A 56729-nucleotide genomic window follows, 5' to 3' on the forward strand; every position below is an offset into this window, starting at 1 on the left:
GGGGAATGATCTTGCCTTCGGGATCATAGCTGTCGGCATTGACCGCAGACACGGTGCCGATGCCGCCCGCCGCAGCCCAGGCACCGGAACTCGCATGGTTGGTCGCCGAAACACCCTTGCCGCCCTCGATCAGGGGCCAGACTTCGCGCCCACCATAAAGGATCGGCCGCAGACCTTTGAACAACGAGACCTCCAATACCGCGCAACCTTAGCTTCGGAATCCGCGCCCTATAGAGCCAAGGATCATTAAATGCGCGAAAAATCGCCGGGTGGGAAACGATAGGGGCGCTGTTACCGTCTCACGCGACCGCCATCGCTGCCCAGTATAGATCATAATAGCTCGACAGCATCGCGTCTTCCGAAAAATCCCGGAGCGCGACAGCACGATTCGCGGCTCCGATCGAGCGGCGCAGCGCAGGGTCCGACGCCAGCCTTCGCAGCGCAGCCGCCATTCCGGCCTCCTCGCATGCCGGCAGGATGAAGGGACGATTCTCGGGCGCGACCATCGCGGCGATGTCACCCACGTCGGTCATCACGCCGGGCAGTCCACAGGCCATCGCCTCCACCAGCGAGATGGGGAACTGCTCGCTGTCCGACGACAGCGCGAAGATATCGAAGGCCGCCATCATGCGCACCGGATCGCGCACGAAGCCGGGCAGAATGACCCGCCCCGCCACACCCAGCCGCTCGGCCTCGGCGATGATCGTGCTGCGGTCGGGTCCTTCCCCGAGGATCACCAGCCGGGCGTCGACAGGCGCGCCTTCAGCGAACACCCTGACCAGGCGAGAGAGATTCTTGACCGGCCGCAAACCGGTGACGGTGCCGACGATCAATCCGCCGCCCGGTTCGACGCCGGGAATCGGCAGAGGCTGCGCCATCTCGGCCAGCCCGGGAAGCCGGATGCCGTTGGGAATGCGCTGGACCCGACTCGAGGGTTGCTTCCAGACGTCCCGCGCGATCGCCTCGAGCCGTTGCGACGGCACCACCAGCCGTTCGGCTGCCGGCAGCGTCAACCGGCGGAACCAGACCCGCGCCGGCTTCTGCCGGTCCGCCTCATCCTCGTTGAAGCCATCCTCATGATGGATCAACGGCGGCAAACGGCGCACGGCGCCGAACAGTCGGCGCGCGCCGACGACGTCCATGCCGCCCCAATTATAGCTCAGCACGAGATCGAACCCACCCATATAGTCGGCAAGGCAGGCATAGCGGGCAAGACCAGGCTTGCCATGCAGCGGCGGCGCCTCCGTTCCGGGGAACGAAACCTTGATTCCAGGATCGATCGCTTCACGCGCGCCCAGCGCATCGGGCACCGCGCTCAGCACCACATGCTCCGCCTCCGCTCCGAAGCCGTTCATCAGCCGCACCGCGCGCGCCTCCTTGCCACCGAGCATGAAGGTCGAATGGCAGTGGAGAATCCTGGCTACGCGGGACATCCCGGTCAGCCGGCCTTGGCGATGCGGGCGAGCAGCCGGTCGATCGCCGCTTCGCTGGCCGGCTCGAACAGGGTGGGCGCATGCCCGATGCGCGGAAGATCGACACGCTCCATGAGCGGCAGCGTCTGCACCATGCTATCTGCGGTTTCCGCAGATAGCATATCCGAAATGCCGCCGCGGACGAGCAGGCTGGGAATCGGCTTCATGGCATCCAGCAACGGCCAAAGATCGCCGCCCGCCTCGTTGCCCGGCACACGAAACGGTTCGGCGATGCCGCCATCATAATCCATCACGATCCGCCCGGCGGCGGTCAGGTGGCAAAGACGCTTGGCCATGTCGAGCCACTGTTCCAGCGTATAATCCGGATAGGCGATGCCATGCGCCTCGCTCAAGGCGCGCGCCGCGTGAAGCCAGGTGGGATAGCTGCCGGACTTGCCGACATAAGCGCGAATTCGAGCGAGCCCGGCTGGATTGATCTCGGGACCGATGTCGTTGAGCAGCACGCCGGCCACCTTGCCCGGATGGGTCGCGGTGATCAGCATCGACATGATCCCGCCCAGCGACGTTCCGAACAGGATGAAGCGATCGAGCCCGCGCTGCCCGATCAGCGCGGACAGGTCCTCAAGATAGGTGGCGGGGACATAGCTCATCGGATCCTTGGCAGGCGCGCTCTCGCCGCGCCCCCTCAGCTCGACGACGATGATCCGGCGCTTGCCCGCCAGGCGATCCGCGACCTTCTCGAAATCCCGGGCGTTGCGGGTCAGGCCGGGAATGCAGAGGATCGGCAACTGCCGTGATCGCGGAGATGCGGAATAATCCCTGTAGTGGAGGCGCAGGCCATCCTTCGACCACCAATAACCGTCTTCCCATTCCGCCATGCGCTCTACCTCAGGGATCCCCACCCCGTATCGCCGGATGATCATCACCCCGCAAGCGCCGGCTCCACAACGCCGTGGCGATGGCTGGCTCTTTTCACGGGAACGCCGACTAAGAAGGCCACACAATACTAGCCAATGTTTCAAATAAAACCGTTACTTTCCAAGAGATATATACAACAGATACGCCATATCTTCCGATATCCTCGGTCAACCAATGCGATGAACGCCACATTAACGGTCACACGAGAACACATGTTCACGTATATACTGAGATGTCTGGCCATGGATATTTCTCGACTCGTCGCAAGACTGCAGCGATTCGTCGGAATGGGAGAACCTTTCTCCGCCGACCGTGTTCATTCCGGCATGAGACATCAGCCCAACCCGCTCCGCCCCGGCCTGACCGCGATCGCCGCCGTCTTGGCTTTGTCCTCAACCCCAGGGTTCGCTCAGAACGCCGACGAAGCGCCGGAAGCGGCCGCGCCGATGGTCGTGGCGCCGCCGCCGGTAGTCACGCCCCCATCGACGGCGACCTCGCAGAGTGTGGCGCCCGCGACGCCGTCGGCCGCGCCGTCAGCGGCGGCTACGGGTACAACGGCGCCGGCACCGCTGGTATTCGACGAGGAACCCGCTCCCGCCCCGGTCGCGCGGACCCATAAGGTCTCGGCCCAGGCTGTGGCCGCTGCGGTCAAGCCTGCGCCGGCACCGCGCGTGGAGGCCACCCCCGCGCCGACGCCCGCTCCTGTCGTAGCAAGCAGCTCAGCCGGCGAGCCGCCCGCCCCTGCTCCAGCTGTCGCCACCCAGGTTCCGGTCGACGCGCAGAAGTCGGTAACGCAGACCGATAGCAGCGGCGAAATCCTCCCGATTGCCGGCGCGGGACTGGCCATCCTCGCCCTTGCCGGCGGCGCGCTCGCGCTCGGCCGTCGCCGCCGCGATGTCGATGCGGAACAACCGGCGCTCGCTGCCCGCACGGAGATGGCTGCGCGCGAGCAGGGCTATGCGGTGCCAGCAGCCGCTTCGGCAACGCCGGTCATGGCACGCCACAGCGAGACGGACAGCTTCATCGCCGATGCGCCGGTTACGGCTGTTCCCGCCGGGTTTGATCTGTCTCGGTTCGGCCGCCATACGCGCGCTGCCTATCAAGGCCCGACGGCGAACAATCCCTCGCACTCGCTGAAACGCCGCCTCAAGCGGGCCAACTTCTTCGACCAGCGCGAGCGTCAAGGCCTTACCGCCACGGCTACCATGCCGGGCGCATCACCGGCTCCGATCAGGGAGATGGCGCGAGTTGCCCAAGGGGCCGATCATCTTACGGTGCGCGCACCAGCCCGGCCACGGCCCGCCTTTCGGCCCGCCTATCAGAGCTGAGGCTGACATCACAGGCTAGCAGCGGGTGGGCGCCGTCTTCGCAGCTCGATTTCCGGATGGCGGGGATCGAGCTGCGGGGCGGCGCCCTTCTGTTCAACCGCAGCGTGATCCTGCCAAAGTGGAATGATCGTCTGTTGATCCGGTCGAGCAGATGGCTAGGCTGGCGACAGGGGGATCTTCATGCGGATAGTGACGGCTTGGCTGGTGACGCTGTTCTCCGTTGCACCCGTCTGGGCCAGCGACAAGGTGGAGACGGGTCCCGCACCGTCCTGGGTGAAAGCGGCAATCATCCCGGAACCCGATGCCAAGGCCGAAGGCAGCTTGCAGTTTCTGCTTCGCGATCAACAATATAAGCTCGAGCCGGGCCGACTGAGCAGCTACACGGAAGTCGCTTTCAAAATCCAGACGTCAGAAGGGCTCGCCGCCGGCAACATCACGCTCCCCTGGCGTCCAGACATAGATGCGCTCACGGTACACCACGTTGCGATCTGGCGCGGCGGCCAGCGTATCGACGTGCTCGCTTCCGGCCAGAGCTTCACGGTCCTGCGCCGCGAAAATAATCTGGAGAGCGCCATGCTCGATGGCGTGTTGACGGCGAATATCCAGCCCGAGGGGCTTCAGGTCGGCGATATCCTCGACTTTGCGGTCACCCTGACCTCCAGCGACCCCAGCTTTGGACGGCATGTCGAACAGATCGGTGCCGGCTTGGCCAATGTTCCGGTCAGCCGACTGCACTTCAGCGCCGTCTGGCCGGCATCGGTTCCCGTGCGGTTCCGGCAGACGCCCGGCTTGCCTGCCATGAAGCCGAAACGCGAGGGAGACCTCGTCAAGCTCGAGGCGTCGGTCGATCGACCGGAGCCGTTCGTTCCCGCGAAGGGGGCACCATCCCGTTTCTCGACACGGGGGCTCGTCGAGCTGAGCGACTTCCGCGATTGGTCGGAACTCGCGGCTTTGTTCGCGCCCCTGTACGAAAAGGCGGCGAAGCTGCCGGCGGCCGGCCCATTGCAGGACGAGATATCCCGTATCCGCGCGGCATCCGCCGATGCTAAACTGCGCGCCGAAGCAACACTCATGCTGGTCGAAAGCCGCGTGCGATATGTGGCGCTGCTGATGGGCAGCGGCAACTTCGTGCCAGCCGATGCTACTACCACCTGGACTCGGCGGTTCGGCGACTGCAAGGCCAAGACCGCACTGCTGCTTGCAATCCTCAGGGAGCTCGACATCCAGGCCGAGCCGGTCATCGTCAACGCCTTCGCTGGCGACGGCCTCGACGAGCGACTGCCGATGATCAATCTCTTCAACCATGTCATCGTTCGTGCCACGATTGGCGGGAAGACCTATTGGCTCGATGGCACCCGCACCGGCGACACGCGGCTCGACCAACTGAAGACGCCCGATTTCGGGTGGGGACTGCCGCTGGTCCGCGGCGCAACGCTTGTACGGATGCTGCCGCCACCGGCCGAGGCGCCGACGATATCGACGAGCCTGCGCATCGATGCGCGGAGTGGCATCAGCAGACCAGCGCCCGCGCACGCGGAGCGCGTCCTGTACGACGACGAAGCCTATGCGATGAGCATCGGAATCGCCAATCTGACAGCCGATGCGCGCGACCGGTGGCTGCGGGACTATTGGAAAAGCCGCTACGACTTCATCGACATCAAGTCGGTCACCGCAAGCTACGATCCTGAACGGCGCGAGCAGCGACTCGTCATGGACGGCGAAGCTCGCATGGAATGGCGGGGCGGCACCTACTGGACCATCGACAGCGACATAGGCTTCAAGGCGGACTTCGATCGGGATGTAAAGCAGGATCGTACCGCACCCTTCACGGTCGGGTATCCCGCTTTCAGCCGGACTACAGAAACCTATTTGCTGCCGCCAGGCATCAAGGCGGACGACGCAGAAGTTGCCCAGACGATCGCCGGGGTGGAGTACAAGCGGCACGCCACGACGACCGGTACCACTCTGACGATCGAAACGAGCGAGCGGAGCGTCATGCCGGAGTTTCCGGCAAATGAGGCACCGGCAGCGCAAATTGCCCTGCGCGCGCTCGCCAAGCAGCACGTGGCACTTCGCATCGGGCCGCAATTTCGCCAGACCAAGGAGGAGATCGCCGAGCAACTCGCCAAGCCCGCCAAGACAGCAGCCGAATTCGTGGCGCGTGGATCGATCCTGCTGGACAAGGGTGATTTGGACGGCGCCTTTGCCGAATATGACAAGGCTGTAGTCGCCGATCCCAAGGATGCGCAAGCGCTGGCCGGCAGAGGCTTGGCCCAGGTGTGGCGCGGCAACTATGCAGCGGCTGCCAAGGATTTCGACGCGGCTACGGCGATCCAGCCAGACAATATGGTCGTCCAGCGCGGTCGCGGTCTGGCCGCCCAGAATCAGGGGCAGTATGATGATGCGATAGCCGCCTTCTCACTCGCACTCGCTCGCGAGCCTGGAGACATCTTCACTCTCGGCCACAGGGCTCAGAGCTATCGCGCGCTGAAACGAGATGAGGCTGCGCTGCGCGACAGTGCCATGGCGCTGAAGGCAGCGCCGGACTGGATTGACATGTACTTGCTGCGCGCGACGATCTTCAGGAACATGGGACAAATCGGCAATGGCAAGGCCGAGGCGCTTGCGCTGGTGGAGGCCAATCCTAACAAGGGATATGCGCATGTCGCTGCCGCGCGCATCTATCATGCACTCGGCTCAGCCACGGAGGCGGCCAGCGAGTTCGAACGAGCGCTAGCCATCAAACCCGAAGCCTATATCTACTATAACCGCAGCCAGACCCGGCAGTGGGATGATGTGGCGGGCCGGCTTGCCGATCTGAACGCCGCGTTGCGCATCGACCCCAAGGACGTCACGTCGCTAAGCGAAAAGGCCGCCCTGCAGCGCCGCAGTGGGCACCTCTCCGACGCAATCGCCACCTTATCGTCCGCGCTCGCTTTGCAGCCGCGGGACGTCTACCTGCTGGTCCAACGCGGTGCATCCTATGAACTGGCGGGCCGTAGAACTGAAGCCAGCAAGGACTATGCTGCCGCACGGGCCGTGCAGCCGGACGCAACGGCGCTCAACGCTCTCTGCTGGATAAAGGCGACACTTGGCGTTCAGCTCCAGACTGCGCTTGCCGAATGCGATGAAGCCATCGCAAAACGGCCCGACAGCAGCGCGATCATGGATAGCCGCGCCTTCGTACTCCTCAAGCTAGGCAGGATCGACGAGGCGATCGAAGCCTATGATCGCGTGATCGCGAAGTCGCCCTATCTCGCCCAATCGCTATTCGGGCGGGCGATCGCCTGGGCGCGAAAGGGCGACAAGGCGAAAGCCGAGGCCGACCAGACTGCCGCGTCCCGCGCCGATCCCGACGTTGCGAACGAATTCCGCGACTATGGAATGACGTTGTAGGCGACGAGGCGCAGTTGACGCGCTACTCGGTCAGGTCTTCCCACATGCCTTTCAGGCGCGCGAAAAACCCGCTCGACTGCGGGCTCTCCTCGCCTGTCTCGGTCGCACGGAACTCCTCGAGCAATTCCTTCTGCCGCGCGGTTAAACGGGTCGGGGTCTCGACATCGATCTGGATGACGAGGTCGCCATGACCACGGCCATTGAGCACCGGCATGCCGGCGCCGCGCTGGCGGATCTGCTTGCCCGACTGAATGCCGGCAGGGATGCGGATTTCGTGGCGTACCCTGTCGAGGCCGGGCACCTCGATCATGCCGCCCAGCGCCGCCGTGGTGAAGCTGATCGGCGCACGCGCGAACAGCGTGGTGCCGTCGCGTTCGAACAGGGCATGATCGGCCAGGTGCAGGAAGATGTAGAGATCGCCTGGCGGGCCGCCCCGCGCGCCAGCCTCGCCTTCGCCGGTGAGGCGAATGCGGGTTCCCTCGTCTACACCCGGCGGAATCCGCACGTCGAGCGTCTTGGTCTTCTCGACCCGCCCCTCGCCGCGGCACGCATCGCAGGGATCGGAAATGACTTCGCCAGCGCCGTGGCACGCCGGACAGGCCCGCTCGACCACGAAGAAGCCCTGTTGCGCGCGCACCTTGCCATGCCCGCCGCAGGTCTTGCAGGTCTGCGCGCCGGTCCCTGGCTTGGCGCCAGAACCGTCGCACTTCTCGCATTGTGCCGCGACATCGACCGTGACAGAGGCCTGCTTGCCGGCATAGGCGTCTTCGAGCGTAATCTCGAGATCGTAGCGCAGATCGGCGCCACGCCGGACGCTCGAGCGGCCCCCGCCGCCGCGTCCGCCACCCATGAACTCACCGAAGATGTTGTCGAAGATGTCGGAAAAGCCTTCGAAGCCTCCGCCGCGCTGACCGCCTCCATTCTCGAATGCCGCCTTGCCGAACCGGTCATAGGCGGCGCGCTTCTGCGGATCCTTCAGGCAGTCATAGGCTTCGCTGATCGCCTTGAACTTGGCCTCGGCCTCGGCCGAGCCCGGATTGCGATCGGGATGATATTGCATGGCCAGCCGGCGGTAGGCCGACTTGAGCACCTTGTCGTCGGCAGTGCGCTCGCACTCCAGCAGCTCATAATAGTCGATGTCAGTAGCCATCACGCCCCCGCACGATGCTAACCGGCCCCGTCGCGCGCAGCAACGGGGCCGGGTGGTGCATCACGCCCTACCTGCCTTACTTCTTGTCGTCGACTTCCGAGAATTCGGCATCAACGACATCGTCATCCTTCGGCGCCTCATCGGGCGAAGGCGAGGCGGCAGCGGCCTGCTCGCGCTCGTAGATCGCCTGACCAAGCTTCATCGCGACCTGCGCTAGTGCCTGGGCCTTCTCGGTCATGGCACCCGGCTCGCCGGCTTCGACCGCCGTCTTGGCTTCGGCGATCGCGGCCTCGATCTCGGACTTGAGGCTCGCATCGACCTTGTCGCCATGCTCCTGCAGCTGGCGCTCCGTGGAATGGATCAGGCTCTCGGCGTTGTTCTTCGCCTCGGCCGCCTCGCGACGCTTCTTGTCCTCCTCGGCGAACTGCTCGGCGTCGCGGACCATCTGATCGATATCGGCATCGGTCAGACCGCCCGACGCCTGGATCTTGATCTGCTGCTCCTTGCCGGTGCCCTTGTCCTTGGCATGGACGTTGACGATACCGTTGGCGTCGATGTCGAAGGTAACCTCGATCTGCGGCACGCCGCGCGGCGCCGGCGGAATTCCGATCAGGTCGAACTGGCCGAGCATCTTGTTGTCGGCGGCCATTTCACGCTCGCCCTGGAAGACACGGATCGTGACGGCGTTCTGGTTATCGTCGGCCGTCGAATAGGTCTGCGACTTCTTGGTCGGGATCGTCGTGTTGCGATCGATCATCCGGGTGAACACGCCACCCAGCGTCTCGATGCCCAGCGACAGCGGGGTCACGTCGAGCAGCAGCACGTCCTTGACGTCGCCCTGCAGCACGCCGGCCTGGATCGCGGCACCCATCGCGACAACCTCATCGGGGTTGACGCCAGTGTGCGGCTCCTTGCCGAAGAAGCTCTTCACGATTTCGCGAACCCGCGGCATGCGGGTCATGCCGCCGACGAGGACAACCTCGTCGATGTCGCCGGCCTTCATGCCGGCATCGGCGAGCGCCTTCTTCACCGGATCGATCGAGCGCTGGATCAGCGGCTCGACCAGCCGCTCCAGATCGGAGCGCGTGATCGACTTCACCAGGTGCTTCGGACCGGTCGCATCGGCCGTGATGAACGGCAGATTGACCTCTGTCGTCTGCGCCGAGGACAGCTCGATCTTCGCCTTCTCGGCAGCTTCCTTGAGCCGCTGCAGGGCGAGCCGATCCTTGGTCAGGTCGATGCCCTCGGCCTTCTGGAAGTCCGCCGCCAGGAACTCGACGAGCTTGGCGTCGAAATCCTCACCACCGAGGAAGGTGTCGCCGTTGGTCGACTTGACCTCGAACACGCCGTCGCCGATCTCGAGGATCGAGATGTCAAAGGTGCCGCCGCCGAGATCGTAGACCGCGATCGTCTTGCCGTCATTCTTCTCGAGACCATAGGACAGCGCAGCCGCCGTCGGCTCGTTGATGATGCGCAGCACTTCGAGGCCCGCGATCTTGCCGGCATCCTTGGTCGCCTGGCGCTGGGCGTCGTTGAAATAGGCTGGAACCGTGATGACCGCCTGCGTCACCGTCTCGCCGAGATAGCTCTCAGCGGTTTCCTTCATCTTCTGCAGCGTGAACGCCGAAATCTGCGACGGCGAATAATCTTCGCCACCCGCCTTCACCCACGCGTCGCCATTCGGCCCCTTGACGATATGATAGGGCACCAGCTCCGTGTCCTTCTTCGTGATCGGGTCGTCGAAGCGGCGGCCGATCAGGCGCTTCACGGCAAAGATCGTGTTGTCGGGATTTGTGACCGCCTGGCGCTTAGCCGGCTGGCCGATGAGCCGCTCGCCGTCCTTGGCGAACGCGACGATCGAAGGCGTCGTGCGCGCGCCTTCCGCATTTTCGATCACCTTGGGCTTGCCGCCTTCCATCACTGCGACGCAGCTGTTGGTGGTGCCCAGATCGATACCGATTACCTTAGCCATTCCAGTCCTTTCAAACCCCCAAGAGGCGATCCCGTCCATGCCCCCAGATGACGAGGCGAGCATGTGGCCGATCGCGTTGAACGGGGGCGATATAGGTGGGGATTCGATTGCTGCAAGACGCAACTGGCCCTAATTGCCCTGCAGTTCGTCACGGAGTCATCGATGCGTCGCTTCCTTGCCACTATCATCACTCTCGCTGCCCTTGCCGCCTGCCATCCGAAAGGTGGCGAAAAGCCGGTGGTGAAAGACGCCTGGATTCGCCTGGCAGCGGTGCAGGGCCGGCCTGCCGCCGGCTATTTCACGCTTTTGGGCGCGCGCGCAGACGATCGGCTGCTGAGGATCGACAGCGCCGTCGTCGACAGGATAGAGTTGCATGAGAGTGGCATGAACGGGGGCATGACGACGATGCGGCCAATGACGGACGTGCCTTTGCCCGCGGGTGCGACCGTCGAATTCGCGCCGAGCGGCAGTCATGCGATGCTCTTCGGGGTGGACCCCCGGATAACGCCCGGCACGGCGATCCCGATGCTGTTCACCTTTAAGAGCGGCGCCAGGATCGAGGTCGAGGCCAAGACGGTCCCGGCCGGCGGCGAGAGTGGCGACATGGCCGGCATGCAGCATTGATGGCCGGGTCGCCGCAGCGCTTCTCGCCGGTCTTCCTGGTTGCCGCGCCACAGTCGGGCGCTGCGACGCTGCGGCACATGCTGGCGCATCATCCCGATATCGCCTTCGCCCCCGCTTTCGACTTCCTCGGCGACGCGATCAGCCCGGACGGGCGCTTCCTAAAACGTGATTCCTTCCTGCGAATGCTCGAGTATAACATGGCCTATAAGCGGCTGGGCCTGAGCATACCGCCCGCCACATCGTTCGTCGGCATCGCGCATTCGCTGCTCGACCAGGTCGCGGCGACGAAGCCGGGAGCCGCGGTCGTTGGCGTCACCCTTCATTCTCATTTCGACCGGATGCTGTGGCTATGGCCCGACGCGCGCTTCATCCACCTGGTCCGGGACGGCCGCGATGTCGCCTATGCCAATGTGGTCGAGCACAGGGCCGGCAATCTGTGGCATGGAATCGAGGACTGGGTGGAAGCCGAGATCCTTTGGGATCGCATGTCACACAAGCTGCCGCCGGAACGGCAGTTCACCGTCAAATATGAAGCCCTCGCCGGCGAGCCCGAATATGAACTGCGGCGCCTGTGCGACTATCTCGGCCTCCCGTTCCTCCCGGCGATGCTCGAACAAGCCGGCAAGCCGGCGCGCGAGGATCTCGGCCGGTGGCGCAAGTCGGATGTCCGCGAGCTCTCGTCGGCTGAGCACCGCGCCGCACGCTGGTTGCTCCAGAACGGCTATTTCCTCAGCGGAACGGTGCGGGCGCCGTCGATCTTGCGCCGCGCCGGGCTCAGCCTGACCAACAGCCTGGCCATAGCGAACCACCAGCGCAGGATGCTGGGCACCGGCAGTTGGCTGAAGGGCGGCTATGTCGCCAGGTTTGGCAGCAGAAAGGCGAAGGCGCGGCTGAAGCGCCGACAGGCCGAACTCCTGTCCCACGACCAGGATTGAATCCATCGACGCCACAGGAGAGGTTCGACGGACCTATTCCGGCGTCTTGGCCACGCCTACCAGCGCCGGCCGCAGCAGCCGGTCCTTGATCATATAGCCGGCCTGCATTTCCTGGATGACAGTGCCCGGCTCCGCTTCCGCGTGCGGCAGTTCGATCATCGCCTGATGTCGGTTGGGATCGAGCTTTGCGCCCACCGCTTCGATCTTGGTGATGCCGTTGCGCTGGAAGACGTTGTCGAGTTCCTTGACGGTCATCTCGATGCCGGTGAGCATCGGCTTGATGCGCTCGTCGTCGCGCAACTCCGCCGGAATCGCCTGCAGCGCACGGCCGAGATTATCGGCCACCGACAGGACATCGCGGGCGAAGCCGGTAGCGGCGTAGGCCGATGCATCGGCCTTTTCCTTCTCAAGGCGACGGCGGACATTCTGGGTTTCCGCCTGCGCGTAGAGCACCTCGTTGCGGAGCTTCTCAAGCTCGCTCTCCAGGCGCGCAAGCGGGTTTTCGCTGTCGGGCTGCTCCTCGGCCAGTGAGGTTTCAACGTCGTTTTCGCCGATATTTTCTTCGCTCATGCCATCTTCCGGTTCGTTGCGCAGGCCACGCCCGCCTTCGTTCGCGGGCTGATATAGTCAAACGAAGCCAATCGACCAGAGGTACCGTGCAAATTGCATCGCCGTTCGGCATTCCCTAGGGGAGCAGCATGTCGATCCTCGACGCTCATCGTGAGGCCCTGAGCCTTCTGGCGCACCGCTCGCGCCGCCGCTCGCTGATCCCGCGGCGGGGGCATGACTTCGCGTCCAACGACTATCTCGGCCTCGCCAACGCGCCCGACCTGCGTCGCGCGGTGGTCGAGGCGCTCGACCGTGGCGTCGCAATCGGCGCGGGTGGATCCCGGCTGCTGAGGGGCAACGATCCCGAGCACGAAGCGCTTGAAGCCGAAGCGGCGGCCTTCTTCGGGAGCGAGACGGCCTTGTTCTTCTCGACGGGCTTTGCGGCCAACAGTGCGATCTTCTCGACCCTGCCGGCGGGACGAGACCTGATCGTCCACGATGCGCTGATCCATGCGAGCGCGCATGAGGGGATGCGCCTCGGCCGCGCCACCGCGGTTCCGGCGGCGCACAACGACGTCGACGCCTATGCCGACGCGATCAGCACCTGGCGGGCAGACGGCAACAAAGGCCGCGTCTGGATCGCCGTCGAAAGCCTGTACAGCATGGACGGCGACATCGCTCCGCTCGATGCGCTAGCCGAACTGGCCGAACGCGAGCAGGCCTTCCTGGTCATCGACGAAGCTCACGCCACCGGGGTGTTCGGCGACAAGGGCCGCGGTCTTGCCGATGCGCTCGACGGCCGTGAATATGTCGTGACGCTCAGGACCTGCGGCAAGGCGCTTGGCTGCGAAGGGGCTCTGGTCTGCTTGCCGCGCGTACTGTCCGACACGCTCGTCAACAAGGCGCGCGGCTTCATCTTTTCGACGGCCCCGTCGCCGCTTTCAGCGGCAGCGGTACGGGCGAGCCTGCAGTTGATCCGGACGCAACCCGAGCGGCGGGAACGGCTGGCGCGGCTGGTCGCCTTTGCCGGGACCCGCCTGCCCGGCCAAGGATCGCAGATCATCCCGGTCATCCTCGGCGAGGATGCGCGAACGATGACGGTCGCAGCCGCGCTGCAGGAACGCGGCTTCGATGTCCGCGGCATCCGTCCGCCCACCGTACCGGCCGGCACCGCCCGGCTGCGCGTCTCACTGACCCTCAATGTCGACGAGTCGATGGTCGCCGCCCTCGCCGATGCCATTGCCGAGTTGTCCGCATGACCCAGGCGATCGTCGTCACCGCCACCGACACCGATGTGGGCAAGACGGTCTTCGCCGCCGGGCTGACGCGTGCGATCGATGGCTGCTACTGGAAGCCGGTGCAGGCCGGCCTCGAAGGCGGCACCGACAGCGAAACGGTCCGCCGCCTGTCCGGCATGCCGGCGAGCCGCATTTTCCCCGAGGCCTATCGGCTGGTGACTCCCGCTTCTCCGCATCTTGCCGCGGCGATCGACAATGTCGTCATCGAACCTGCCATCCTCGAACCGCCAAGCTGCGACCGTCGGCTGGTAATCGAGGGCGCGGGCGGGCTGCTGGTCCCGCTGACCGGCGGGCTGCTGTTCGCCGATATCTTCGCGCGCTGGCGGTTCGAGACGGTGGTCGTCGCGCGCACCACGCTCGGCACGATCAACCACAGCCTGCTGACGATCGAGGCGCTCCGCGCGCGCGACATCCCGATCCTTGGCATCGCCTTCGTCGGCGACGCCAACGAGGAAAGCGAACGCACTATTGCCGCCATCGGCGGAATCAGGCGGCTCGGCCGCCTGCCGCGGCTCGACCCGCTTCATGCCGCCAGCCTTGCCCAGGCGTTCGCGGATGCCTTCGATCTCCAGGATTTCACGCCATGAGTTCGCCCGTCTGGCACCCCTTCACCCAGCATGGCCTGGGCGAAGACATCCCGCTGATCGATCACGCCGAGGGTGCAGCGCTCTACGGCGCCGACGGACGCCGCTATGTCGATGCGATCTCCTCCTGGTGGGTGACGACGCACGGCCATTGCCACCCCCGGATCATGGCCGCGATCCGCGAGCAGGCCGGAAAGCTCGACCAGCTGATCTTCGCGGGCTGGACGCATGCGCCGGCCGAGACGCTGGCGCGTGGGCTGGTCGATATCACCCCAGCCCCGCTTCGGCATGCCTTCTTCTCCGACAGCGGCTCGACCAGCGTCGAGGTCGCGCTGAAGATGGCGCTCGGCACCTGGCTCAATCGCGGCGAGCCCCGTCACAAGATCGCGGTGATGGCGCACAGCTATCATGGCGATACCATCGGCACGATGTCGGTAGGCGAGCGCGGCGTCTATAACCGCGCCTATGAGCCGCTGCTGTTCGACGTCGCCAAGCTGCCTTTCCCCCGCGGCGACGGCGAGACGACCATCGCCGCGCTCGAAAACCTCTGCGCGCAGGACCCACCCGCGGCTCTGATCGTCGAACCGCTGATCCTGGGCGCAGGCGGCATGCTGATCTACCCGCCGCATGTCCTGAAGGCGCTGCGCGACGTCTGCGCCCGCGAAGGCGTGTTGTTCATCGCGGACGAAGTGATGACCGGCTGGGGCCGCACCGGCACGCTCTTCGCCTGTGATCAGGCGGGGATCGCACCCGACATCATGTGCCTGTCGAAAGGACTGACCGGCGGCGCCATACCCCTGGCCGTGACACTCGCCACGAAGGAGATATTCGACGCCCATCTGTCGGATGACCGGGCGCGGATGTTCTTCCACTCGTCGAGCTACACCGCCAACCCGATCGCCTGCGCCGCCGCCAACGCCAATCTCGCGATCTGGCGAGACGAGCCGGTGCGCCAGCAGGTGCTCGAACTGGGCGTGCGCCAGCAGCACCGTCTCGACCGGCTCGATCATCCGGCGATCGTCGGCAAGCGCCGACTCGGCACTATTGTCGCGATGGAGTTCGTCGACCCCTATGGCGATTATCTCTCCGCGATGGGGCCGCTTCTCGGCAAATTCTTCCGCCAGCGCGGCCTCCTGCTGCGGCCGATGGGCAACACCGTCTATGTCATGCCGCCCTATTGCATCGACGATGAAGACCTCGACGCGATCTACGAGGCGATCCTGCTGGCCGCGCATGAGCTGAGCGCATGAAGAAACAGATCGTCGCCGCCATCCTGCTGCTCGTCCTGCTGCTGCCGATGTTCGCCGGCATCCGGCGGATCAAGAATCTGCCGCGCCGCCGTCGCGACGAGGATCGGCAGCCGCCCGGCGACGGCGCGTGAAGGTGTGACCGCTCGACGCCTTCTGCGATCGGACCCCAACCAGCGTGCCCTTGCTGCCGGCATGCCGCAGCCGGAAATCGAAGTCGGGCCAGCGGACGCTCCATCGCCGGGCAACGACGCGTTCTCCTGGCCGTGCCGCGTCGTCCAGCATCACACAGCCACCGGGCGCGATATCATCGAATAACGCCTCGGCCGCCCCTCGGACATATGGGTGGATGGTCCATGGCGGTCCGTCGATCAGCAGCAGATCTATAGGCCGGTCGACCGGCTCATGATCGTACCACAAACCCGGCCACCCGCCCGGCGAAGGGCCAAGTGGGACCGCGCGAACATCAGCGTCGACGCCGTAGCTCTTGAGCCAGGACCTCGTCTCGGCAGCGAAGTCGGGGTTCTGGTCGAAACTGACAATGCGCCCCCCACCGTGCAGCATGAGCGCTCGCGCAGCAACGAGTGTGGACGCACCGGCGCCGAACTCCACCACGACCCGCGGCCGCGCATTCTGGATGTGATCCACGATCAGATGAAGAAAGCCGGCGTCGGCTTTCCAGCTGCCGAGATGCGGCAGCGCATCCTCTGGCAGGTCGAGCCGCGCGCACAGCTGGGTCCGCCGTGCCATGGTCCCTCCCGACAGGCTTTTCAGCAGCCACGGCCACCCGATCGCGCCAAAAGCGAGGATGTGGAGCCAATCCGACAGGGATCGCCGGGCGGCCGTGGCAGCCAGGGCGCTCGTGATCGGCAGCAGTGGCGTGAGATCCCGCAACGCTTCACTCCTCCAGAGGTCGGATCGGAAACCATCGGCTCCGCAAAAAGGAGCCATCGCGGCAGCGGGCTCCGGCCCGCGCCCGGAACGCGCCGCCGCTCCCCCGGTGCCCATAACGGTTCCTTAACCATGATCAGCGATAATTAAGGGGTGTTAACAGGATCCGCCGCATGACCTGGCCAAGCTTCGGCAGCCGCATCGAGCGTGACGTCAACGGCGTCCGCGGTGCGATCAGCCGTGCCGCGCAGAGAGTCGGCGTCGATTTCTCCTATCTGCTCAATCAGGCCAAGTCGGAAAGCGGGCTCAATCCGAACGCGCAGGCACAATCGAGCTCGGCGGGCGGCCTGTTCCAGTTCATCGACCAAAGCTGGCTCGGTGCCGTCAAGATGTATGGGGCGAAGCATGGCCTCGGCTGGGCTGCCGACGCGATCAGCCGGCGCAGCGATGGCAGCTGGAAAGTCGATGGCTCCGTCCGCGACCAGGTGATGGCCCTCAAGAACCAGCCGGACGCCTCCGCATTGATGGCAGCCGAGTTCGCCAGCGACAATGCCCAAGGGCTGCAGGCTTCGCTCGGCCGCCAGCCGCGCTCCGCCGATCTCTATTTCGCGCATTTCCTGGGGCTGGAGGGCGCCACGAAATTCCTGAAGGCGGCCGACGCGCGGCCGGATGCGTCAGCCGCCTCGCTGTTTCCGCGCGAGGCGCGCGCCAATCGGACGATCTTCTACGACCAGAGCGGCAGCGCCCGTTCGCTGAGCCAGGTCTATGCGCTGATGGCGAAGAAGATCGATGACAATGGCGCGCCCATGCAGCCGACGACCGGCAGCGATGCCCTGTCATCGGATCGGATGCGCCTCGCTTATGCGCGCGAGGTCTTCGAAGGCGACGGCAAGGCTGCGCCGGGAACGGGCGAGATGCTGGCCATGATGGGCGCCACCGATCGCCTGAACCTGCTCAAGCCCAATCCGGGCAACGCACGGCTCGCCTATATGCTGCTCGCCTCCGACGGCGACGGCTCGATCAGCGACAATCCGCTCGAGGGCTGAGTCCTCCACATGCGTCGTCCCCGACAGGAGTCGGGGTTTCATCAAGGCTTCGCGACATCAACTCCGCCCTTGGCAATCGAGGCCCCAATCTCCGCCGGCGTCACGGCGAAATCAGGGCTTTTTCGCAACCGTCATCTGCGCCCTCGCGGCGTCAGGCATCGCGGTCGGATCGTTCGGCCCCGCGGACGCCATCAGGTCGACCGGCTTGCGCGCAGGCCCTGCGGCATCTGGCGCCTCCCCTGCACCGCCATCCGACCACGCCAGCGTGATCGACATGCGGCGGTTGCGTGGATCATAGGGGTTCTCTGGAACATAGGGCTCGCGGTCGGCGACGCCTTCGATCCGCGCGAAGCGGCTGTTCGGCACGCCGAAGTCGGACAGTGCCCGGCGCGTGGCCTCCGCGCGCGCCGCGGACAGCGTCCAGTTGTTGACGGTCCGCCCCTTCGCATAGGGCATGGCATCGGTGTGGCCGCGCACGATCACCGCATTGTCGGCGAGATCGGACACCTCGGCCACCTGCTTCATCAGCGCGGCAGCGGCCGGCAGCAGCTGGTCGGTGCCCGATTTGAACATCGCGAAATCGGCCTGGTCGACCAGATCTATCCGCAGCCCTTCACGGGTTTCCATGAAACGGACATTCTTGGCCATAGCCGCGAGGCTGGGCGTGGCCGCCATTTTCTGCTGGAGCATCAGCTTGAGCTTCTGGAAAGCGGCGCGATCCTTGGCGCGGACCGAGGCTCCGCCCTCCTTCTCGCCGCCCGATGCATCCTTGGGGATGGTGATCGACTTGGAGCCGGTCTGGGACGCGCGGTGCGGGTAATTATCCTTGTCGATGATCGACTCGCCGCCGAAGATGCCGTTGGCGCCCGCGCTCTTTTCCTTGAGCTGCACCATCGTCGGCGTGAAATAGTCCGCGATGCCCTTGCGCTGCTTCTCGTTGGTCGCGCCTAGGATCCACATCAGCAGGAAGAACGCCATCATCGCGGTGACGAAGTCGGCATAGGCCACCTTCCAGGCGCCGCCATGATGGCCGCCATGCCCCTCCGCGATAATCTTCTTGATGATTATCGGCCGGGGCTCCGGCTCGTTCTTGCCGCGCTTGGAAGGCGATTGCGCCATGGGTCGAGCGTTCCTTCGGAAGCCTGGAACTTAGCGGCCGCGCATGCCGTCGAAGACGTCGGCGAAGGCGGGCTGGTTCGAATGGGTGATGCCCGAGCGCGCAGCCTCGATCACCAGCGGCAGCGGGTGACCGTGGAGCGAGGCGATGATGATCTGCTTGACCACGCCGTAGATGGCGGCGTCGGCCTCGATGACCTGGCGGCAGCGCTGCGCGAAGGGCGAGACGATGCCATAAGCGAGCAGAATGCCGAGAAAGGTGCCGACCAGCGCCGAGCCGATCATGGCGCCCAATATCGCCGGCGGCTTGTCGATCGAACCCATTGTCTTCACCACGCCCAGCACTGCCGCGACGATGCCCAGCGCCGGCAGCGCGTCGGCCAGGCCCTGCATCATGTCGGCCGGCTTGATCTCGTCATGGTGATGGGTCTTGAGAGCGTTATCCATCACATCCTCCACGGCCATCGGATCGAGCGTGCCGGAGGAGATGACGACGAGGCGCAGCGTATCGGTGATCATGTGGATCAGCGTGCTGTCCTTGAGCAGCTTGGGATATTCGGAGAACAGCGTCGACGCCTTGGGATCCTCGATATGCGGCTCGAGCGCCACGGGACCTTCGGTGCGGAGCTTCTTCATCAGCGTAGAGACGAGGAAGATGACGTCGAGATAGTCCTTCTTGTTATATTTCGGTCCCTTGAACACCTTGCTGAAGCCGCCGCCGAAGGCCTTCAGCTCCTTCATCGAATTGCCCGCGACGATCGCGCCGACCGCCGCTCCGCCAATGATCAGCATCTCATGGGGAATCGCGTGAAGAACTGGTTCCAGGTCACCGCCGGTAATGGCGAAGCCGCCGAACACCATGGCGAGGAGGATGACGAGGCCAATGCCTGCAAACATGAACGCTAACTCCCACGCAAATACCGTTTGAGGTCAGCGCTCAGAACCGGCGCCTTTCCCCATCGACGTTAACGGCAGGATAAGCAGGAGCTTTATCCAGAAGCCGTGAGACTGTCTTAACTCAGAAGATCAAACAAAGTGTTGCGATTGACCTTCGCGAACGCCTGTTGCGCGGCCTGAAGGCTCAACGTCTTGGCATTGAGCCTCATCACGGTCGCGGCGACATCGGTATCTTCGAGCGAACTGCGCTCTTCGGCGAGCTGGGTGACGACGGCCTCCATCGTATCGGTGGCGGTATCGAGCTGGGCCGCCCGCACGCCCTGCGCCGCGCGCTCGTCCGTGACGTGCCTGACGGCGATGTCGATGTCGCTCAGGCTGACATCGGCCAGCGCACGGCGTGTCGCCACGTCGTCGGTGGAGATTGCGTCAATCGCAGCGCCGATCGACGAGTCCAGCGTCCCGGTGCCATGCACGAACGGGATGCCGTCGAACACGTCGGAGCGCTGTGCCGTGGCGGCGAGACGCTGCGTCGCCGACGTCGAGATCAGTAGGGGCGAATCGATCGGGAACAGCGACTGACCGGTGGGCGTGGTCGATGTCTGGATACTCGCAAGGGACGACCGGAGCGAGGTAAGCTCCTGGGTGATCGCCGCCCGGTCGGCGGGCGAGGCCGACTCGGTCGCGCCGGCGAGCGTCAGTTCCTTCACCCGGTTGAAGATATCGGCGACATTGGTCATCGCTGTGTCGACTTCCGCGGCCACCGACTTGGCGGTCTCGATGTTGCGCGACCATACTGTCTGGTCCGCCTGCGCGCGGCGGATTTCGGTGATTCGCGCGGCGGCAATCGGGTCGTCCGAAGGCTTGTCGATGCGCTTGCCGGTCGAGATGTCCGACTGCGCACGCGCGATCTCCGCGCCGAGCTTGGACTGCCGGTTTATTTCCGCGATCGCGCGATATCGGGTTGCGGTGATCACCAGCCAGTCCTTTTATCTAAAGAGATTCATGATTTCCTGGAGCGTATCGCGCGCGACCTGGATGATCCGCGCGGAACCACTATAGGCTTGCTGGAAGCGCAGCAGTTGCGCCGCCTCGACGTCGAGATCGACACCGGTCACCTCGTCCAGCGCCTGCAATGCTCCGTCGCGCTGGCTCGCCGTCGCCGATTGCTCGGCTTTCGCGGCCGCGACGCTCTGGGCATGGGTCGACACCAGCAGCGCCCATTTCGCTTCCGGACCGGACGAAGTGCGATAGCCTTTGAGCGCCAGCGCATTGCCGTTGGCGACGCCTGCAACCGAAGCCGCCGCGATCTTCGCCCCGTCGGTCGTGGCCACGGCGAGGCCCGCCGCAGTCGTTCCGCTGACCAGCGCCGCGCCGGCCGTGCCGTTGCCGTCGACGCCCGCCTGATTCCATGTGTTTATGACGCTCGCAAAGGTCGCCGCCGTCGCATCGAGCGCCTCACGGCGCGACGCGATCGTGTTGGATACGTCCACATAGCCGGCCAGCGAGCCCGACTGCGGCGTGATGATGGCCTGCGGCTGCAGTCCCGACGCGACCAGCGAAAGCCTGCCGTCATTGGCCTGCACCAGGCCGACGAAGGAAGCGTTTGGTCTCTCCGAATCGACGAGCTTCGTGACGCTGTCGCCAAGGATCCTGACCTCGGCGCGCCCGTCATTCTCGAGCCGGACCTCGACGCCCACGGCATCCGAGATGCTTTTCAGCACGGCATCGCGCTGATCCTGCAGCAGCGCCTGACCGGCCGAGCCGGGACTGGCCCGCCGCAGGCCGACATTGATCTGGGCGAGCTGTTTGAGATCGGCGTTGAGCTTGTTGACAGAGTTCTCGGCGGACGTGGCAACGCCGTCGGCGGCGGATTTCAGCGCGCCGGCAGTGCTATTGAACTGGTTGGTCGCGTCACCCAACGCGGTCAGCATCGTGCGGCGATTGGTGTCACTGCTCACATCGGCGCTGAGTGCCTCGGCCGAGGTGAACACGCTGGCCATCTTCACGCCCAGTCCAACGTCCGAATCATCGAGCGCGCCCTCGGCCGTGTCCAGCCAGGTCGCCTTCACATCGGACCGGGACGCCTCGGAATTGGCAAAGCGCGAATAGGCGCTGCGATAATTGTCGAACACGCGCTGGACGCTGTTCACATTGACCCCGCCGAACACGGCCGACGAACGATAGCGAAAATCGTTCGACGTCGAGACCGCCGACTCCTTCAGCGTGACCGTGCGACGCGTATAGCCTTCGGTTTCGGCGTTGGAGACATTCTCGCCKACCGTCGACAGCGCCGCGCGATACGCGACGACGCCCGACCGGCCGATATTGAGAAGGTCGGTCATTTGCCGGTCCCGTCAGGCTTCGCAGCGCTATCGGCTGCAGCGGCGGACACCGCGGGCGTCTTCGATACGCGTGCCTGGAACTGCTTGACCAGCAGGTCGGCGATGCCGATCGCTCCCTTCCCCGCCATCTGGTCGGCGAAGTTCGAGTCCTGCATTTCGCGGAACTGATCGGTCGCATCGCTGCCGAACAGATCGTCGTCGCTCAGCTTCGCATCACGCATCGACTTGAGCATCTGGCGCGTGAATACCGCCTCGAACTGCTTCGCGGCGGCCTTCAGCTGCTCGAGCTCGCTGGCCTTGGGATCGGCGAGCGCGCCGGTCTTGATGGAAACGCTGCCGATCATAGCACTACCAGCTCCGCCTTCATCGCGCCCGCCTGCTTGAGCGCTTCGAGAATGGCGACCAGATCGGCCGGCGAAGCGCCGATCGCGTTGACCGCCTTGACGATCTCGGCGAGCGAGGCCCCGGGCTGGAATTCGAACATCGGGCGCGCTTCCTGGTCGACCTTGATCGCGCTGTTCTGCTGAACCGCGGTTCTGCCCTGCGAGAAGGGATTAGGCTGGACGACCTGCGGCTTCTCGTCGACCTGTACGGTCATCTTGCCATGGGTGACGGCAACCGGCGCGATGCGGACGGCGCCGTTGATCACGACGGTCCCGGTGCGCGCGTTGACGACGACCCGCGCCGGTGCATCGGCGGTGTCGACCTCGACATTTTCGATGCGGCTCATCAGCGCGGTGCGATATTCCGCGCCTTGCGCGGCATCGATAGTGATTGTGGTGGCGTCGATCGATCGAGCGATATTCTGGCCGATCTTGCCGTTGATCGCGGCGGCAACGCGCTGCGAGGTGGTGAGATCGCCGTCCGAGAGATCGAAGCGAAGCTGCGGCGAATTGGCGAAACCGGCGTCGACGCTGCGCTCAACGGTCGCCCCGCCGGGTATGCGGCCGGCGGTCGGCACGTTGATGGTGAGCTTCGACCCGTCGGCGGCGTCGATGCCGAGACCGCCTACCGCGAGATTGCCCTGCGCCATCGCATATATTTGTCCGTCGGCGCCCTGCAGGGGCGCCATGATCAAGGTGCCGCCACGCAGCGACTTGGCCTTGCCCAGCGCGGAAATGGTGACATCCAGCCGCTGGCCCGGCTTGGCGAAGGCGGGCAATTCGGCGGTCAGCATCACCGCGGCCGCGTTCTTCAGCGCGGGATTGACCCCGGCTGGAAGCTGCAGGCCGAAGCGCGACGCGACGCCCTTCATGCCGAGCGTCGAATAATCCAGGCTGTCGTCGCCGGTGCCGGCGAGGCCCACGACGATGCCATAGCCGGTCAGCTGGTTGGCGCGGAGTCCCTGGAAGGTGCCGATGTCCTTGATGCGCTCCGCATGGCCGACGCCAGACAGCGCAAAGCCCGAAAAGCAGACCAGGAAGGTGATCAACGCGCGATACATGAACGGCTTATCCTCGAAATCTTTAATCAGAATGGACTCAAGATGGAAAAGAAACGGTTAAGCCATCCCTGCCGCGAGCCGCGCGCGATCTCGCCCTTGCCCGAATAGGTAATCCTGGCATCGGCGACGCGGGTCGAGGCGACACGGTTATCGGGGCCAATATCCGCCTGGCGGATCAGGCCGCTGATCGAGATATTTTCATCGCCGCGATTGAGGGTGAGCAGCTTTTCGCCGCGTACCAGCATCGTGCCGTTGGGATAAATTCGCGCGATGGTCACGCTGATCTCGCCGCTGAGCTGGTTCGACTGCGCCGCCCCGCCCTTGCCGGCGAAGGTGCTGCCGCCGCTCGCGCCGATGTCGGTCGGATTGAAGAAGGAGGCCGGGCCCGTCGTCGGCGGCGTCAGGCTGATGTCGCCCGAGCGGTCGGTGGAGGCGCTGTTCGACTTCGATGCCTGGGTGCGCTCGACGAGCGTGATCGTGACGATATCGCCCACCATCGCCGCTCGCGCTCCGTTGGTCAGCGCGGAATAGCCATTGGCCGCCTGGAAGATCGCCCCGTTGGCAACAGGCGGCAGCGGCTCCTGCGAATAGCTCGGCGCATATTCCATGTCGCGCTTGCGCGGCTTCTTGGCGTCGACCGGCTCGGCGCCCAGGCCGATCAGCAACGCGGCGCAAAGGCCGAGCGTCACCAGCGCGCTTGCGTCCGGACTATATGTTCTGGTTGGCATATTGCAGCATCTGGTCGGTGGCCGAGATCATCTTGCTGTTCACTTCATAGGCGCGCTGGGTCTCGATCATGTCGACCAGCTCCTCGACGATGTTGACGTTCGAGGATTCGAGCGCGCCCTGGCGGATGTTGCCAAGGCCGTCGGTGCCGCCGGCGCCGGTCTGCGGCTGCCCCGAGGACGCCGTTTCGGTGAGGATGTTATTGCCCTCGGACTGGAGCCCCGCTGGATTGACGAAGCGCGCGATCTCGATCTTGCCGACTTCGGTCGACTCGGTTGCTCCCGGCATGCTGACGCTGACAGTGCCGTCATTGCCGACCGTGATCTTGTCGGCACCCTGCGGGATCTGGATCTGCGGTTGCAGCTGATAGCCGTCGCTGTTGACGATGTTGCCCTCCGACGAGAGCGTGAAATTGCCGTCGCGCGTATAGCCGGTGCGGCCATCCGGCATCTGGATCTGGAAATAGCCCGCGCCTTCGACCGCCATGTCCAGCGCGTTGTCGGTCGTCTGCAGCGACCCCTGCGTCTCGATCTTGGCGGTACCGTTGATCTGCACGCCGGTGCCAAGGCTGGTCCCGGTCGCGAACTTGGTCGACTCGGAGGAGGCCGCGCCCGGGGCGGTCATCGCCTGATAGGCGAGCGTCTCGAAGCTGGCCCGATCACGCTTGAAGCCAGTCGTGTTGACGTTCGCCAAGTTGTTGGCGATCACCTGCATCCGCATATTCTGGGCGTCGAGGCCCGTCCGCGCGACGTGCAATGCTGCGTTGCTCATCTAAGCTACTCCGTCTTCGGTTAATCGAAGCGCATCAGGTCGGCCGAAGCCTTGTCGATATCCTGCGCGCTGCTCATCATCTTGACCTGCATGTCCCAGTCCCGGCTCGCCTCGATCATGTCGATCAGCGTGGCCGAGGCATTCACGTTCGATCCCTCGATCGCGCCCTGGCGGACGTTCGCCTGCGGGTCGGGCGCCAGCGTGCCGCCGTTGCGCGGGCGGAACAGGCCATCAAGGCCCTTGGCGATGTCGGTGCCATTGGTCGCCACCAGCTTGAGCCGGTCGACGGTCTGGATCTGGCTTGGATCGGCGCCCTGCGGCACGATCGAGATCGTCCCGTCCGGCGCGATCGTCAGCTTGTCATAGGGCGGCAGAGTGATCGGTCCGCCGTCACCGAGGACGGGAAGCCCGTCCCCCGTGGTGAGCAGGCCGCTGTCGCTCAGCTTGAGGTCGCCGCGCCGCGTATAAGCCTCGTCGCCCTCGCGGCTTTGCACCGCCAGCAACGAGTCCTTGCCCTGGATGGCAACATCGAGCGAGCGCCCGGTCTCGCTGACCGTGCCCTCCGACATGTCCGCCGACACCACCTCGCCCGAGTTGGTGGCGCGGGCGTCGAAGCCATCGCCCTTGAGGTACAGCGCCGTGCTCGAGCTCATCTCGCCACGGAAACCCGCAGTGTTGATGTTGGCGAGATTGTTGGCCGTCGTCGTCTGACGCGCCATCGCCGCCCGCATCGCGGATAAGGAGCTGTAGATGAGCTTGTCCATGGCCGGGCTCCGCTATCGATTACGATCAGGACCGCAGGTTGACGATGGTCTGGGTCATGGTGTTGGCCGCTTCGATCGCCTTGGCATTGGCGGAGAAGTTGCGCTGCGCCTGGATCAGCGCAACAAGCTCCTCGGTGATGTCGACATTCGCCTGCTCGAGCGCGCCCGACTGGATCAGCCCGGTCCCGTTCGAATTGGCTTCGCTGATCAGCGGCTCGCCCGAGATGCCGGTCGACCCCCATTTGCTGTCACCGAGCTGGCGCAGGCCCTCCGGGTTGGAGAAGGTTGCCAGCACGATCTTGCCGAGCGCCTGGGTGTCGCCGTTCGAGAAGGTGGCGGAGACGAGGCCGTCGGCGCCGACCGAGACGTTGTCGAGCTGCCCCGCGGCATAGCCGTCCTGGGTGAAGCTGGTCAGCGTGAACGGGGCGGACGCCATCTTCGTGTTGGCGCCATAGGTCAGCGAGAAGGCGATCGGGCCGGTGGCGCCGGTTGGGCTGACCTGTGCGGTGGTGAGCGCAGCTGGGGTCGCGCCGTTGACCTTGCTCAGCGTGCCGAACTGATCGAACAGCAGCGTGACCGGGGTCGCCGGCGTCGGCGTCGCGGGATCGGAGCTGATCTCCTTGTCACCGATGAACGTCCGGGCGGTCCACGTCGTGTCGGTGACCGCGCCCGCCGGAATGTTCTGGCGAACATAATAGGTCGTCATCGGGAAGGCGGTGCCCGATGCGTCATATACCGTCGTCGTGGTCGACTGGTTATAGCTGTTCGCATCGAAGCGGTCGAACGCATAGGGATTCGCGGCGGTGTACACGGCCCGGGCCGATGGCAGATCTGCGTCCGCGGGGAAGGTCACCGCGAGATCGACCGACTGGGTCGAGCTCGACGTGCCCGACGTCAGTGGCAGCTGCAGCGAGCGGGTCGAGTTCAGGCCGGTTGCCGTCACGGTGCCGGAGGAGTCGGTCGGCAGCACCTGAAGATAGGCGCCGCCCGAGTCGACCACATAGCGCTCCGAGTCCACGCGGAACGAACCGTTGCGGGTGTAGGCGACGTTCGAGTTCGACGTGGACGTACGCGTCACGAAGAAGCCTTGGCCCGAGACGGCGAGATCGAGCGAACGTTCGCTGTTCTCGAAGCCGCCCTGGGTGAACTGCTGGGCGATGCCGCGCAGGCGGGTGCCCTGGCCGGCCACCGTCGCGCTCTGCAGCGGTGCCGAGGAAACGATGTCGCCGAACTCGGCCGAGCTCTTCTTGAAGCCGGTGGTGCCGACATTGGCGACGTTGTTCGCGATCACCGCGAGCTCGGTCTGCGAAGCCTTGAGGCCGGAAAGTGCAGTGTAAAAGGACATGGTTAAGCTCCGTTACCGATAATCAGGAAAGCTGCAGGGCGTCGGCGGGGTCGATATTTCCCAGCGGCGTGACGAGCTTGGTGGAACCACTCGCCGGCGACTGGACGCCCGAAACGGTTGTCCAGCTCGAGGTGGTGGTGGCGATCTGCTCGGCCGCGGTGTTTTTCGCACTGACCGAGATGGTGAGCGGCCCGGCGACGGCGGCGCCGTCCTTATCCTTGCCGTTCCAGTAGAAAGGCACGTCGCCCTTGGCGACGTCGGTGGCCGAGCCGGTGTAGACGACCTTTCCGGTCGAATCGACGAGGTTGATGTCGACCCGCGACGCGTCCTCGGGCAAGGTGACGTTTCCGGCGAAAGCGCCGTCCGCCAGCGCGGTGGCGGTCTTCGACTGAACCAACGCCGATTTCCCGATCCAGCTCGCCGCATCGCCAACCCGCGAGGCCGCAATGCCGGCTGAGATCGTCTTGAGCGAAGCATTCATCTCGGCGATGCCGGTGGTCGACGAGAATTGCGCCATCTGCGCGACCATCTGGGTATTGTCGACCGGGTTGAACGGGTCCTGGGTCTGCATCTGGGTGGTGAGCAGCTTCAGGAAGGCGGTCTGGTCGAGCGCATTGTTCGTCTTGCTCGTCGTAGTGGCGGCAGTCTTCGACGTGCCCGAGAGGGTGTCGAGATAATTGCTTCCGGTGGATATCGTCATTTGCCGAGCCTCAGCGTGTCGAGAGTGAGCGTCTTAGCGGTCTGCATGACCTGCACATTGTTCTGGTACTGGCGGGCCGTCTCCATCATCTCGACCAGCTCCTGCGCCTGGTCGACGCCCGCTTCCCAGACATTGCCGTCCTTGTCGGCCTTGGGATGATTGGGGTCGTAGCGCTTGGTCGGTTCGATGTTGGAGGCGACCACCTGATCGACCTTGACGGTCGCGACGCCGGGCCTGTCGGTGACCGACGAGAAGACCGGCTTGATCGCCCGGAAGGCTTCGGCCTTGCTCCCCGCGACCGATCCGGCATTGGCCAGGTTCGAGGCCGAGGTGTTGAGGCGCACCATTTGTGCGGACATCGCGCGGCTGGCGATGTCGAAGACCGAGAGGTTGTTGGCCATGGCTTATTCTCCCCGCAGCGCCTGCATGACCGTCCCGATCCTCCCCTCCAGGAAGGACAGCGTGGTCTTGTACTGCAGGGCGTTCTCCGCGAATTGGTTCTGCTCGGTCGACAATTCGACGGTGTTGCCGTCGACGGAGGTCTCAAGCGGGATGCGATAGCCGACATTGCTCTGCGCGGCCTGGCCGGCGGACATGCCGCCATTGCCGGTGGCGTCGGACAGCGCCTTCTGGAAATCGATGTCGCGCGCCTTGTAATTGGGCGTAGCGGCGTTCGCGATGTTGGAGGCGAGCATCGCCAGCCGCTGGGATCTGATCTCCAGCGCCTTGCCATGTACCCCGAAAAGCGGATCAGCCATTTTTCGCTTCGTCCTCTAAAACTGTGCCGCCGCCGGCCGTTAATCATGTTCGAACAGGCTCGACGGCTGCCTTGCCACCCTCCCAAGCAACTGCCGTGCCAAACGTGGTTAACGAGGGCTGTGCCGCTGCATTTTCTGGGATTTGGCGCTGTTCCGGCAATTTCCTGCCGGGGGCGGCAATTTTCTGCCGGTCGATATTGCCGGGTCCGTTAGCCATGTCCGGCAACGGTGCCTTGACCATTTATGGGCATTGGGGAAACGATGTTCCTGCTCGAAGAGATTGCCCGCTATGTCGACCCGGCCGCGATCGGCATCGTGTTCGGAGGAACCGCGCTTACCACGCTGTTCCGCTCGACCCGCGCAGACATCAGGCGCGCCTTCGGGGCACTGGCGTTGCTCAACAGGGCCGACCCGGCGGCAGATGCCGCCGCCGCTCGCGTATCGGTCAGCCGCATCCGCGAACTGGCCGAAGTTCGCAGCATCAGTTGCGTCGACCGGATCGAGACCGCTCAGCGTTTCCTGTTGCGCGCCGCCCGGGAACTGTCCGAGGCACGAACCTCCGGCGATTTCGCCCGCTGGGCCGACGATGAGATCGAGGCCCGGCGCGTGCGCCACCAGGCCGTCGCCGGCGTGTGGCGGTCAGTCGCCGAAACGGCGCCAGCAATGGGCATGATCGGCACGATCATCGGGCTCGTGCAGATGTTCGCCAACATGGACGACCCATCGAAGATCGGCCCGGGCATGGCGGTGGCCATGCTGACCACCCTCTATGGCGTGATCCTGTCTTCCGGCATCGCAGCCCCGATCGCCGGTCGCCTGGAGACCCTGTCCGAGACCGAGTTGGCCTGGCAGAACGCCGCGTGCAAGCAGCTCGAACTGATCGCCCGCCAGGAACTCGACACGCTGCCTCATGCGGTCAGGCCCAGATTGCGGACCGTGCCATGACGCGGCAGATTTCCCAGCGCTGGATCCTGAGCTTCGCCGACCTTACCCTGCTGCTGCTCGCCTTCTTCGTGATGATGCAGGCGCAGGTCAACGATCGGCTCAAGCTCGCCGCCGGCATGCGGGGCGCGTTCGGCGGCAGCGGCGATGCGGCCGGGACGTCGGTGCAGGGACTGGTTGCCGCGAACATGTTCGAGGCCGGCGAAGCGATGTTGAAGCCGGGTGAAGCCAGGCGGTTCGCCACGATGGGCGCCCTGGCGGCCAAGGCGAAGCAGCGCGTCATCGTCTCCAGCCAGGGCCGCGATGGCCAATCGGCGCGACTCGACAGCTGGGAGTTGTCCGCGGCGCGCGCGACCGCAGTCGCCCGCGCCATCAGAATGGGCGGCCTGCCCGATACGATGATCGAGATTGCCATACCGCCGATGCGCGCCGGCGATCCCGCAAAGGGCCAGCGCATTTCGGTGCAACAGCTTCCGGCGGCCAGCCGCTAGGCGACCAGATCTTGCCGGGCAGCGATCTACATAGCCGCGAAACAGCGTCACCGCGCCGTTAACCATTTGTTTGCGGATTGGCGGGTATAGATCGCAACATGAACCGAAGCCCTGTCATCAACCGCATCGCGCTCATCATCACTGCCCTTCTGGCGGCGGCGCCTTCCTACGCGCAATCGGCGCTGCCGCCAGCGCAGGACCTCAACCAACTCGAACAGATCGTGGTGACCACGCTCGGCGCCGACGTCGGCCAGCCGGGCGGACCCATGGTGCCTATCGATCGGCGCATGCGACTCGTCGCCTGCCCGATCGGCATCCAGGTCGATCCGCCAACCGCCGGCGCGGTCACCGTCCGGTGCACCACCGCCGGCTGGCGCCTGCGGGTGCCGCTGATGCGGCAGAACGTCTCGACCGCGAACGGCGGCGCCGCGGGCGACCGCGCAGGCGCGTTCGGCACCGCGGATATACGCAAGGGCGACCCTGTCCAGCTCATCGCGCAAGGATCGTCCTACTCGATCAGCGTCGATGCCACGGCAATGGAAGATGCTAATATCGGGAGTCGAATACGCGTCGCAACCAGTTCAAAAGGTTCGACAGTTTTTGCGGAAGTGGTAGATGTGGGCCGGGTCCGACTTCTCGGATTTAAATAGTTTCTAAACCTGTCGTTATTAGCGGCAGAGGTGGAACGTGGATAACAGGCCAGAATTGAAGGAAATCGCGATGATCAATGGGGTAGGACCGTCCAACCCGACCCGCATTGGTCAGGTCCGGGACGACAAGATCGCAGCGCCGGCAGCGTCCGAGCCCGCACCCGCGGCAAAGGGCGTCACGGCAACTCCGTCGCTGGTGGCGACGCTGGCCAGCGAAGGCCCGCCGATCGACGCCGACAAGATCGCGGCGATCCGTGAAGCGATTGCGGCCGGCAAATATCCGATCGATGCCAAGGCGATCGCCGCGAAGATGATCGCGCTCGACCTGCCCCGGGAGACCGTGTGAGCGAAGTCGTCGTCGAACGCCTGATCCTGTCGAGCGAGGCGCTGATTGCCGCGCTCGACAGTCATGACATCGACGCGATAGAAGACGCCGTCGCAGCATTCGGTCAGAGCGTCGAGGCGCTGAAGGTGCCCGGCGGCTGGCCCCAGACCGCGAATCCACCGGCGCGCCTCGCCGAAGCGCTCAAGCTCGCCGACGCGGCACGGGCGCGGGTCCGCTATCTCAGCGACCGGACGCAGCAGCGAATCGATATGCTCGCCGTCGCCACCGGAAGGTTCGATTGCACCCCCGCGACCTATGGGCGGCAGCGTTAAGGCTGCCGTTCCCGATCTTACACCACCACGAAATTCGATGCTGAGATGCTGGCCAAGTTGGTCAGCGTCGCAAATTGCGATGCCGCGCCTCCGCCATTGCCATCCGCATCGAAGTACAGCGAACCTGTCCCCGCGTCATAGATGATCCGATGGTCGCTGGTCGCCGCGTCGGTGCCGACGGCAAACTGGCCTGCCGCCAATGTGCCGAGCGCCAACCCATTGAAGATCGACTGATACAGGCGGAAGCTATCCGATGCGCTGTTGAAGTCGGATATGCTGTCGACATTGTCACTGCCGAGCGCCGTCGAGAAGACGAACGTGTCACGGTTCGATCCACCCGTCAGCACATCGCTGCCCGCACCACCATCGATGGTGTCGTTGCCGGCACCACCAGACAGCGTGTCGGCACCGCCGGCACCGGTCAGCACATTTGCCGCGCCGTTGCCCGTGACCACATTTGCGTCGCCATTGCCGGTGCCGTTGATTGCGTTAGTGCCCGTCAAGGTCAGGTTCTCGACATTGTCGGTCAACGTATAGCTGACCGACGCGCTGACACTGTCGGTGCCCTCTCCCGCCTGCTCGCTCACGGCGTCGGCCGAATTGGTGACGACATAGCTGTCATTGCCGGTGCCGCCCGCCATGGCATCAGCGCCAGCGCCGCCGTCGAGCGTGTCGTTGCCCGCGCCGCCGCTGAGCGTGTCGTTGCCGCTGCCGCCATCGAGCAGGTTGGCGCCATCATTGCCGGTCAGCACATTGGCGGCGCTATTGCCGGTGCCGTCGATCGCGGTGGTACCCGTCAGCGTCAGATTCTCGACATTTGCGCCGAGCGTATAGCTCACCGACGAGCGCACAGTGTCGGTGCCCTCGTCGGCCGCCTCGACAACGACATCGCCGCTGCTGGTAACCGAATAGACATCGTCGCCGGCACCGCCCTCCATCCGGTCCGATCCGGCGCCGCCGGCCAGCGAGTCACTGCCATTGCCGCCCATAAGCGTGTCGTTGCCGCTGCCACCCGACAAGTTGTCGTCGCCATCGAGGCCGGTCAGCACATTGGCACCGTCATTGCCGGTTATAACATTGGCATCGCCGTTACCGGTGCCGTTGATCGCGCTCGTGCCGGCAAGGGTCAGGTTCTCGACATTGTCGGACAGGGTGTGGGTGACTGTCGAGGTGACGCTGTCGGTGCCTTGGCCGGCCTGCTCGATAACGGTATCGGTCGAGCTGCCCACGACATAGGAGTCGTCGCCCTGCCCGCCGGTCATCTGATCGGTTCCCGATCCACCATCGAGCGTATCATTGCCGTTGCCGCCATCGAGCATGTCATTGCCCGAACTGCCGCTGAGCAGGTTGTCGCCCTCATTGCCGATGAGATGATTATCGAGCGTGTTGCCCGTACCGCTAGTGGCGCCGGTTCCGGTCAGCGTCAGGTTCTCGACATTGTTGCCCAGGGTATAGGTGATGGTCGAATTGACCGTGTCGGTGCCGCCGTCCACCGCCTCGACGACGGTGTCGCCGGTGCTGCTCACCGTATAGCTGTCATCGCCCTGGCCGCCGACCATCCGGTCGGATCCGGTGCCGCCGGCCAGCACATCGTTACCATTGCCGCCGTCGAGCGTGTCGTTGCCGCTGCCGCCCGACAGGCTATCGTCGCCGTCGAGACCTGTCAGGATGTTGGCGCCGTCATTGCCGGTGATCTGGTTCGCTTCGGCGTTACCAGTGCCATTTATAGCGCTGGTGCCAGCCAGGGTCAGGTTCTCGACATTGGCAGTAAGCGTGTAGCTGATCGAAGAAGTGACGCCGTCATTGCCCCCGCCGCTTTGCTCGATGACAGTATCGGCCGGGTTACCCACGACGAAGACATCGTCGCCCTGGCCGCCGATCATGAGATCCGCGCCGGTGCCGCCATCGATCATGTCGTTGCCGTCGCCGCCCTCTATCCGGTCGTCGCCGCTGTCGCCCGAAAGCGAATTGTCGCCGTCATTGCCGAGAATAATATTGGCAAGCGTATTGCCGGTGCCGCTCAGATTTTCGGACCCGGTCAGTTCAAGATTCTCGACGTTACTGCCCAGCGTGTAGCTGATCGACGACACGACCGAGTCCGTGCCCTGGCTCGCCGACTCTATGACAGCGTCGCCCGAACTGGAGACATGATAGCTGTCATTGCCGTCGCCGCCGGACATACGATCCGATCCATCGCCGCCGTCGAGGACATCATCGCCATCTCCGCCGGACAGCGTGTCGTTCCCGCTGTCGCCGAAGAGGACGTCATTGCCGCCAAGGCCGGACAGACTATTCGCGCCGCTTCCGCCGACCAGGACGTTGTCGAGGGCGTTGCCGGTGCCATTGACGGCGCCGGTGCCGACCAGAAGCAGGTCTTCCACGTTGGCAGCCAGCGTCTGGCTGACCGTCGAGTAGACCGCGTCATGTCCCCCGTCGGCATCCTCAACAACGACGTCGCCCGACCCGATGCCGAGATAGATATCGTTGCCATTACCGCCGACCAGCCGGTCCGATCCGGATCCGCCCTCGAGCGCGTCATCGCCCTCGCCACCATTGAGGGTATCGTTGCCGGCATCGCCATAGAGATAGTCGGAGCCATCCTGGCCCGACAGGATGTTCGTGCCGCTATTGCCGATCAGGTAATTGTCGAGTTCGTTGCCCGTGCCGTTCAGATTGGCGGTCCCGGTCAGCACCAGATCCTCGACATTGGCGCCCAGCGTATAGCTGATCGAGCTGTCCACCTCGTCGATGCAGCCGCATTCGCCGTCCTCCTGGACGACGTCGCCTGCGCTGGTGACGATGTAGGTGTCGCCACCCTCGCCGCCGATCATCAGATCCGAGCCGCTGCCACCGTCGAGACGATCGCTGCCATTGCCGCCGACGAGCGTGTCGTTCCCTGAGCCTCCCGAGAGCGAGTCGGCGCCGTCGTCGCCGGCCAGAATATTGGCTGCGCTGTTGCCGGTGATGGCATTGTCGAGCGCATTGCCCGTGCCGTTGATCGCGCTGGTGCCGGTGAGGACGAGGTTCTCGATATTCTCGGCCATGTCGTAGCTGATCGAGGCGTTGACAGTATCGAGGCCCTGATCCTCATATTCGTTCGCATTGTCGCCGATGTTGTCGACAACATAACTGTCATCGCCCACATCTCCGAACATCGTGTCTGGACCATTGCCGCCGTCCAGCGTGTCGTTCCCCTCCCGGCCGAACAGCGTCTCGGCACCGCTGTTGCCGGTGATGACATTGTCGAGCGTATTGCCGACCCCTAAGTTCGATGTGCCGGTCAGCGTTAAATTCTCAACATTGTCGCCCAGAGTATAGCCGATCGAAGCCTGGACCGTATCGCGGCCCCCGCCCGCATCCTCCACAACGACGTCGCCCGGATTGCCGACAATATAGGTGTCGCTGCCGGCCCCGCCGGCCATCTGGTCCGCGCCGCTCCCACCATCGAGCGTGTCCTTGCCCGCGCCGCCGATCAGAGTATCGTCCCCCGTGCCGCCTGACAGCACATTGTCGCCGTCATTGCCGGTGAGGACGTTGGCCGAACTGTTGCCGGTCGCGTCGGTGTCGGCCGTCCCCAGCAGAACCAGATCCTCGACATTGGTCGCCAGCGTATAGCTCGACGTGGCATAGACGGTATCGGCGCCCTGGCCCGCCGCCTCGACGATGACGTCGTTCGCCGTGCTGACATAGTAGCTGTCGTTGCCCGCGCCACCGACCAGGCGATCCGTGCCCGTGCCGCCATCGAGCGTGTCGGCTCCAGCGCCGCCGGTGAGCGTATCGTTGCCCGCGCCGCCGGAGATCTCATCATAGCTCGAAGTGCCGGTGAGCACGTCGTTGCTGTTTGCGCCCTCGATCTCGAAGCCGACGTCCGCACCAGCGGCGAAAACATATCCAGACCCGTTGAAGCTGTCGCCCTGCGCCACGTTGACGGAAATCTCGCCGATGCCTCGGATCATGAGGTTCGGCCCCAGCGCGTTGATCGTCGCGCTGCCGATATCGAGATCGGCATCGGCCTGAGACGCCTGACCCGCACCAGTCGCGGTGTACGCCGCCTGAAGATCGATTCCTTCGATCGACTGGAGTTGGCCGCCGAAGCTCACATTGCCGCCTACCGACAGATAATCGACGCCGTTGCCGCCATCGAGCAGATTGTCCGCGAAGGTGAAGCTGGTCGTCGCACCGCCGAACGGCGTGACGTTGGAGATCACGATCAGATCGTTGCCGCCGCCGCCATGGACGGTGTTGGCGCCGCCCCCGCCGTTCAGTATCTCGCTACCGCTGGTGCCGTTGAGCGTATCGTTGCCGACGCCGCCGAGCAGCACCTCGACACCGGCATGGCCAGTCGCGGCGTTGAGCGTGTAGTTGCCGGCAGCACCAACGATCAATCCAACCGTATCGCCGGGATTGAAGACATCGTTGGAGCTGTTCCAACTCGCGTCGCGCACGAAGGGTGACAGGGTGTAGGTGCCGGGAGCAACGGCCAGAAGGAGAAGCGAATCGTTCCCTGCACCGCCCTGCAGGGTGGCCGTGCTCGATATCCCCGCGCCGACCTGCGCGCTGAGCGCCAGCGCGATCAGCCTCGATCCGGGATCGGAGTCGAACTGGACCTGTTCGATCGACGACAGGGTGGTGCCGAACAGCGCAACCGTGTCGGTGCTGCCCGCTGGGCCATTGCCGTGCGTGCCCGCCGATGCCTCAATGAGCAGCGTGTCGGTGCCGACGCCGCCATCGAAGACCTCGTTGCCGGACGGCGTGTTGGCGACGATCAGTATGTCGTCGTCGTCTCCGCCGTGGAGCACATCTGTCCCGGCGCCACCATCGAGCGTGTCGTTGCCTTCGTCGCCATTGAGTGTGTCATTGCCGCCGAGCCCGCTGAGGCTGTCGTTCAGCGTCCCGCCATTGAGAAGGTCGTTGCCCCCGGTTCCGGTCAGGTTCACAGGCGTCGGGAATATGAAGCTGTTCGCATCGAGGCTCGCCAGCGAAACCCCTTGCAAGGTGAAGCTGGTGTCGCCACCCGCGATGATCGTGTTGCCGCCGCTCGACGACAAGTAGGCCTGCAGCGTCGCGAAACTGTCTACATTGGTGTTCGACAGGTCGATCTTGTCCTGGCCCACCGTGAAGTCGGTGATGACCTTGGCGCCATCCCCGTCCACCACGAAGACATCGTTGCCCGCACCGCCGGTCAGCACGTCATTGCCGTCACCGCCGAAGATCAGGTCGTTGCCGTTGCCGCCGCTGATCGTGTCGTTGCTGCTCGTGCCGTTGATGGTATCGCCGCCGGCCGTGCCGTTGATGGCGAATTGAACATTCGAGCCCGGGTCGAAGACATAGCCCGACCCGTTGAAGTTATCGCCGGAGGCATTGGCAAGATTGACGATGATGGTGCCGGTACCGTCCAGTTCAAGGTTCGGTCCCATCGCGCCGATCGTGGCGCTGCCGATCGTGAGCTGCGTGGCCGGCTGGCTGACGGCGCCCGCCGCATTGTTGGTGTAGGCGGGCTGGAGATAGATGCCTTCGATCGACTGCACCGTACCCTGGAAATTCACACTTCCGCCGATCGCCAGGAAATCAGTGCCATTGCCGCCATCGAACAGGGTCCCAGCCCCGGTTAGCGTGGCTTCGACGCCGTTGACGATCGTATTGGTCAGAAGAAGGGCATCGTTGCCACCATTGCCGTGCAGTTCATCGGTGCCGCCGCCGGTGGAAAGGAGGTCCATTCCCGACGAACCGTTGAGCGTGTCGTTTCCGCCCGACCCGATCAGCCACTGCGACAGACCATTCGTCGCATTGGTTGCCGAGGCGTTCAATACATAGTTGAAATTGCCCGCGCCGACGAGCCCGACCCTGTCGCCCGGCAGATAGGCCCGTGTCGGATTCGTCCAGTTGGACACTGTGTAGACCGGCATCACGATGCTGGTATCCGAACCCATGCCGTTGACTGCGACGGTCAGGAAAGTGTCGTAGCCGGCGCCACCGTCGAGAATGGTCGGCACGGCGAAGTTCAGTGTATTGGGGCCGCTCACGAAATGCTGAGTCGCGATGACGCTGACGGCCGTTCCGGCATCGGACTGGAAATCGACCTTCTCGATGCTGTTGAGGCCGAAGCCGCCATAGCTCGTGGTCGGGCCGAAAAGGTTGCTGCCCGCGCCGCTGATCGAATGAGCTTCGATCATGTCGGTGCCGTTGCCACCGTCGAAGGTACCGCCGGCGATCGGTGTGTCGAGCACGATGATGTCGTTGCCTGCTCCGCCGATCAGCGCGTCGGTGCCGCCCTTGCCGTACAGCACATCATCGCCGCCATTGCCGATCAGCGTGTTGTTGCCCGCCGTTCCCGTCAGTGTGTCGGCATTGTCCGATCCGCCGACTCCCTCGACATTGGTGATCGTGTCGAGCCCGCCGCCGCCGGTGTTCTGCTGCCCGGTGATGCGGAGGTCGACCGAGACCCCCATGTCATCGACATCGAGGTAGCCAACCTGGTCATTGCCCGCGCCGCCGTCGATCAAGTCGTTGCCAATCCCGGCGCCGATGAAGTCGTCGCCATTGCCGCCGTTGATCGTGTCGTTGCCTTCTTCGCCGAAAATGTTGTCGTTGCCACCCAATCCGCTCAGGCTGTCGTTGAGCCCGCTGCCCTCGATGGTGTCGCTGCCTTCGGTGCCGGTCAGGTTCTTCGGCGTCGCGAAGATGAAGCTGTTCGCATCGAGATTGGCGAGGGAGACGCCCTGCAGCGTGAAGCTGGTGTCCCCACCCGCGATAATCGTGTTGCCGCCGCTTTCGGACATATAGGGCTGCAATGTCGCGAGGCTGTCGATGGTGGAATCCGACAGGTCGATCTTGTCCTGGCCCACGGCAAAGTCGGTGATGGCCTTGGCGCCGTCGCCGTCCGCCACGAAGATGTCGTTGCCGGCGCCGCCGGTCAGCACGTCATCGCCGTCTTCTCCGGCGACGGTGTCGTTGCCGTTGCCGCCGCTCAGCGTATCGTTGCCATCGTCACCGTTGATATAGTCGTTACCGTCGCCGCCCGAGATCAGATCGTTCGAGATCGTCGCCGAGATGCTGTCGGCCCCGGTGCTGCCATTGATCACGAATCGGACGTCCGAACCCGCATCGAAGATATAATTCGCGCCATTGAAGCTGTCGCCCGAAGCGTTGGTGAGGTTGACCGTGATGGTGCCGGTGCCGTCGAGCTCAAGGTTGGCCGGAAGCGCGGAGACCGTCGCGCTCGATATCGTAATTGAAGCCGGTCCCTGATAGGCGGTGGTGACGGGATTGGCGCCAGCAGCAAGCGGGACAGCCGGCTGGAGATAGATGCCTTCGACCGACTGCAGCGTTCCCTGGAAGTTGACCGTTCCGCCAATCGACAGGAAATCGGTGCCATTGCCGCCATCGAACAGGCTGCCGGTCCCGGTGAAGGTCGTCTCCACGCCGTTGGTGATGGTGTTGCCGATCTGCAGCACGTCGTTGCCGCCATTGCCGTGCAGCACGTTCGTGCCGGTGCCGCCATTCAGCCGGTCGATCCCAGACGACCCGTTGAGCGTGTCATTGCCGATGTTGCCGCTCAGCACCTGGATGACGCCGCTGGCCGCGTTGGCCTCCGACGCGGTCAGCGTGTAGTTGAAATTGCCCTGCGCGTTCAGGAGGACCACGTCGCTCGCGGTCGGGACATAAGGCTTCGACGCGGTCGTCCAGTTGGAAAAGCTGAAGGTCGGCAGCACGAGATTCGTGTCCGTCCCCATGCCGCCCGTGGCGACCAGAACGAGCGAATCGATGCCACTGCCGCCGTGGAGCGCGCCCGGAACGGCGTTGGTGACGCCGGTGCCGGCGTTCACGAAATGATAGGTGAGCGCCATCGATATTCCGGTCCCGGCGGCGGACTGGAAATCGATTGCCTCGATGTTCAGCAGCGGAGGCGTGTTGTACGCTGAACCGATGATCCCGTTGCCGCCCGCGGTGGCGCCCGCGATATTGTGCAGCTCGAGCGTGTCATAGCCCGTGCCGCCGTCATAGAAGCCATTGGTCTGCTGGATATCGAGCACGATGATGTCGTTGCCCGCCCCGCCGATCAGCGCGTCGGTGCCGCCCTTGCCATACAGCACGTCGTCGCCGTCCGCGCCGTTCAGCGTGTTGTTGCCCGCCGTTCCGGTCAGCGTGTCGGCATAATCCGAACCACCGATGCCCTCGACATTGGTGATCGTGTCGAGCCCGCCGCCGCCGGTGTTCTGCTGCCCGGTGATACGGAGATCGACCGAAACGCCGGATTCAACATCGCCATAGAGTATCTGGTCGTTGCCGTTGCCGCCGTCGACCAGGTCGTCACCCTCACCGGCACCGATGAAGTCGTCGCCATTGCCGCCGTTCAGCGTGTCGTTGCCCTCCTCGCCATAGAGGTTGTCGTTGCCGCCAAGTCCACTCAGGCTGTCGTTGAGCCCGCTACCCTCGATGGTGTCGTTGCCTTCGGTGCCGGTCAGGTTCTTCGGAGTCGCGAAGATGAAGCTGTTCGCGTCGAGACTTGCGAGGGAGACGCCCTGCAGCGTGAAGCTGGTGTCCCCGCCCGCGATAACCGCGTTGCCGCCGCTCGACGACAGATAGGGCTGCAATGTCGCGAAGCTGTCGATGATGCTATCGGACAGGTCGATCTTGTCCTCGCCGACGGTGAAATCGGTGATGATCTTGGCGCCATCGCCATCCGTAGCGAAGACGTCATTGCCGCCGCCGCCGGTCAGCACGTCATCGCCGTCTTCGCCAGTGAGGGCGTCGTCGCCGTTGCCGCCGCTCAACGTGTCGTTGCCGTCGTCGCCGTTGATATAGTCGTTGCCGTCGCCGCCCGAGATCAGATCGTCGGCGATCGTAGCCGAGATGCTGTCGCCGCCAGTACTGCCATTGATGGTGAACCGGACGTCCGAACCCGCATCGAAAATATAGTGCGCGCCATCGAAGCTGTCGCCCGGCTGCAGAGTGACGATGATGCCGCCCGTGCCGTCGAGCTCTAGGCCCGGCCCCATCGCTCCGATCGTCGCGCTGCCGATCGACAGCTGGGCCGCGGACTGCGTGATGGTCCCGGGTGCATTGTTGGTGAAGCCGGGCTGGAGATAGATGCCTTCGATCGACTGGACGGTGCCCTGGAAATTGACGCTGCCACCGACCGACAGAAAGTCGGTGCCGTTGCCGCCGTCGAACAGGGATCCCGCGCCGCTATTCGTCGAGGTGACGCCGTTGACCGTTGTGTTGGAGATCGACAACACGTCATTGCCGCCATTGCCGTGCAGGACATCGGTGCCGGCGCCGCCGCCCAAAATGTCCGCGCCGGATGAGCCGTTCAGGGTGTCGTTGCCGGTCCCTGCATAGAGCGCCTGCCGCAAACCATTGGCCGCATTGGTTTCTGAGGCTGTCAGCACATAGTTGAACGCGCCGCCGCCGGTCGCGTTGCTGACCCCGATCAGCGAGACGACATCGCCGGCCAGATAGCCCCGCGTCGCGGTCGTCCAGTTCGATACAGTGACGGTCGGGATCACGAGATTGCCGTCCGAGCCCATGCCGTTGACGGCGATCAGAAGCAGGTTGTCGACCCCCGCCCCCCCGATGAGGTCGGTGGGTACGGCAAAATTGAGCGTCGTAGCTCCATTGACGAAATGGCTCGTTACACCCGCTATAACCGCCGTTCCGGCCGCCGACTGAAAGTCGATCCGTTCGATCCCGTTGACGCCGAAGCCCGCCCAGGTCGTAGCAGGACCAAAGAGTCCATTGGGCGCGCCAGCCTGGCTGTGGAGTTCGAGCGTATCGTAACCGTTGCCGCCGTTGAACGTGCCGCCGGTGATCGCCGTGTCGAGGACGATGACATCGTTGCCGTCGTTGCCCTGGATCGTATCGTTGCCGCCACCGCCGACAAATCGATCGTCACCAGCCGTTCCCACGAGCGAGTCCGCGCCCGACGTTCCCACGAAATCTGTCATGCAACTCCCCCAACAATCACAACGGCACGCCCCCGCACCGGAAAAAGGCGCAGTCAGCTGCAAAGATGTTGTCAGATGACCGGCTGATGCCGCGACATGGCGGCCCGATCACTGCAATGGCTCCGCTCCCGACTTCGCCTCTAGCGAATCATTCGAGGAAGCCCGGCGTCCAAAGATCGGCGGATTTTCGCGACATCAACTGTGACGACGCCGAAACGGCTCCCCCCCGCGTCTCCCTGATTAACGCAATGTTAATCATTCCGCTATCGGCTTCGTAACGGGTGCGTCCCGATATGCTACTCGATTACTCGAATATGGAGCAAACGGCAGCACGGGGGTTCAAGGCACCTTAGCTATCCCATCAGGAACCTCGCCCGAGCATAAGTGTTTACAACGAGTCAGGTCGAGACAGCTTCATCGAGCGGAACCAGTTCGAAGCCCTGTCTCGCGGAGAGTATCCATGTCTGCGTATTTGCGTAACAGCGTCCTGGCCCTTGCGGCATCGCTCAGCCTCACCGCCTGCTATGATGACGGCTATGGCTATGGCGGAATGTCGGTAGGCTATGGCGCCAGCTATCCATCCTATTATGGCTGGTATGACGACTTTTATTACCCCGGCACCGGCTATTATCTCTATGACCGCGGCGGCCATCGCCAGCGGTGGAGCGATAATCAGCGGCGCTATTGGCAGGATCGCCAGCGGACCTTCCGGGGCGCCGATCGCGGCGACCAGCGCGAGCTTCGTGAGAATTGGCAGGCCTTCCGCCAGGACCGGCGCGGCGATGACCGCGCTTTCCGGCAGGAGCGCCGGGAGGACCGCCAGGCGCTGGCCCGCGGCGAGATGACGCGCCAGCAATTCCGGCAGGACCGGCGGGCCGACCGGCAGTCGTTCCGGCAGGAGATGGGCGAGGACCGGCAGACGCTGCGCCGCGAGAACCGGCGGGGCCACCGGGATTGAGGCGAGCGCGCGGCGTCGGTCGCCTTTGCCCTGCCTTCTCCGTCGTCCCGGACGTGATCCGGGATGACGTGCACGACGTCGCGTGTCCTCCCCCTAAACTTTTGTCGCCAACGACCGTACTTAACCGCCTCTAACTCAAAATTAACCACATCTGGCGCACTCCTCGCTTTGCAACCACGCCAAGGCGATCGAGGACGACATGCCGAGAGCATCTGTTTCCGCCAGTTTCCGGCACTTCCGGCGCCCCGCGCGCCAGGAGGCCTGAGTCATGGCGGCACCCGTGTCGATGAGCCGCAAATTGTGGGCCGCGACCGGCCGCAGCGCGATCCTGCCCATGGCGACGCTGATGCTCGTCGGGCTGATGGTGATCCCGGTCCCCTCGTTCGTGCTCGACATGGGCTTCATCGCCAACATCATGATCAGTCTCGCAGTGCTGATGGTAGCGCTCAATGCCGCCAAGCCGCTCGACTTCTCGTCCTTTCCGACGGTGCTGCTGTTCGCCACATTGTTCCGCCTGGCGCTGAACGTCGCTTCGACCCGCGTGGTGCTGGTCGACGGACATCAGGGGCCGGCCGCGGCAGGCCATGTCATCGAGAGCTTCGGCAATTTCCTGATCGGCGGCGATTACGCCGTCGGCCTGTTCGTGTTCGGCATCCTGATGGTGATCAACCTCGTCGTGATCACCAAGGGCGCCGGCCGCGTCTCCGAAGTGTCGGCGCGCTTCACCCTCGACGCGATGCCCGGCAAGCAGATGGCGATCGATGCCGATCTCAACGCCGGGCTGCTCACCCCCGAGGAAGCCAAGCTGCGCCGCCAGGAAGTCGCCACCGAGGCCGATTTCTACGGCTCGATGGACGGCGCCTCGAAGTTCGTGAAGGGCGATGCCGTCGCCGGCGTTCTGATCCTCGTGATCAACATTCTCGGCGGCCTCATCCTCGGCGTGATGAGCCACGGTCTGTCGCTGAGCGAAGCCGCCTCGACCTACATCATTCTGGCGATCGGCGATGCATTGGTCGCACAGGTGCCGGCGCTGCTGCTGTCGATCGCCGCCGCTGCGATCGTCACCCGCGTTTCCTCGCCGCTCGACCTGGCGGGCCAGATCACAAGCCAGTTCGGTTCGGCCCGCGCCTGGGCGCCTGTTTCGGGCATCCTCGCGCTGCTCGGCATCGTACCCGGCATGCCGCACTTCATCATCCTGTCGGCCGCCGGCGTTGCGGGTTTCGCGGCCTGGAAGATGAACACATCGAAGCGGGTGGAAGCCGCACTCGAAGTCGCCGCCGCAGAGGCCGCAGCGGCGCCCGCCCCGGTTTCCCCGAACAGCATCGACTGGAACGACGTCTCCGACGGCGCCGCCCTCGGCCTCGAACTCGGCTATGGTCTTGTCGGGCTGGTCGACGAGCGCAAGGGCGCACCGCTCATGGCGCGGATCACCGGTATCCGCCGTCAGCTGTCACGCGAGCTGGGCTTCGTCGTGCCGCTGGTCCGCGTGCGCGACAATCTGAGCCTGCCGCCCAATGCCTATCGCATCACCGTCGCCGGCGTGATCATGGGCGAGGACGAGGCATTTCCCGAACAGCTGCTCGCGCTCGACAGCGGCGATCTCGAAGGCACGGTCGACGGCCGCGCCTGCCGCGATCCCAGCTTCGGCCTCGAAGCCGTATGGATCACGCCCGAGAAGCGCGCCGATGCGATCGTCGCGGGCTATACCGTCGTCGATCCCGCCACGGTCGTCGCTACCCATCTCAACCAGATCATCGCCGCCGCCGCCGCCGACTTGTTCGGCATGGATGAAGCCCAGCGCCTGCTTGATTCCCTCAAGGAATCCGCGCCCCAGCTGGTCGGCGGCCTCACCCCCTCGCCGCTCAGCCTCGCCCAGATCGCCGCGGCCTGCCGTGCGCTGCTCGCGGAAGGCGTGCCGCTGAAGGATTTCCGCCGCATCGCCGAATCGATGGTCGACGCCGCCGCACAGTCGAGCGACGCGGCCGCGCTGGTCGAGAATATCCGTTCGCGGATCGGCGCGCTGATCGTCCAGACACTGGTGCCGGTGAAAATGCCGCTGCCCGTGGTGACGCTCGATGCCGGACTTGAGTCGCTGCTCGCACAGGCGGTGCGGACCTCGCCCGGTGCGGCACACCCGTTCGAGCCGGCGCTCGCCAACCGCATCGTCTCGGCGATCGCCGAGGCTTCCGCGCCGATGGTCAACAGCGCGACCCGCTTCGCCATCGTCACTTCGCCGATCGCGCGGCGCGCACTGGCTCGCCTCCTCAAACCCCATTTGCCGGAAACGCCCGTCATGTCCTTCCTCGAGATTCCCGATGGCAAGGCGGTCGAAGTCGCCGCGGTGGTTGGCGGCGGCCCCTCTCATAATGGCAGTGCCGGCGCCCTGGGTGCGCGACCGATGGAGACCGCAGCATGATCCGCGCCCGCACCGACCTGATCGATCTACCCACTTCGGCGGCCCGGCAGCGCAGCGCCCGCGTCATCAGCATCGCCTGCGGCCGCAGCGGCGTCGGCAAGACGACGATAGCCGCAAACCTCGCGCTGTCGCTGTCGAAGATGCACCGCCGCGCCATGCTGGTGGATTGTGATCCCGGTCCCGGCGATGCGACGCGCATCATGGGTTTCGACCCCGCGGAATCGATCGATGATGTGATCGGGGGGCGGCTGACGATCGACCAGATCGTGGTGGACGGCCCCGAAGCCTTGTTCGTCGTGCCCGCGGGGCCCGCCGATGCCGCCGGCCGGGTCGACCTCGCCGCACGGCTCAAACTGGCCGATGCCTTCCGTCCGCACCGCAGGTCGCTCGACTATGTGATCGTCGATACGCCCGGCAGCGCCGATCCCGACACGCTTGACATGGTCGCATCCGCCGACCTGCCGGTGGTCGTGCTGGCGCCGGACGCCGATCGCTTCATGGATGCCTATGGCACGGTGAAGCTGCTTGCGCTCGACCATGGTGTCCGCGACATCGCGATCGTAACCAACCGGATCACCGACGAAGCGATGGGCCGCGAACTGTTCCGCCGCTTCCGCGAAGTGTCGGGCCGGTTCCTTGCCGACACCAGGCTGAGCTATCTTGGCGGCGTTCCCCGCGATGAACGCGTACTGACCGCAGTCGCGCGGCGGCGGCTTGTCGTCGATCAATATCCCGGCGCCCGCGCGGCGCAGGCCCTGAGCCACCTCGCCCGCACGATCGATACGCTCGATATCCGCGCCCACGCTGGCGGCGACTGCTTCTTCGGCATGGAGGCGGTCGCCCGTGCTAGCTGAATCTCGCGACTCCTCGCTGCACACCTATGGCCGCAAGCCGCAGAAGCCGCGGGCGGAAGACCTGGTGCGCAGCCATATGCAGCTTGTCCGCAAGATCGCCTGGCATGTCCATGGCCGGGTTTCGTCGGCTATCGACATCGAGGATCTGATCCAGATCGGCATGATCGCGCTGGTCGAAGCCGCCAATGGCTATGAGGATCGCGGTCACGCCTTCTCCACCTATGCCTCGCTGCGGGTGCGCGGTGCGATGATTGATCATCTGCGCCGCCACGCATCGATGAGCCGATCGGCGATGGTCAAGCGCCGGGAAATGCTCAAGGCAAAGTCCGATTTCGAAAAACGCTACGGGCGCAGTCCCAGCGATTCCGAACTTGCCCAGGCCATGGGCCTCGACGGCGCCGCGTTCCGCGCACTGGTCGATGAAACAGCGGCCACCTACCAGGAGTCGCTCGACGAGGTGTATTCGGACCAGTCGATCTGGTTCGCCGATGTCGAGGAGAGCGCCGACCAGGGGATCGAGCGCGAGGAACTGGCTGCGGCGCTCGGCGAACATATTTCGGAACTGCCGGAGCGCGAGGCGATGGTGCTCCAGCTCTATTTCGTCGAGGAGATGAACCTCGAAGAAATCGGCCAGACGCTCGGCATCGGCGCGGCGCGGGTCTGCCAGATCAAGAAGACCGCACTCGACAAGCTGCGCACGTCGCTGAAGGATTGGCGGTAGATCCCAACCTTTAGCGTGATCGCCGCCTGATCCGGCCACTGCGCCGCAGCATTCCAGTAAAAATGGCGAAATTCCTCGGTCGCCCAGCTTTGGCATGGCTCGTGCAACGCCGCCTGCATCCGGCGGACACTGCCCGCTTCACGAAGGAACTGGTTCGATGCAACGCTCTCACCCGTCGCTCTTTGCCCGCCACGACACATTTTTCGGAGTATGCGAGGCGATCGGCCAGGACTTCGGCTTCCACTCAAACTATGTGAGGCTGGCCGTCGGCATGGGCCTGCTGCTGAGCCCGCTTGCGACCGTCGCAGCCTATATCGGTGCGGGCGTTCTGGTGGCGATTTCCCGCTGGATCTACCCGATCCGCGCGGCGGGTGCGGAGGCCCCAACTGCCTTGCTGGAAGAAGCGCGGCAGAGCGATAAGCACCAAGGCAGGATCGTCTTCGCCGAAGCGGCTTGAACCCCTCCCCGTCTGCGCGCGGGGAGCCTTAGCGCCGGTCGAGTGCCGCTTCGACGCGCGCCATCTTCATCCCGAACTCGTTGAAACGGGCGTTGGTGTCGGCCTGTCCGCTCTGGACTGCCTTCAACACCATGTTCATCGGATCGCGCTCGGCCAGGCTGGACTGCAGCACCTCCATGCGGTGCTTGAGCTCCTCGCTGGTGACCGGCGTATCGGCAAGCTGCGCACGCTGTGCCTGCAGCAGCTCGATCTGCCGGTCCCGGACCAGCCGCAGGTCGTGGATCAGCGCATTTGCCGTCTCGAGCTGATGCTGCCGCTCGCGCGCATCGGCGACCACGAGTTGCGCGGACATGATCGTACGCTCCGCGACGATCAGGCCGACGGCCGAGATCAGGCTGGACATGAGGCCGACGCCGATGGCGATCTGGCTCATCCTGCTCGGTGACCTGGGTGCGATGGCCTGCTGTACGGCCTCGGGAGCTGCCGGAGCAGGAGCGATCGTGGCGGCCGGGGGCGTCGGAACGGGCGGTGTCGGAATGGGCTGCATCGCCGGCGATGGGGTGGTCGGCTGATCGATCGCACCAGCCACGAGGGCATCGAGATCATCGAAGTCGTCGATCTGGATCGACATGATCCCGACCGGCGCACTCTCCTCGTCCGGTGCGGAAAAATCGATCGGCCCGATCCCCGCGAGCTTTGCGGCGGGCTGATCGTCGCGGGTCTGGACGACGCTGGTTTCGAGATCTTCGAGGGCTTTGAGCGCTGCGTCGAAACCGCTGCCGCTGTCCGAAATCGAGATCGTATCCATCGAACTTGTCCTGTCGAACGCCGGGGCACTTCAAGAAAAAGGCCCCCGGCGCGGGGAAACGAAGCGCCGGGGGCCTGAGAGACGGCCGTTTGAGGAGGCCGGCTATCTTTTAGCGGAGCAGGCTCAGCACATTCTGCTGGCTCTGGTTCGCCTGGGCGAGCATCGCCGTCGAAGCCTGTGCAAGGATCTGCGACTTGGCGAGCGAGGTCGATTCCACCGAGAAGTCCGCGTCTTCGATCCGCGAGCGGGCTTCAGACAGGTTGTTGACGTTCGCGGTCAGCACGTTGACGGCGGCGTCAAGACGGCTCTGGGTGGCGCCGAGGCCGGCGCGGACCGTGTTGACCTGGGTCACGGCGGCGTCGAATGCGGTGATCGCGGTGCCGGCATTCGTCGTGGTGTCGACCTTGATGCCGGTGGCATAGGCCGCAGCAACCTTGTCGAGGCCACCGACCGAGATCGACGTCGTGTCGCCCGAATTGATGCCGGTCTGGATCGAGAAGGTCGTCGCGACCGAGGTTGCCCCGAACAGCGTGTTGCCGTTGAACTTGGTCTTGGTGACGACGTCCGAGATCTGCGACTGGAGCGCCGCGACTTCGGTCTGGAGGTTGTCACGATCGCTCGACTGGTAGGTGCCGTTCGACGCCTGCACGGCCAGTTCGCGGACACGCTGCAGCATGTTGGTCACTTCGCCCAGCGCGCCTTCAGCGGTCTGCGCCAGGGAGATGCCGTCATTGGCGTTGCGGATCGCGACGGTCATGCCGCGGACCGAAGAGGTCATCGAGGAAGCGATGGCGAGGCCGGCTGCGTCGTCCTTGGCGGTGTTGATGCGCTTACCGCTCGACAGGCGCTCCATGGCGGTCGCCTGCATCTGCCCGGCGAGACGGCCGGCGTTCTGCGAACGCAGCGACGAAATATTGGTGTTGATGACAGACATGAGTGAATCCTTCCGCTGTTACTCGGCGTGCCGGCTACTCGACCGTTCTCGCCACGATCCGGGTAACGACGTCCTGAAACTATGCTTAAGGAAGAAAGATGGTTAAGCGGCATTAACCATAATTTAATTCGAAAAGCGGTGCGGCAATCGCGGTGCGTTGGTCGGAAATACGGCGTTCCACGGGTCTTCCACTTTGGGCAGCACTAGAGGCGGACTATGCTATCGCTCATGTTTACCCTCACCCCAGCCTTCGCCGGGGTGACGGCCATAGCACGCTGAGACGGCCGGCGCCCAAAAACGGAAACAGCCCCCGATGCGGATGCACCGGGGGCCGTCTCGGCCAGCAACTGGAGGAAGAAGCTATTATTTGAGGAGGCTGAGCACGTTCTGCTGGCTCTGATTGGCCTGGGCCAGCATCGCCGTGGATGCCTGTGCCAGGATCTGCGACTTGGCGAGGTTGCTCGATTCCAGCGAGAAGTCGGCATCCTCGATCCGCGAGCGCGCTTCCGAGAGGTTGTTGATGTTGGCGGTCAGCACGTTGACCGTCGCTTCGAGGCGGTTCTGGTTGGCGCCGAGATTGGCCCGCACATTGGCCACCTGGGTCAGGGCCAGATCAGAAGCGGTGAGCGCCAGCGCCGCATTGGCGGTGGTGTCGACCTTGATGCCGGTCGCATAGGCCGCGGCCACCTTGTCGAGACCTCCAACCGTGATTGCCGTCGTGTCGCCGGAGTTGATGCCGGTCTGGATTGCAAAGCTGGTGCCGCCCGAAGTGACTGCGAACAACGTGTTGCCGTTGAACTTGGTCTTGGTCACCACGTCGGAGATCTGCGACTGGAGCGCTGCGACTTCGGTCTGGAGGTTGTCACGATCGGTCGACTGGTAGGTGCCGTTGGCAGCCTGGACGGCCAGTTCGCGGATACGCTGCAGCATGTTGCTGGCTTCGCCGAGCGCGCCTTCCGCAGTCTGCGACAAGGAGATGCCGTCATTGGCGTTGCGGATCGCGACCGACATGCCCCGGACCGATGCGGTCATCGAAGAGGCGATGGCGAGGCCGGCGGCGTCGTCCTTGGCCGAATTGATGCGCTTGCCGCTCGAGAGGCGCTCCATCGCGGAGGCCTGCATCTGATTGGCCAGGCGACCTGCATTCTGGGCGCGGAGCGAAGAGATGTTGGTGTTGATGACGGTCATGTGGATCAGTCCTTGTCCTGTTAAGGGGCGATGATCCGGTGCTGGCCGTTCTCGCCTCGATCCCATTAACGGCCGTGCTTACTCCGGCTTTAACCAGGAAAATTCACCACGATCGATTTTTTCCAGATTTTCCACTCAACCTATTATTTTTACACAATTAGTTTTTAGTCGTAGTCGGTGTTAAGCCAGTTTGGCCACGGGGCTGACGGCGCCGGTCTCATCCGGACATCGCCGGCCCGGCAAGTTTCTGCCGCCTCCGACTAAAGGATGAGCAACCTCTTGCCGCTCGCCTGAAACGCCCATTTTCCGGCGCGCTTTCGCCGCCTCTCGCGCTCGCGCGCGTGAGCGTGCCGCCACGGGCAGGTGCGTCGCGCGGTCTATTAAGACTTTCGTAGTTAATCTGCCGGTAAGGATGTCAGGCAAGGAATTGGCGTGGCTGGCACGTCGATCCGCGAGGACGGCCCATGACGACGATCGGCATCAGCGAGAAGGCGCAAGGTTCCCACCCCACGCTCGTCGCGTGGCTGGCCGGCGCAGGGATCGAAACCGCACGGCTCGACCCTGCCGCCGCACCGGCCCGTGATGCCCAGCGCATCCTCCACGTCACCGAGTTCGGCGTCGCCCGCCAGCACGACATCCTGATCGACTTTGCGGATGGCCTGCCGGTGCTGCGCCGCGCCAAGGTCGGCCGCCCTGCCACCGTGGTCTTCGGCTTCGAAGACATGGCGTTCGGCCATGCGCTGATCGCTGAACTGATCCGCCCGCGCATCATGCCGGCCTGCGGTGAACCGGACAGTGCCCGGTTCCTGTCGCTGGCCGCCCGCGTCGCGCGAAGCGACGCAACCGTGCTGTTGCTGGGCGAGACCGGCACCGGCAAGGAAGGTGTCGCCCGCTTCGTCCACGCCGTCTCCCCGCGCCAAGACAAGCCTTTCGTCGCGGTCAACTGCGCCGCCCTTCCCGAAACCATGCTCGAAGCCATCCTGTTCGGCCACCAGAAGGGCGCCTTCACCGGAGCGACCGGGTCGGGGGACGGCCTGTTCCGCGCCGCCGAGGGCGGCACGCTGCTGCTCGACGAGATCTCCGAGCTGCCGCTGCCCCTGCAGGCGAAGCTGCTCCGCGCCCTGCAGGAGCGCGAAGTGCTTCCCGTCGGCGCCACCGCGCCGATTGCGATCGACGTTCGCATCATTGCCGCCGGCAATCGCGATCTCGCCGCCGAAGTCGAGGCCGGGCGGTTCCGCGCTGATCTCTACTGGCGGCTCAACGTCATGCCGATGACCCTGAAGCCGCTGGGCCAACGCCGCCAGGACATTAGGGCGATTTCGGCCGCGCTGCTCCTGCGCCACACGCCGGACCATGAGGAACTCGCCTGGCCGACCGCCAACGCGCTCGACCGGCTGATGACGCATGGCTGGCCCGGCAATGTCCGCGAGCTCGAAAATGTTCTCCAGCGCGCCATGCTGATGCGCGACGGCAGCCGCATCGAGGCCGCCGACCTGATGATCGATCCCGCGCCGAACGCCCCCGCCTTCCGCATGGCATCGGTCGAACCCGCACCGATCGCATCCCCCCCGCTCCAGGCGCCCGTTCGCCTCGCCGACGCGCGCCGCCTGAGCCAGGCGCAAGCGATCGAGGAAGCACTCGCGGCAACCGGTGGCCACCGCCTCCGCGCCGCCCAGCGGCTCGGCATTTCCGAACGCACGCTGCGCTATCRCATGGCCGACATGCGCGCTGTGGCTTGAGGGAGGGCTAGATGACCACCATCAACACGAGCAACCTGATGGCGATGCGCAACGCCATCCTGCAGCAGAACTCGGCTCTGCAGAAGGCCGCCGCCGCTCCCGCGCCCAACCCCATCGACGGAGTTGCGTCGGTAGGCACGACGACGGGCGCGCCCGATGGCGGCTTCGCCTCGACGCTGCGCGGCGCCCTGGGCGAGGTCAACAACCAGCAGGCCAAGGCCGGCGCGATCAGCGAGAGCTATGAGCGCGGCGAAACCACTGACATCGCGGCCGTGATGCTCCAGCGCGAGCAGGCCAATGTCGGTTTCCAGGCCACCCTGCAGGTCCGCAACAAACTCCTGTCCGCCTATAAGGACATCATGAGCATGCCGGTATAATCGATGGCTGACATCATCACCTCCTCCGCCCCGAACGCTCCTGCGCTGTCCGCCCCGACGGGTGCGGGTAGCGTCGGTACATCGGCGATCCTCGAGCGGGTAAAGGATTTCACCGCACAACCGGCGATCCAGCGCAGCCTGCCGATGATCGGCCTGATCGCGCTGCTCGGCGTCGCCGCGCTGCTCTGGTCGACGATGTCCGGTGCCCCACAGCGCGACCTGTTCGCCGGCATGGGCGACGCCGACAAGGCTGCGGTGGCCGACGCGCTGAAGGCTGCGAACATCCCCTATCAGGTCGATCGCGACACCGGCTCGCTGACCGTGTCGGAGACGAGCTTTTACCAGGCCAAGATGCTGCTCGCACAGCAGGGCCTGCCCAAGTCGGCCCCCGATGGCGATGCCATGATCTCCTCGCTCCCGCTCGGCGCCAGCCGCGCGGTCGAGGGCGAGAAACTGCGCACCGCGCGCGAGATGGATCTGGCCCGCACGATCGAAGCCATCGACGCCGTCGAAACCGCCAAGATCCACATCGCCGCAGACCAGCCGAGCGTCTTCCTGCGCGACGAAGCCAAGCCGCAGGCCTCGGTGATGCTGCGGCTGCGCGCCGGACGTGCGCTATCGGACTCGCAGGTCCAGGCGATCGTCCATCTTGTCGCATCGTCCGTACCGAACCTCTCACCCGACGGCGTGTCGGTGGTCGACCAGGCCGGCCGGCTGCTGTCCTCCTCGGGAAGCGACCCGATGAGCGAGGCCTCCAACCGACAGGTCGACATCCAGAACAAGATCGAGCAGCGCTATCTCGACGCGCTCACCAAGATCCTGACGCCGATAGTCGGCCCCGGCAACTTCACCGCCGAAGTCCATGCGGACGTCGACTTCACCGAAACCCAGGCGACCCGCGAGAGCTATCCCAAGGATACCGCCGTGGTCCGCTCCGAACAGGGCGGCTGGACCGGCGACAAGAATGGCGGCGAAGCCTCCGGCATCCCCGGTGCCCTGTCGAACCAGCCCCCGGCCGCGAGCCAGGTGACCGCAGCGCCGCAGCAGACCGTGAACGCCACGGCCGGCACAACCGCCGCCGCGGAAGCCGGCAAGACTTCCGAGCAGTATAACCGCACCTATGAGCTCGGCCGCGAGGTGTCGGTCACCCATAATCCGGTCGGCCAGGTGAAACGCCTCTCGGTTGCCGTCGCCCTGCGTGAAGGCAGCCGCAAGTTCAGCCGCGCCGAGCTCGCATCGATCGAGTCGCTGCTGCGCGGCGCGATCGGCGCCGATCAGGCCCGCGGCGATGTCGTCGCCCTCTCCGCCCGCAGCTTTGCGGTCATGGAGGATGCCGAGGTCAAGCCCAACTGGTGGGAGGCCACCTGGGTCTCGACCCTGGCCCGCAACCTGTCTGCGCTGCTCGTCGTCGCGCTGCTCGTCTTCGGCGTCGCCAAGCCGATGCTCAAGCGTCGCGCCGCCTTCGCGGAGGAACGGAAAACCGCGATGCAGGCAATGATCAGCTCGGGCGGCCGTATCCCCGAGGGCACCAGCCCGGCGGTCCGCAACGAGATCGCTTCCGCACTCGCCCAGCAGGCGCTGCATGACCCCAACAAGCCCGTGACCCTCGATATGATCCAGGCCACGCCGGGCTATGCCAATCGCGCCGAGCTGATCCGCAATTTCGTACGCCAGGATCCGGACCGCGCCGCCCTGGTCGTCCGCGACCTCATCCGCGCCGACATGCCGGGAGCCGATTGATCGCCATGGCCGACGAAACGCCCATCGACACCGAAAATGCCAGCCCTGTGCCGCCCAGCGGCAGCCAGGCCGCCGCAATCCTGCTGATGCTGCTTGGCGAGGAGGAGGCCGCGACCGTGCTGAGCCGGCTCGAACCAGACGAGGTACAGCATCTTGGCGGCGCGATGTTCGGAGTGGCCAACATCTCGGAGGATCAGATCGATGACGTGTTCGACGTCTTCGTCGATCGCGCCAGGGTTCGCACCACCCTCGGTTTCGGCGTCGAACGCCAGATCAAGGGCATGATGCACAAGGCGCTCGGCCAGGACAAGGCCGATCAGGTGCTCCAGCGGATCACACCCGTCCAGCATGTCAGTACGCTCGAAAATCTCAAATGGATGGACGCGCGCGCCATCGCCAACCTGATCGAGTTCGAGCATCCGCAACTCGCCGCGATCGTGCTCGCCTTCCTCGAAGCCCAGCGCGCGGCCGACGTGCTCCAGCTGCTGCCCGAGGAGATGCAGGCCGACCTGGTCTATCGCGTCGCGACCATGGGCCCCGTCACCGAGGCCGCTCTTTCTGAACTGGACGAGATGCTCAACCGGCCCGCGACCGAACAGTCCACCGGTGCGACCACGCGCCGCGGCGGCGCCGGGGAGGCCGCCAAGATCGTCAATTCGTCACGGAAGGCCGCCGAGCAGCGGATCATCAAGGCCCTGCAGAAGCTCGACAAGTCGGTCGCCCGGAACATCGAGGAAGAGATGTTCATCTTCGACAATCTGATGGCGGTGGGTGACAAGGACCTCGGCACGCTGCTGCGTGCGGTGGACAATGATGTGCTGGTCGTGTCGCTCAAGGGCGCCGACGAGAAGCTGCGGCAGAAGATTTTCGCCTGCATGTCCAGCCGCGCCGCCCAGTCGATCCAGGACGAAATCGCCGATCGCGGCCCGATGCGGCTGGCCGATGTCCAGGAAGCGCAGAAGGCTATGCTCTCGATTGCGCGCAAGCTTGCTGCCGAAGGCACCATCAGTCTCGGCGGAAAGGGCGACGACTTTGTCTGACCTGTGGGCGAGCGATCTCAGCGGCGACGCGACCCGGGTCGATGCCTGGGCACGCCCTGCTCCATCCGGCCAGTTCACGCCCTGGGGTGACAATCCCCATCCCAAGCGCCGCGCGAGCGACTTCGCGCCGAGCCCGCGCCAGCCCCAGGCAGCACCGGTCACCGATATCGAGACGCTGCGCGCCGAGGCTTTCGCGGAAGGGTTCGAGCATGGCCGACAGGCCGTGATGGTCGAGTTCGCCCGCGAGCGGGAAGCGCTTGCCGAACTCATTCGCTCGGCCGAGGCGATCAAGCCCGAACCTGCCGGTCCGCTCGCGGCGGTTCTGGCGGAAACCGTCGCACGGTTCGTCCGGCAGATCGTCGGCGAAGTGAAGATCGATCCCGCGATGCTGAAGGAGCGGGCTGAAACGATCGCCGAGATGGTCACCGCCGAGTCCGGCCCTGCCCGGCTGCGCATGCACCCCGAAGACATAGCCATGCTGGACGGCGTCGACCTGGGCCTTCCAATGGCGCCCGATCATCATCTCACCTCCGGCACGATCATCCTCGAGACCGGCGAAGGGTGGATCGAGGATGGACCGCAGGTCCGCCTCGCGCGGCTGCGCAGCCAGTTGGACAATATGGGTCTGCCGCGATGAGCATAGCTGCCATGTCCCGGGCCATGCTCGACGCTGTCGAGCTGGAGCCGACAGGCCCGCACCGGATCGGCCGCCTCGCCTCTTATGATGGCCTGATGCTTGAGGCTACCGGCTTTCCGATGCCGGTTGGTTCGAACGCCCGCGTCATCGATGCCGACGGCCATGCCGCGCTCGCCGAGGTCGTGGGCTTCCGCGGCAACCGCACGCTTTTGATGGCGCTCGATGCCGACGCGCCGCACAGCGCGGGGGCACGCGTCGAGCCCGACCGCCGGGGCGGCTCGGTCGATGTTGGCGACACTCTGCTGGGCCGGGTGATCGACGCGCTGGGCAATCCGATCGACGGCCTCGGGCCGATCGCCACGGCCGAACGCTGGCCGCTGGCCGGCAAGCGCGGCAACCCGCTCGACCGCGCCCGGGTGACCGAACCGTTCGACATGGGCGTGCGCGCGATCAATGCGCTGCTCACGGCCGGCGTCGGGCAGCGCATCGCCATCGCCGCCGGCTCGGGCGTCGGAAAATCCGTGCTCATGGGCCAGATGATCTCCGGCGCCGACGCCGACGTGATCGTCGTCGGCCTGGTCGGCGAACGCAGCCGCGAGGTCAGCGACTTTCTCGCCACCAAGCTGGCGGGACCAGTGCGCCAGAAGAGCGTGGTGGTCGCCGTTCCCGCCGATCATCCGCCGGTGCTGCGGCTGCGCGCCGCGATGCGCGCGACCGCCGTCGCCGAATATTTCCGCGCGCAAGGCAAGCGCGTGCTGCTGCTGATCGACAGCCTTACCCGCGTCGCCCATGCGCAGCGCGAAATCGGCCTGTCGCTGGGCGAGCCGCCGACGATGAAGGGCTATCCGCCGTCGGCGCTCGGCATGATCCCGCGGCTGATCGAGCGCGCCGGCGTCGACGCCAGCTCCGGAGGGTCGATCACCGCTCTCTACACGGTTCTTGCCGATGGCGACGACACCGACGATCCGATCGTCGACACCGCGCGCGCCATCGTCGATGGCCATATCATCCTGTCGCGCAGCCTTGCCGAACAGGGCGTGTTTCCCGCGATCGACGTCGGCAAGTCGCTGAGCCGCGTGATGAACGACATCGTCGGGCCCGAACATCTCCAGGCCGCACAGATCCTGCGCCGCCTGTGGGCGGTCTATGAGGAAAACCGCGATCTGATCCTGATGGGCGCCTATCGCACCGGCAGCGACCCGATCATCGATATCGCTATCGCCAGGCACGACCACATCCTCGAGTTCATGAGCCAGGGTCAGAAGGACCGGGTCGACTTCGACGAGTCGGTCAAGGCGCTGATTGAGGCGTTCGGCGGATGAAGGCACTGGTCGCAAAGCGAGCGCGCATCACCCGGGTGCGGGGCGTGCAGCACATGCTCGCCACTTCGGCCGCAGCGAGCGCCGAGGCGCAGGTCGCTTCGCTGGAGAACAATGCCGCAAAGCTCGCCTCGCTGCGCGACAGCCTGACCCTGCCGAGCGGCCCGTCGACCGGCGCGATCCTGCAGAACCGCGGCGAACTGGCGCAGCGTCTCGACAAAGCCCGCAACGGCCTCACCGACGCCATCGTCACGGCACGTGCCGCGGCCGAAAAGAAGATCGCAGAGCGGCTCGAAGCGCGCCAACGCCAGGAAAGCGCGGCGAAGCTCGATGCCCGTGCGGTGCAGGCTCTCTCGGACTGGACCGAGGCCCGTATCGCCGCGAATTTCCGTCCGAGAGGACCAAGACATGCAGAGCAAGGTGAAGACTGACATGGCCGTTGCAGCACTTTCCACCGCCTCGATCGCGTTGAACACGAGTCCGGCCCCGGCCCCGGCGGCCCAACAGCCATCGGAGGCTCCTCAAGCCTTCGCAAAGCTGGTCGAGCGGGCCAAGCCCGAAGACAAGGCGCCCGAAGACGGCACGCGCGCCCAAGCCACGCCCGACGGCGATGCCGAAAC

52 protein-coding genes (2 of these 52 running past the window's edge) are annotated in these 56729 nt (G+C 64.9%); 27 read left to right on the forward strand and 25 right to left on the reverse strand.

Translation table 11 applies throughout. The features are described from left to right. The 3 genes from AC1DPF_RS10500 to AC1DPF_RS10510 all read right to left on the reverse strand — a co-directional run. Window positions 1–184, reverse strand: the 5' end (the start) of a protein-coding gene (locus tag AC1DPF_RS10500; protein WP_477961153.1) for an NAD(P)H-dependent flavin oxidoreductase. It extends 1220 nt beyond the left edge of the window; 184 of the gene's 1404 nt are visible here — the first part of the coding sequence; the start codon lies at window positions 182–184; its stop codon lies beyond the left edge, outside the window. 115 nt (window positions 185–299) lie between these two features. Continuing rightward, window positions 300–1433, reverse strand: a complete 1134-nt coding sequence (locus AC1DPF_RS10505; protein ID WP_477961155.1) for a glycosyltransferase — start codon at window positions 1431–1433, stop codon at window positions 300–302. A gap of 5 nt (window positions 1434–1438) precedes the next feature. Further along, on the reverse strand, window positions 1439–2311 hold the full coding sequence (locus AC1DPF_RS10510) for an alpha/beta fold hydrolase (RefSeq protein WP_477961157.1): 873 nt from the start codon (window positions 2309–2311) through the stop codon (window positions 1439–1441). A 366-nt stretch (window positions 2312–2677) separates the two neighbouring features. Between AC1DPF_RS10510 and AC1DPF_RS10515 the strand changes: the two genes are divergently transcribed. Further along, complete coding sequence (locus tag AC1DPF_RS10515) at window positions 2678–3679, forward strand: hypothetical protein (protein WP_477961159.1); 1002 nt, start codon at window positions 2678–2680, stop codon at window positions 3677–3679. Window positions 3680–3859: 180 nt separating this feature from the next. Next, window positions 3860–7075, forward strand: coding sequence for a DUF3857 domain-containing protein (locus AC1DPF_RS10520; protein ID WP_477961161.1), 3216 nt, complete (start codon window positions 3860–3862; stop codon window positions 7073–7075). A gap of 22 nt (window positions 7076–7097) precedes the next feature. Here the strand turns inward: AC1DPF_RS10520 and dnaJ are convergent, their stop codons facing one another. Continuing rightward, window positions 7098–8225: a molecular chaperone DnaJ gene (gene dnaJ / locus AC1DPF_RS10525; RefSeq protein WP_477867489.1), complete on the reverse strand. Its 1128-nt coding sequence runs from the start codon at window positions 8223–8225 to the stop codon at window positions 7098–7100. 76 nt (window positions 8226–8301) lie between these two features. After that, complete coding sequence (dnaK, locus tag AC1DPF_RS10530; RefSeq protein WP_477867491.1) at window positions 8302–10197, reverse strand: molecular chaperone DnaK; 1896 nt, start codon at window positions 10195–10197, stop codon at window positions 8302–8304. 162 nt (window positions 10198–10359) lie between these two features. On the opposite strand from dnaK, the gene AC1DPF_RS10535 reads away from it, so the two are divergent. After that, window positions 10360–10821, forward strand: a complete 462-nt coding sequence (locus tag AC1DPF_RS10535) for a copper chaperone PCu(A)C (RefSeq protein WP_477961162.1) — start codon at window positions 10360–10362, stop codon at window positions 10819–10821. Then, window positions 10821–11756 (forward strand): sulfotransferase family protein, encoded by a 936-nt coding sequence (locus AC1DPF_RS10540; protein ID WP_477961164.1) that lies wholly within the window; start codon window positions 10821–10823, stop codon window positions 11754–11756. Before AC1DPF_RS10535 ends, AC1DPF_RS10540 begins: the two co-directional genes overlap by 1 nt. Before the next feature lie 33 nt (window positions 11757–11789). Here the strand turns inward: AC1DPF_RS10540 and grpE are convergent, their stop codons facing one another. Further along, on the reverse strand, window positions 11790–12326 hold the full coding sequence (grpE, locus tag AC1DPF_RS10545) for a nucleotide exchange factor GrpE (protein ID WP_477961166.1): 537 nt from the start codon (window positions 12324–12326) through the stop codon (window positions 11790–11792). A gap of 128 nt (window positions 12327–12454) precedes the next feature. On the opposite strand from grpE, the gene AC1DPF_RS10550 reads away from it, so the two are divergent. The 4 genes from AC1DPF_RS10550 to AC1DPF_RS10565 are packed head-to-tail and all read left to right on the forward strand — an operon-like array spanning window position 12455 to window position 15568. Then, window positions 12455–13564 carry an 8-amino-7-oxononanoate synthase gene (locus AC1DPF_RS10550; protein WP_477961168.1) on the forward strand — a complete coding sequence of 370 codons (1110 nt, stop codon included), beginning with the start codon at window positions 12455–12457 and terminating at the stop codon, window positions 13562–13564. Next, entirely contained in the window at window positions 13561–14190 is a 630-nt protein-coding gene (gene bioD / locus AC1DPF_RS10555; protein ID WP_477867501.1) for a dethiobiotin synthase, read from the forward strand. The genes AC1DPF_RS10550 and bioD overlap by 4 nt, the downstream gene beginning before the upstream one ends. Beyond that, a complete protein-coding gene (locus tag AC1DPF_RS10560) occupies window positions 14187–15437 on the forward strand; it encodes an adenosylmethionine--8-amino-7-oxononanoate transaminase (RefSeq protein ID WP_477961171.1) in 1251 nt (416 codons plus the stop codon). The genes bioD and AC1DPF_RS10560 overlap by 4 nt, the downstream gene beginning before the upstream one ends. Continuing rightward, complete coding sequence (locus AC1DPF_RS10565; protein WP_477867505.1) at window positions 15434–15568, forward strand: hypothetical protein; 135 nt, start codon at window positions 15434–15436, stop codon at window positions 15566–15568. The genes AC1DPF_RS10560 and AC1DPF_RS10565 overlap by 4 nt, the downstream gene beginning before the upstream one ends. Here AC1DPF_RS10565 and AC1DPF_RS10570 read toward each other — a convergent pair. After that, complete coding sequence (locus AC1DPF_RS10570; RefSeq protein ID WP_477961173.1) at window positions 15507–16328, reverse strand: class I SAM-dependent methyltransferase; 822 nt, start codon at window positions 16326–16328, stop codon at window positions 15507–15509. The two genes, AC1DPF_RS10565 and AC1DPF_RS10570, sit on opposite strands and share 62 nt — an antisense overlap. Before the next feature lie 170 nt (window positions 16329–16498). Between AC1DPF_RS10570 and AC1DPF_RS10575 the strand changes: the two genes are divergently transcribed. Beyond that, window positions 16499–17371: a hypothetical protein gene (locus AC1DPF_RS10575; protein ID WP_477867509.1), complete on the forward strand. Its 873-nt coding sequence runs from the start codon at window positions 16499–16501 to the stop codon at window positions 17369–17371. 111 nt (window positions 17372–17482) lie between these two features. Here the strand turns inward: AC1DPF_RS10575 and AC1DPF_RS10580 are convergent, their stop codons facing one another. The 14 genes from AC1DPF_RS10580 to AC1DPF_RS10645 all read right to left on the reverse strand — a co-directional run bounded on the left by AC1DPF_RS10580 (window position 17483) and on the right by AC1DPF_RS10645 (window position 28475). Further along, a complete protein-coding gene (locus AC1DPF_RS10580; RefSeq protein WP_477961175.1) occupies window positions 17483–18490 on the reverse strand; it encodes a flagellar motor protein MotB in 1008 nt (335 codons plus the stop codon). A 30-nt stretch (window positions 18491–18520) separates the two neighbouring features. Next, window positions 18521–19384, reverse strand: coding sequence for a flagellar motor stator protein MotA (gene motA, locus AC1DPF_RS10585; RefSeq protein WP_477867513.1), 864 nt, complete (start codon window positions 19382–19384; stop codon window positions 18521–18523). Window positions 19385–19500: 116 nt separating this feature from the next. Then, complete coding sequence (locus tag AC1DPF_RS10590; RefSeq protein WP_477867515.1) at window positions 19501–20358, reverse strand: flagellin; 858 nt, start codon at window positions 20356–20358, stop codon at window positions 19501–19503. A 12-nt stretch (window positions 20359–20370) separates the two neighbouring features. After that, window positions 20371–21726, reverse strand: a complete 1356-nt coding sequence (flgK, locus tag AC1DPF_RS10595; protein ID WP_477867517.1) for a flagellar hook-associated protein FlgK — start codon at window positions 21724–21726, stop codon at window positions 20371–20373. After that, a complete protein-coding gene (locus AC1DPF_RS10600; RefSeq protein WP_477867519.1) occupies window positions 21723–22070 on the reverse strand; it encodes a rod-binding protein in 348 nt (115 codons plus the stop codon). Before AC1DPF_RS10600 ends, flgK begins: the two co-directional genes overlap by 4 nt. Further along, window positions 22067–23170, reverse strand: a complete 1104-nt coding sequence (locus AC1DPF_RS10605) for a flagellar basal body P-ring protein FlgI (protein WP_477867521.1) — start codon at window positions 23168–23170, stop codon at window positions 22067–22069. The genes AC1DPF_RS10600 and AC1DPF_RS10605 overlap by 4 nt, the downstream gene beginning before the upstream one ends. 26 nt (window positions 23171–23196) lie before the next feature. Further along, the gene (locus AC1DPF_RS10610) at window positions 23197–23898 is read right to left on the reverse strand and encodes a flagellar basal body L-ring protein FlgH (RefSeq protein WP_477867523.1); all 702 of its coding nucleotides are present in this window, start codon (window positions 23896–23898) and stop codon (window positions 23197–23199) included. Beyond that, the gene (gene flgG, locus AC1DPF_RS10615; RefSeq protein ID WP_477867524.1) at window positions 23879–24667 is read right to left on the reverse strand and encodes a flagellar basal-body rod protein FlgG; all 789 of its coding nucleotides are present in this window, start codon (window positions 24665–24667) and stop codon (window positions 23879–23881) included. The genes AC1DPF_RS10610 and flgG overlap by 20 nt, the downstream gene beginning before the upstream one ends. Before the next feature lie 20 nt (window positions 24668–24687). Beyond that, the gene (gene flgF / locus AC1DPF_RS10620; protein WP_477867526.1) at window positions 24688–25431 is read right to left on the reverse strand and encodes a flagellar basal-body rod protein FlgF; all 744 of its coding nucleotides are present in this window, start codon (window positions 25429–25431) and stop codon (window positions 24688–24690) included. Window positions 25432–25456: 25 nt separating this feature from the next. After that, entirely contained in the window at window positions 25457–26776 is a 1320-nt protein-coding gene (locus AC1DPF_RS10625) for a flagellar hook protein FlgE (RefSeq protein WP_477867528.1), read from the reverse strand. A gap of 22 nt (window positions 26777–26798) precedes the next feature. Continuing rightward, window positions 26799–27476 (reverse strand): flagellar hook assembly protein FlgD, encoded by a 678-nt coding sequence (locus AC1DPF_RS10630; protein ID WP_477867530.1) that lies wholly within the window; start codon window positions 27474–27476, stop codon window positions 26799–26801. Further along, window positions 27473–27877, reverse strand: coding sequence for a flagellar basal body rod protein FlgC (gene flgC, locus AC1DPF_RS10635; protein WP_477867532.1), 405 nt, complete (start codon window positions 27875–27877; stop codon window positions 27473–27475). The genes AC1DPF_RS10630 and flgC overlap by 4 nt, the downstream gene beginning before the upstream one ends. A gap of 3 nt (window positions 27878–27880) precedes the next feature. After that, the gene (gene flgB, locus AC1DPF_RS10640; RefSeq protein WP_477867534.1) at window positions 27881–28234 is read right to left on the reverse strand and encodes a flagellar basal body rod protein FlgB; all 354 of its coding nucleotides are present in this window, start codon (window positions 28232–28234) and stop codon (window positions 27881–27883) included. 43 nt (window positions 28235–28277) lie between these two features. Then, window positions 28278–28475 carry a hypothetical protein gene (locus AC1DPF_RS10645; RefSeq protein WP_477961177.1) on the reverse strand — a complete coding sequence of 66 codons (198 nt, stop codon included), beginning with the start codon at window positions 28473–28475 and terminating at the stop codon, window positions 28278–28280. Window positions 28476–28495: 20 nt separating this feature from the next. Between AC1DPF_RS10645 and AC1DPF_RS10650 the strand changes: the two genes are divergently transcribed. The 5 genes from AC1DPF_RS10650 to AC1DPF_RS10670 all read left to right on the forward strand — a co-directional run bounded on the left by AC1DPF_RS10650 (window position 28496) and on the right by AC1DPF_RS10670 (window position 30974). After that, window positions 28496–29179, forward strand: coding sequence for a motility protein A (locus AC1DPF_RS10650; RefSeq protein ID WP_477961179.1), 684 nt, complete (start codon window positions 28496–28498; stop codon window positions 29177–29179). Beyond that, on the forward strand, window positions 29176–29667 hold the full coding sequence (locus AC1DPF_RS10655; protein WP_477961181.1) for a flagellar motor protein MotB: 492 nt from the start codon (window positions 29176–29178) through the stop codon (window positions 29665–29667). Before AC1DPF_RS10650 ends, AC1DPF_RS10655 begins: the two co-directional genes overlap by 4 nt. Window positions 29668–29765: 98 nt before the next feature. Next, window positions 29766–30317 (forward strand): flagella basal body P-ring formation protein FlgA, encoded by a 552-nt coding sequence (locus tag AC1DPF_RS10660; RefSeq protein WP_477867542.1) that lies wholly within the window; start codon window positions 29766–29768, stop codon window positions 30315–30317. A 70-nt stretch (window positions 30318–30387) separates the two neighbouring features. Continuing rightward, entirely contained in the window at window positions 30388–30663 is a 276-nt protein-coding gene (gene flgM / locus AC1DPF_RS10665) for a flagellar biosynthesis anti-sigma factor FlgM (RefSeq protein ID WP_477961183.1), read from the forward strand. Further along, window positions 30660–30974, forward strand: a complete 315-nt coding sequence (locus AC1DPF_RS10670; RefSeq protein ID WP_477867546.1) for a hypothetical protein — start codon at window positions 30660–30662, stop codon at window positions 30972–30974. The genes flgM and AC1DPF_RS10670 overlap by 4 nt, the downstream gene beginning before the upstream one ends. Before the next feature lie 17 nt (window positions 30975–30991). On the opposite strand, the gene AC1DPF_RS10675 is transcribed toward AC1DPF_RS10670, so the two are convergent. After that, window positions 30992–40921: a hypothetical protein gene (locus tag AC1DPF_RS10675; RefSeq protein ID WP_477961185.1), complete on the reverse strand. Its 9930-nt coding sequence runs from the start codon at window positions 40919–40921 to the stop codon at window positions 30992–30994. A gap of 460 nt (window positions 40922–41381) precedes the next feature. Here AC1DPF_RS10675 and AC1DPF_RS10680 point away from each other — a divergent pair, with 460 nt between their 5' ends. From AC1DPF_RS10680 to AC1DPF_RS10700, 5 genes are all read left to right on the forward strand, one after another. Then, entirely contained in the window at window positions 41382–41879 is a 498-nt protein-coding gene (locus AC1DPF_RS10680; protein ID WP_477867550.1) for a hypothetical protein, read from the forward strand. A 268-nt stretch (window positions 41880–42147) separates the two neighbouring features. Further along, window positions 42148–44295, forward strand: a complete 2148-nt coding sequence (flhA, locus tag AC1DPF_RS10685; protein WP_477961187.1) for a flagellar biosynthesis protein FlhA — start codon at window positions 42148–42150, stop codon at window positions 44293–44295. Continuing rightward, window positions 44292–45149 carry a MinD/ParA family ATP-binding protein gene (locus AC1DPF_RS10690; RefSeq protein ID WP_477867554.1) on the forward strand — a complete coding sequence of 286 codons (858 nt, stop codon included), beginning with the start codon at window positions 44292–44294 and terminating at the stop codon, window positions 45147–45149. The genes flhA and AC1DPF_RS10690 overlap by 4 nt, the downstream gene beginning before the upstream one ends. Continuing rightward, window positions 45139–45870, forward strand: a complete 732-nt coding sequence (locus AC1DPF_RS10695; RefSeq protein ID WP_477867556.1) for a sigma-70 family RNA polymerase sigma factor — start codon at window positions 45139–45141, stop codon at window positions 45868–45870. Before AC1DPF_RS10690 ends, AC1DPF_RS10695 begins: the two co-directional genes overlap by 11 nt. 157 nt (window positions 45871–46027) lie before the next feature. Next, on the forward strand, window positions 46028–46327 hold the full coding sequence (locus tag AC1DPF_RS10700; RefSeq protein WP_477961189.1) for a PspC domain-containing protein: 300 nt from the start codon (window positions 46028–46030) through the stop codon (window positions 46325–46327). Between the two features lie 28 nt (window positions 46328–46355). Here the strand turns inward: AC1DPF_RS10700 and AC1DPF_RS10705 are convergent, their stop codons facing one another. From AC1DPF_RS10705 to AC1DPF_RS10715, 3 genes are all read right to left on the reverse strand, one after another. Beyond that, complete coding sequence (locus tag AC1DPF_RS10705) at window positions 46356–47135, reverse strand: hypothetical protein (protein WP_477961191.1); 780 nt, start codon at window positions 47133–47135, stop codon at window positions 46356–46358. A gap of 109 nt (window positions 47136–47244) precedes the next feature. Further along, a complete protein-coding gene (locus AC1DPF_RS10710; RefSeq protein ID WP_477867562.1) occupies window positions 47245–48069 on the reverse strand; it encodes a flagellin N-terminal helical domain-containing protein in 825 nt (274 codons plus the stop codon). 363 nt (window positions 48070–48432) lie between these two features. Beyond that, the gene (locus tag AC1DPF_RS10715) at window positions 48433–49257 is read right to left on the reverse strand and encodes a flagellin N-terminal helical domain-containing protein (protein WP_477867564.1); all 825 of its coding nucleotides are present in this window, start codon (window positions 49255–49257) and stop codon (window positions 48433–48435) included. Window positions 49258–49721: 464 nt separating this feature from the next. Here AC1DPF_RS10715 and AC1DPF_RS10720 point away from each other — a divergent pair, with 464 nt between their 5' ends. The 8 genes in view from AC1DPF_RS10720 to AC1DPF_RS10755 are tightly spaced (at most 23 nt apart) and all read left to right on the forward strand, a layout consistent with a single transcriptional unit that may run on beyond the window. After that, window positions 49722–50996, forward strand: a complete 1275-nt coding sequence (locus AC1DPF_RS10720) for a sigma-54 interaction domain-containing protein (RefSeq protein ID WP_477961193.1) — start codon at window positions 49722–49724, stop codon at window positions 50994–50996. Window positions 50997–51007: 11 nt separating this feature from the next. Then, complete coding sequence (fliE, locus tag AC1DPF_RS10725) at window positions 51008–51373, forward strand: flagellar hook-basal body complex protein FliE (protein WP_477961195.1); 366 nt, start codon at window positions 51008–51010, stop codon at window positions 51371–51373. 3 nt (window positions 51374–51376) lie between these two features. Beyond that, window positions 51377–53113: a flagellar basal-body MS-ring/collar protein FliF gene (fliF, locus tag AC1DPF_RS10730; protein WP_477961197.1), complete on the forward strand. Its 1737-nt coding sequence runs from the start codon at window positions 51377–51379 to the stop codon at window positions 53111–53113. Between the two features lie 5 nt (window positions 53114–53118). Further along, entirely contained in the window at window positions 53119–54153 is a 1035-nt protein-coding gene (fliG, locus tag AC1DPF_RS10735) for a flagellar motor switch protein FliG (protein ID WP_477867572.1), read from the forward strand. Beyond that, window positions 54146–54790, forward strand: a complete 645-nt coding sequence (locus AC1DPF_RS10740) for a FliH/SctL family protein (RefSeq protein WP_477867574.1) — start codon at window positions 54146–54148, stop codon at window positions 54788–54790. The genes fliG and AC1DPF_RS10740 overlap by 8 nt, the downstream gene beginning before the upstream one ends. 23 nt (window positions 54791–54813) lie before the next feature. Further along, entirely contained in the window at window positions 54814–56112 is a 1299-nt protein-coding gene (locus tag AC1DPF_RS10745; RefSeq protein WP_477961239.1) for a FliI/YscN family ATPase, read from the forward strand. Next, window positions 56109–56540 carry a hypothetical protein gene (locus tag AC1DPF_RS10750; protein WP_477867576.1) on the forward strand — a complete coding sequence of 144 codons (432 nt, stop codon included), beginning with the start codon at window positions 56109–56111 and terminating at the stop codon, window positions 56538–56540. The genes AC1DPF_RS10745 and AC1DPF_RS10750 overlap by 4 nt, the downstream gene beginning before the upstream one ends. Beyond that, window positions 56518–56729 carry the start of a flagellar hook-length control protein FliK gene (locus tag AC1DPF_RS10755; protein ID WP_477867578.1) on the forward strand. Its footprint extends 1462 nt past the window's final position, so 212 of the gene's 1674 nt are visible here — the first part of the coding sequence; it begins with the start codon at window positions 56518–56520; its stop codon lies off the right edge, out of view. Before AC1DPF_RS10750 ends, AC1DPF_RS10755 begins: the two co-directional genes overlap by 23 nt.

Source organism: Rhizorhabdus sp. P4_G6 (assembly GCF_056401045.1).

Bases quoted from the DNA above. Each gene is read 5' to 3' on its own strand.
- AC1DPF_RS10505 (WP_477961155.1), bottom strand. From the start codon at position 1,433: ATGTCCCGCGTAGCCAGGATTCTCCACTGCCATTCGACCTTCATGCTC.
- AC1DPF_RS10510 (WP_477961157.1), bottom strand. From the start codon at position 2,311: ATGGCGGAATGGGAAGACGGTTATTGGTGGTCGAAGGATGGCCTGCGC.
- AC1DPF_RS10515 (WP_477961159.1), top strand. From the start codon at position 2,678: ATGAGACATCAGCCCAACCCGCTCCGCCCCGGCCTGACCGCGATCGCC.
- AC1DPF_RS10520 (WP_477961161.1), top strand. From the start codon at position 3,860: ATGCGGATAGTGACGGCTTGGCTGGTGACGCTGTTCTCCGTTGCACCC.
- dnaJ (WP_477867489.1), bottom strand. From the start codon at position 8,225: ATGGCTACTGACATCGACTATTATGAGCTGCTGGAGTGCGAGCGCACT.
- dnaK (WP_477867491.1), bottom strand. From the start codon at position 10,197: ATGGCTAAGGTAATCGGTATCGATCTGGGCACCACCAACAGCTGCGTC.
- AC1DPF_RS10535 (WP_477961162.1), top strand. From the start codon at position 10,360: ATGCGTCGCTTCCTTGCCACTATCATCACTCTCGCTGCCCTTGCCGCC.
- AC1DPF_RS10540 (WP_477961164.1), top strand. From the start codon at position 10,821: ATGGCCGGGTCGCCGCAGCGCTTCTCGCCGGTCTTCCTGGTTGCCGCG.
- grpE (WP_477961166.1), bottom strand. From the start codon at position 12,326: ATGAGCGAAGAAAATATCGGCGAAAACGACGTTGAAACCTCACTGGCC.
- AC1DPF_RS10550 (WP_477961168.1), top strand. From the start codon at position 12,455: ATGTCGATCCTCGACGCTCATCGTGAGGCCCTGAGCCTTCTGGCGCAC.
- bioD (WP_477867501.1), top strand. From the start codon at position 13,561: ATGACCCAGGCGATCGTCGTCACCGCCACCGACACCGATGTGGGCAAG.
- AC1DPF_RS10560 (WP_477961171.1), top strand. From the start codon at position 14,187: ATGAGTTCGCCCGTCTGGCACCCCTTCACCCAGCATGGCCTGGGCGAA.
- AC1DPF_RS10565 (WP_477867505.1), top strand. From the start codon at position 15,434: ATGAAGAAACAGATCGTCGCCGCCATCCTGCTGCTCGTCCTGCTGCTG.
- AC1DPF_RS10575 (WP_477867509.1), top strand. From the start codon at position 16,499: ATGACCTGGCCAAGCTTCGGCAGCCGCATCGAGCGTGACGTCAACGGC.
- AC1DPF_RS10580 (WP_477961175.1), bottom strand. From the start codon at position 18,490: ATGGCGCAATCGCCTTCCAAGCGCGGCAAGAACGAGCCGGAGCCCCGG.
- motA (WP_477867513.1), bottom strand. From the start codon at position 19,384: ATGTTTGCAGGCATTGGCCTCGTCATCCTCCTCGCCATGGTGTTCGGC.
- AC1DPF_RS10600 (WP_477867519.1), bottom strand. From the start codon at position 22,070: ATGATCGGCAGCGTTTCCATCAAGACCGGCGCGCTCGCCGATCCCAAG.
- AC1DPF_RS10605 (WP_477867521.1), bottom strand. From the start codon at position 23,170: ATGTATCGCGCGTTGATCACCTTCCTGGTCTGCTTTTCGGGCTTTGCG.
- AC1DPF_RS10610 (WP_477867523.1), bottom strand. From the start codon at position 23,898: ATGCCAACCAGAACATATAGTCCGGACGCAAGCGCGCTGGTGACGCTC.
- flgG (WP_477867524.1), bottom strand. From the start codon at position 24,667: ATGAGCAACGCAGCATTGCACGTCGCGCGGACGGGCCTCGACGCCCAG.
- flgF (WP_477867526.1), bottom strand. From the start codon at position 25,431: ATGGACAAGCTCATCTACAGCTCCTTATCCGCGATGCGGGCGGCGATG.
- AC1DPF_RS10625 (WP_477867528.1), bottom strand. From the start codon at position 26,776: ATGTCCTTTTACACTGCACTTTCCGGCCTCAAGGCTTCGCAGACCGAG.
- AC1DPF_RS10630 (WP_477867530.1), bottom strand. From the start codon at position 27,476: ATGACGATATCCACCGGAAGCAATTATCTCGACACCCTCTCGGGCACG.
- flgC (WP_477867532.1), bottom strand. From the start codon at position 27,877: ATGGCCAACAACCTCTCGGTCTTCGACATCGCCAGCCGCGCGATGTCC.
- flgB (WP_477867534.1), bottom strand. From the start codon at position 28,234: ATGGCTGATCCGCTTTTCGGGGTACATGGCAAGGCGCTGGAGATCAGA.
- AC1DPF_RS10645 (WP_477961177.1), bottom strand. From the start codon at position 28,475: ATGGTCAAGGCACCGTTGCCGGACATGGCTAACGGACCCGGCAATATC.
- AC1DPF_RS10650 (WP_477961179.1), top strand. From the start codon at position 28,496: ATGTTCCTGCTCGAAGAGATTGCCCGCTATGTCGACCCGGCCGCGATC.
- AC1DPF_RS10655 (WP_477961181.1), top strand. From the start codon at position 29,176: ATGACGCGGCAGATTTCCCAGCGCTGGATCCTGAGCTTCGCCGACCTT.
- AC1DPF_RS10660 (WP_477867542.1), top strand. From the start codon at position 29,766: ATGAACCGAAGCCCTGTCATCAACCGCATCGCGCTCATCATCACTGCC.
- flgM (WP_477961183.1), top strand. From the start codon at position 30,388: ATGATCAATGGGGTAGGACCGTCCAACCCGACCCGCATTGGTCAGGTC.
- AC1DPF_RS10675 (WP_477961185.1), bottom strand. From the start codon at position 40,921: ATGACAGATTTCGTGGGAACGTCGGGCGCGGACTCGCTCGTGGGAACG.
- AC1DPF_RS10680 (WP_477867550.1), top strand. From the start codon at position 41,382: ATGTCTGCGTATTTGCGTAACAGCGTCCTGGCCCTTGCGGCATCGCTC.
- flhA (WP_477961187.1), top strand. From the start codon at position 42,148: ATGGCGGCACCCGTGTCGATGAGCCGCAAATTGTGGGCCGCGACCGGC.
- AC1DPF_RS10690 (WP_477867554.1), top strand. From the start codon at position 44,292: ATGATCCGCGCCCGCACCGACCTGATCGATCTACCCACTTCGGCGGCC.
- AC1DPF_RS10700 (WP_477961189.1), top strand. From the start codon at position 46,028: ATGCAACGCTCTCACCCGTCGCTCTTTGCCCGCCACGACACATTTTTC.
- AC1DPF_RS10705 (WP_477961191.1), bottom strand. From the start codon at position 47,135: ATGGATACGATCTCGATTTCGGACAGCGGCAGCGGTTTCGACGCAGCG.
- AC1DPF_RS10710 (WP_477867562.1), bottom strand. From the start codon at position 48,069: ATGTCTGTCATCAACACCAATATTTCGTCGCTGCGTTCGCAGAACGCC.
- AC1DPF_RS10715 (WP_477867564.1), bottom strand. From the start codon at position 49,257: ATGACCGTCATCAACACCAACATCTCTTCGCTCCGCGCCCAGAATGCA.
- fliE (WP_477961195.1), top strand. From the start codon at position 51,008: ATGACCACCATCAACACGAGCAACCTGATGGCGATGCGCAACGCCATC.
- fliF (WP_477961197.1), top strand. From the start codon at position 51,377: ATGGCTGACATCATCACCTCCTCCGCCCCGAACGCTCCTGCGCTGTCC.
- fliG (WP_477867572.1), top strand. From the start codon at position 53,119: ATGGCCGACGAAACGCCCATCGACACCGAAAATGCCAGCCCTGTGCCG.
- AC1DPF_RS10745 (WP_477961239.1), top strand. From the start codon at position 54,814: ATGCTCGACGCTGTCGAGCTGGAGCCGACAGGCCCGCACCGGATCGGC.
- AC1DPF_RS10750 (WP_477867576.1), top strand. From the start codon at position 56,109: ATGAAGGCACTGGTCGCAAAGCGAGCGCGCATCACCCGGGTGCGGGGC.